53 protein-coding genes (1 of these 53 running past the window's edge) are annotated in these 57671 nt (G+C 69.5%); 22 read left to right on the forward strand and 31 right to left on the reverse strand.

Translation table 11 applies throughout. The features are described 5' to 3' along the window. Positions 1–272: 272 nt before the first annotated feature. From ABZX37_RS35360 to ABZX37_RS35390, 7 genes are all read right to left on the reverse strand, one after another. Positions 273–1547, reverse strand: coding sequence for an MFS transporter (locus tag ABZX37_RS35360; protein ID WP_354747038.1), 1275 nt, complete (start codon positions 1545–1547; stop codon positions 273–275). A gap of 202 nt (positions 1548–1749) precedes the next feature. Beyond that, positions 1750–2376: an MBL fold metallo-hydrolase gene (locus ABZX37_RS35365; protein ID WP_354747040.1), complete on the reverse strand. Its 627-nt coding sequence runs from the start codon at positions 2374–2376 to the stop codon at positions 1750–1752. Between the two features lie 45 nt (positions 2377–2421). Then, entirely contained in the window at positions 2422–3192 is a 771-nt protein-coding gene (locus ABZX37_RS35370; protein ID WP_354747042.1) for an SDR family oxidoreductase, read from the reverse strand. Beyond that, positions 3176–4555, reverse strand: a complete 1380-nt coding sequence (locus ABZX37_RS35375; protein ID WP_354747044.1) for an aromatic acid/H+ symport family MFS transporter — start codon at positions 4553–4555, stop codon at positions 3176–3178. The genes ABZX37_RS35370 and ABZX37_RS35375 overlap by 17 nt, the downstream gene beginning before the upstream one ends. Positions 4556–4649: 94 nt before the next feature. Then, positions 4650–6296 (reverse strand): benzoylformate decarboxylase, encoded by a 1647-nt coding sequence (gene mdlC / locus ABZX37_RS35380; RefSeq protein ID WP_354747046.1) that lies wholly within the window; start codon positions 6294–6296, stop codon positions 4650–4652. A gap of 41 nt (positions 6297–6337) precedes the next feature. After that, entirely contained in the window at positions 6338–7828 is a 1491-nt protein-coding gene (locus ABZX37_RS35385) for an aldehyde dehydrogenase family protein (protein ID WP_354747048.1), read from the reverse strand. Between the two features lie 117 nt (positions 7829–7945). After that, positions 7946–8725 carry an IclR family transcriptional regulator gene (locus tag ABZX37_RS35390; RefSeq protein WP_354747050.1) on the reverse strand — a complete coding sequence of 260 codons (780 nt, stop codon included), beginning with the start codon at positions 8723–8725 and terminating at the stop codon, positions 7946–7948. A gap of 147 nt (positions 8726–8872) precedes the next feature. On the opposite strand from ABZX37_RS35390, the gene ABZX37_RS35395 reads away from it, so the two are divergent. From ABZX37_RS35395 to ABZX37_RS35425, 7 genes are all read left to right on the forward strand, one after another. Next, complete coding sequence (locus tag ABZX37_RS35395) at positions 8873–10099, forward strand: FAD-dependent monooxygenase (protein ID WP_354747052.1); 1227 nt, start codon at positions 8873–8875, stop codon at positions 10097–10099. A 76-nt stretch (positions 10100–10175) separates the two neighbouring features. Further along, entirely contained in the window at positions 10176–11159 is a 984-nt protein-coding gene (locus ABZX37_RS35400; protein WP_354747054.1) for an AraC family transcriptional regulator, read from the forward strand. 109 nt (positions 11160–11268) lie between these two features. Further along, complete coding sequence (locus tag ABZX37_RS35405; RefSeq protein WP_354747056.1) at positions 11269–12870, forward strand: bifunctional 3-(3-hydroxy-phenyl)propionate/3-hydroxycinnamic acid hydroxylase; 1602 nt, start codon at positions 11269–11271, stop codon at positions 12868–12870. Beyond that, positions 12867–13958 carry an alpha/beta hydrolase gene (locus ABZX37_RS35410; RefSeq protein WP_354747057.1) on the forward strand — a complete coding sequence of 364 codons (1092 nt, stop codon included), beginning with the start codon at positions 12867–12869 and terminating at the stop codon, positions 13956–13958. Before ABZX37_RS35405 ends, ABZX37_RS35410 begins: the two co-directional genes overlap by 4 nt. A 79-nt stretch (positions 13959–14037) precedes the next feature. After that, a complete protein-coding gene (locus ABZX37_RS35415; protein ID WP_354747059.1) occupies positions 14038–15093 on the forward strand; it encodes a maleylacetate reductase in 1056 nt (351 codons plus the stop codon). After that, entirely contained in the window at positions 15090–16016 is a 927-nt protein-coding gene (locus tag ABZX37_RS35420; protein ID WP_354747061.1) for a dioxygenase, read from the forward strand. The genes ABZX37_RS35415 and ABZX37_RS35420 overlap by 4 nt, the downstream gene beginning before the upstream one ends. 49 nt (positions 16017–16065) lie before the next feature. Then, positions 16066–16626, forward strand: coding sequence for a cupin domain-containing protein (locus ABZX37_RS35425; RefSeq protein WP_354747063.1), 561 nt, complete (start codon positions 16066–16068; stop codon positions 16624–16626). Between the two features lie 34 nt (positions 16627–16660). On the opposite strand, the gene ABZX37_RS35430 is transcribed toward ABZX37_RS35425, so the two are convergent. The 4 genes from ABZX37_RS35430 to ABZX37_RS35445 are packed head-to-tail and all read right to left on the reverse strand — an operon-like array spanning position 16661 to position 21120. Next, the gene (locus ABZX37_RS35430; RefSeq protein ID WP_354747065.1) at positions 16661–17212 is read right to left on the reverse strand and encodes a hypothetical protein; all 552 of its coding nucleotides are present in this window, start codon (positions 17210–17212) and stop codon (positions 16661–16663) included. Next, positions 17209–17706, reverse strand: a complete 498-nt coding sequence (locus ABZX37_RS35435) for a (2Fe-2S)-binding protein (protein WP_354747067.1) — start codon at positions 17704–17706, stop codon at positions 17209–17211. The genes ABZX37_RS35430 and ABZX37_RS35435 overlap by 4 nt, the downstream gene beginning before the upstream one ends. Positions 17707–17716: 10 nt before the next feature. Beyond that, positions 17717–18586, reverse strand: a complete 870-nt coding sequence (locus ABZX37_RS35440; RefSeq protein WP_354747069.1) for an FAD binding domain-containing protein — start codon at positions 18584–18586, stop codon at positions 17717–17719. Next, on the reverse strand, positions 18583–21120 hold the full coding sequence (locus ABZX37_RS35445) for a xanthine dehydrogenase family protein molybdopterin-binding subunit (RefSeq protein ID WP_354747071.1): 2538 nt from the start codon (positions 21118–21120) through the stop codon (positions 18583–18585). Before ABZX37_RS35445 ends, ABZX37_RS35440 begins: the two co-directional genes overlap by 4 nt. A 93-nt stretch (positions 21121–21213) precedes the next feature. On the opposite strand from ABZX37_RS35445, the gene ABZX37_RS35450 reads away from it, so the two are divergent. The 3 genes from ABZX37_RS35450 to ABZX37_RS35460 are packed head-to-tail and all read left to right on the forward strand — an operon-like array spanning position 21214 to position 24119. Next, positions 21214–21834, forward strand: coding sequence for a hypothetical protein (locus ABZX37_RS35450; protein WP_354747073.1), 621 nt, complete (start codon positions 21214–21216; stop codon positions 21832–21834). A gap of 48 nt (positions 21835–21882) precedes the next feature. Next, positions 21883–23145, forward strand: coding sequence for an MFS transporter (locus tag ABZX37_RS35455; RefSeq protein WP_354747075.1), 1263 nt, complete (start codon positions 21883–21885; stop codon positions 23143–23145). After that, positions 23145–24119: an amidohydrolase family protein gene (locus ABZX37_RS35460; RefSeq protein WP_354747077.1), complete on the forward strand. Its 975-nt coding sequence runs from the start codon at positions 23145–23147 to the stop codon at positions 24117–24119. Before ABZX37_RS35455 ends, ABZX37_RS35460 begins: the two co-directional genes overlap by 1 nt. A gap of 4 nt (positions 24120–24123) precedes the next feature. Here ABZX37_RS35460 and ABZX37_RS35465 read toward each other — a convergent pair whose 3' ends face one another. From ABZX37_RS35465 to ABZX37_RS35490, 6 genes are all read right to left on the reverse strand, one after another. Further along, positions 24124–24924 carry a hypothetical protein gene (locus ABZX37_RS35465; RefSeq protein ID WP_354747078.1) on the reverse strand — a complete coding sequence of 267 codons (801 nt, stop codon included), beginning with the start codon at positions 24922–24924 and terminating at the stop codon, positions 24124–24126. A 7-nt stretch (positions 24925–24931) separates the two neighbouring features. After that, on the reverse strand, positions 24932–25204 hold the full coding sequence (locus ABZX37_RS35470) for an acyl carrier protein (RefSeq protein WP_354747080.1): 273 nt from the start codon (positions 25202–25204) through the stop codon (positions 24932–24934). Positions 25205–25228: 24 nt separating this feature from the next. Continuing rightward, entirely contained in the window at positions 25229–26938 is a 1710-nt protein-coding gene (locus ABZX37_RS35475; protein ID WP_354747082.1) for a fatty acyl-AMP ligase, read from the reverse strand. Positions 26939–26998: 60 nt separating this feature from the next. Beyond that, a complete protein-coding gene (locus ABZX37_RS35480) occupies positions 26999–27784 on the reverse strand; it encodes a hypothetical protein (protein WP_354747084.1) in 786 nt (261 codons plus the stop codon). 953 nt (positions 27785–28737) lie between these two features. After that, on the reverse strand, positions 28738–30126 hold the full coding sequence (locus ABZX37_RS35485) for an MFS transporter (RefSeq protein ID WP_354747086.1): 1389 nt from the start codon (positions 30124–30126) through the stop codon (positions 28738–28740). Then, complete coding sequence (locus ABZX37_RS35490; RefSeq protein WP_354747088.1) at positions 30123–30992, reverse strand: alpha/beta fold hydrolase; 870 nt, start codon at positions 30990–30992, stop codon at positions 30123–30125. The genes ABZX37_RS35485 and ABZX37_RS35490 overlap by 4 nt, the downstream gene beginning before the upstream one ends. Positions 30993–31107: 115 nt before the next feature. Between ABZX37_RS35490 and ABZX37_RS35495 the strand changes: the two genes are divergently transcribed. Next, complete coding sequence (locus ABZX37_RS35495) at positions 31108–32016, forward strand: LysR family transcriptional regulator (protein WP_354747090.1); 909 nt, start codon at positions 31108–31110, stop codon at positions 32014–32016. Positions 32017–32311: 295 nt separating this feature from the next. Here ABZX37_RS35495 and ABZX37_RS35500 read toward each other — a convergent pair whose 3' ends face one another. After that, on the reverse strand, positions 32312–33217 hold the full coding sequence (locus tag ABZX37_RS35500; RefSeq protein ID WP_354747092.1) for a LysR family transcriptional regulator: 906 nt from the start codon (positions 33215–33217) through the stop codon (positions 32312–32314). 110 nt (positions 33218–33327) lie between these two features. Here ABZX37_RS35500 and ABZX37_RS35505 point away from each other — a divergent pair, with 110 nt between their 5' ends. From ABZX37_RS35505 to ABZX37_RS35520, 4 genes are read left to right on the forward strand one after another with little or no spacing between them, the layout of a single operon-like run. Beyond that, positions 33328–34107, forward strand: a complete 780-nt coding sequence (locus ABZX37_RS35505) for an alpha/beta fold hydrolase (protein WP_354747094.1) — start codon at positions 33328–33330, stop codon at positions 34105–34107. After that, the gene (locus ABZX37_RS35510; RefSeq protein ID WP_354747096.1) at positions 34100–34900 is read left to right on the forward strand and encodes an SDR family NAD(P)-dependent oxidoreductase; all 801 of its coding nucleotides are present in this window, start codon (positions 34100–34102) and stop codon (positions 34898–34900) included. Before ABZX37_RS35505 ends, ABZX37_RS35510 begins: the two co-directional genes overlap by 8 nt. Beyond that, positions 34897–35742, forward strand: coding sequence for a sugar phosphate isomerase/epimerase family protein (locus ABZX37_RS35515; RefSeq protein ID WP_354747098.1), 846 nt, complete (start codon positions 34897–34899; stop codon positions 35740–35742). The genes ABZX37_RS35510 and ABZX37_RS35515 overlap by 4 nt, the downstream gene beginning before the upstream one ends. A 30-nt stretch (positions 35743–35772) precedes the next feature. After that, positions 35773–37017, forward strand: coding sequence for an MFS transporter (locus ABZX37_RS35520; RefSeq protein ID WP_354747100.1), 1245 nt, complete (start codon positions 35773–35775; stop codon positions 37015–37017). Here ABZX37_RS35520 and ABZX37_RS35525 read toward each other — a convergent pair. Next, entirely contained in the window at positions 37007–37978 is a 972-nt protein-coding gene (locus ABZX37_RS35525) for an amidohydrolase family protein (RefSeq protein WP_354747102.1), read from the reverse strand. The genes ABZX37_RS35520 and ABZX37_RS35525 overlap by 11 nt on opposite strands. Positions 37979–38003: 25 nt before the next feature. Further along, positions 38004–38621 carry a TetR/AcrR family transcriptional regulator gene (locus tag ABZX37_RS35530; protein ID WP_354747104.1) on the reverse strand — a complete coding sequence of 206 codons (618 nt, stop codon included), beginning with the start codon at positions 38619–38621 and terminating at the stop codon, positions 38004–38006. Positions 38622–38785: 164 nt separating this feature from the next. Between ABZX37_RS35530 and ABZX37_RS35535 the strand changes: the two genes are divergently transcribed. From ABZX37_RS35535 to ABZX37_RS35550, 4 genes are read left to right on the forward strand one after another with little or no spacing between them, the layout of a single operon-like run. Further along, entirely contained in the window at positions 38786–39652 is an 867-nt protein-coding gene (locus ABZX37_RS35535) for an alpha/beta fold hydrolase (protein WP_354747106.1), read from the forward strand. Beyond that, the gene (locus ABZX37_RS35540; RefSeq protein ID WP_354747108.1) at positions 39649–40683 is read left to right on the forward strand and encodes a VOC family protein; all 1035 of its coding nucleotides are present in this window, start codon (positions 39649–39651) and stop codon (positions 40681–40683) included. Before ABZX37_RS35535 ends, ABZX37_RS35540 begins: the two co-directional genes overlap by 4 nt. Before the next feature lie 30 nt (positions 40684–40713). Beyond that, a complete protein-coding gene (locus tag ABZX37_RS35545) occupies positions 40714–42276 on the forward strand; it encodes a bifunctional 3-(3-hydroxy-phenyl)propionate/3-hydroxycinnamic acid hydroxylase (protein ID WP_354747110.1) in 1563 nt (520 codons plus the stop codon). An 18-nt stretch (positions 42277–42294) separates the two neighbouring features. Next, positions 42295–43380: an amidohydrolase family protein gene (locus ABZX37_RS35550; RefSeq protein WP_354747112.1), complete on the forward strand. Its 1086-nt coding sequence runs from the start codon at positions 42295–42297 to the stop codon at positions 43378–43380. Position 43381: 1 nt separating this feature from the next. On the opposite strand, the gene ABZX37_RS35555 is transcribed toward ABZX37_RS35550, so the two are convergent. Then, positions 43382–44041 (reverse strand): helix-turn-helix domain-containing protein, encoded by a 660-nt coding sequence (locus ABZX37_RS35555; RefSeq protein ID WP_354747114.1) that lies wholly within the window; start codon positions 44039–44041, stop codon positions 43382–43384. A 109-nt stretch (positions 44042–44150) separates the two neighbouring features. On the opposite strand from ABZX37_RS35555, the gene ABZX37_RS35560 reads away from it, so the two are divergent. Next, the gene (locus ABZX37_RS35560; RefSeq protein WP_354747116.1) at positions 44151–46862 is read left to right on the forward strand and encodes an MMPL family transporter; all 2712 of its coding nucleotides are present in this window, start codon (positions 44151–44153) and stop codon (positions 46860–46862) included. Beyond that, entirely contained in the window at positions 46862–48829 is a 1968-nt protein-coding gene (locus tag ABZX37_RS35565; protein WP_354747118.1) for a YhgE/Pip family protein, read from the forward strand. The genes ABZX37_RS35560 and ABZX37_RS35565 overlap by 1 nt, the downstream gene beginning before the upstream one ends. 89 nt (positions 48830–48918) lie before the next feature. Here ABZX37_RS35565 and ABZX37_RS35570 read toward each other — a convergent pair whose 3' ends face one another. The 3 genes from ABZX37_RS35570 to ABZX37_RS35580 all read right to left on the reverse strand — a co-directional run bounded on the left by ABZX37_RS35570 (position 48919) and on the right by ABZX37_RS35580 (position 51112). After that, positions 48919–49905 carry an aldo/keto reductase gene (locus ABZX37_RS35570; protein WP_354747120.1) on the reverse strand — a complete coding sequence of 329 codons (987 nt, stop codon included), beginning with the start codon at positions 49903–49905 and terminating at the stop codon, positions 48919–48921. A 168-nt stretch (positions 49906–50073) separates the two neighbouring features. Then, positions 50074–50403, reverse strand: a complete 330-nt coding sequence (locus ABZX37_RS35575; protein ID WP_354747122.1) for an AzlD domain-containing protein — start codon at positions 50401–50403, stop codon at positions 50074–50076. Beyond that, on the reverse strand, positions 50396–51112 hold the full coding sequence (locus ABZX37_RS35580; RefSeq protein ID WP_354747124.1) for an AzlC family ABC transporter permease: 717 nt from the start codon (positions 51110–51112) through the stop codon (positions 50396–50398). Before ABZX37_RS35580 ends, ABZX37_RS35575 begins: the two co-directional genes overlap by 8 nt. 63 nt (positions 51113–51175) lie before the next feature. Here ABZX37_RS35580 and ABZX37_RS35585 point away from each other — a divergent pair, with 63 nt between their 5' ends. Further along, positions 51176–51634: an Lrp/AsnC family transcriptional regulator gene (locus ABZX37_RS35585; protein ID WP_354747126.1), complete on the forward strand. Its 459-nt coding sequence runs from the start codon at positions 51176–51178 to the stop codon at positions 51632–51634. Positions 51635–52026: 392 nt separating this feature from the next. Here the strand turns inward: ABZX37_RS35585 and ABZX37_RS35590 are convergent, their stop codons facing one another. The 7 genes from ABZX37_RS35590 to ABZX37_RS35620 form a co-directional block, all read right to left on the reverse strand. Then, complete coding sequence (locus ABZX37_RS35590) at positions 52027–52764, reverse strand: M50 family metallopeptidase (RefSeq protein WP_354747127.1); 738 nt, start codon at positions 52762–52764, stop codon at positions 52027–52029. After that, positions 52761–52997 (reverse strand): hypothetical protein, encoded by a 237-nt coding sequence (locus ABZX37_RS35595; protein ID WP_354747129.1) that lies wholly within the window; start codon positions 52995–52997, stop codon positions 52761–52763. The genes ABZX37_RS35590 and ABZX37_RS35595 overlap by 4 nt, the downstream gene beginning before the upstream one ends. Positions 52998–53124: 127 nt before the next feature. Next, positions 53125–53829: an alpha/beta hydrolase gene (locus ABZX37_RS35600; protein WP_354747131.1), complete on the reverse strand. Its 705-nt coding sequence runs from the start codon at positions 53827–53829 to the stop codon at positions 53125–53127. 86 nt (positions 53830–53915) lie between these two features. Beyond that, positions 53916–54422 carry a MarR family transcriptional regulator gene (locus tag ABZX37_RS35605; RefSeq protein ID WP_354747133.1) on the reverse strand — a complete coding sequence of 169 codons (507 nt, stop codon included), beginning with the start codon at positions 54420–54422 and terminating at the stop codon, positions 53916–53918. Positions 54423–54485: 63 nt separating this feature from the next. Further along, the gene (locus tag ABZX37_RS35610; protein WP_354747135.1) at positions 54486–55772 is read right to left on the reverse strand and encodes an MFS transporter; all 1287 of its coding nucleotides are present in this window, start codon (positions 55770–55772) and stop codon (positions 54486–54488) included. Positions 55773–56279: 507 nt separating this feature from the next. Then, complete coding sequence (pepE, locus tag ABZX37_RS35615) at positions 56280–57014, reverse strand: dipeptidase PepE (protein WP_354747137.1); 735 nt, start codon at positions 57012–57014, stop codon at positions 56280–56282. Between the two features lie 29 nt (positions 57015–57043). Next, positions 57044–57671 carry the 3' end of a M20/M25/M40 family metallo-hydrolase gene (locus ABZX37_RS35620; RefSeq protein WP_354747139.1) on the reverse strand. 662 nt of this gene lie beyond the right edge of the window, so the window shows 628 of its 1290 coding nt (coding positions 663–1290); the start codon falls outside the window, past its right edge — the gene reads right to left on this strand; it ends in the stop codon at positions 57044–57046.

Here is a 57671-nt window from a genome sequence, read left to right on the forward strand (position 1 = left end):
GGTCAGCGGAAGCCGGGGCTGGTCGGCGGCTGTCCCATGAGAACCGCGCCGGCGGCGTCGTGGATGGCCGGGCCCAGGAACGCATTGGCCCCACCCAGATCCTTCGGCCTGGGCAAACCGAATCCGCGGTGCCGCCCGTGCCCGCGCTGCCGGAAACGCGGCGTTGGTTCCGGGCCAGCCGCTCGAGAAGCTCCCGATTGGCCGGCAATCGATTCGTCAGGTCGAGACGCCGCTGTTCGACGACATCCGGAGTCGGCGAGACGGACCGGCCCCTACCCGATTCCGGACACTTCCCCGGCGGTGCCGGTCCGCGCGGCCGACCGGGACAGCACCCGGGGCGCCGTCTCCCGCAGACCGAGGCTGAGCAGCACGACGAGCACCGCGCTCGCCGCCGCGATGACCATCGCCGCTTGGAGGCCCCACCTGTCCGAAGCCCACCCGGCGAGCAGGGGGCCGAAGGCGCCGCCGAGCAGTTCGCCCGCACCCATCGTCACCCCGACCACGGTGGCCAGGGCTCCCGGCGGGACAGACTCCGCGGGGATGACCGCCATGAACAGCGTGAAGCAGCCGACACCGGTGTAGGTCAGCATCATCGCCGCGCCGAGAAGCCACGCGTTGTCCACGAACATGATGGCCAGCGGGCAGCAGACGGCCAGGACGGTGAAGCCGGCCAGCGCGGGCTTGCGGCCGATCCGGTCCGAGATGGCGGGCGTGACGACACCCCACACCATCCAGGCCACGCCGAGGCACGTCATCACCGTCCCCATCGTCCCCGGGGTGAGCCCCTTGATCTTCAGCAGATACAGCGGGGTGAACGTGACGATCGTGGAAAACCAGGTGAGGTAGCAAACCGCGATCAGGACGCACAGCACCACGTTGCGCGAGCCCAGGGCACGGCGGAGCGGTACTTTCGCTTTCGGCTTCGCTGCCGGTCGGGTCGCCGGGAGCGACGGGCGTTCGCGGACGATCACCGTCAGCGCGGCCGCGATCAGCAGGCCCGGCAGCAGGGTCAGGAAGAACGACCAGCGCCAGCCGAGGGACTCGGCGAGCCGGATGAAGGCGAACGGCGCCGCGATGCCGCCGAGCAATCCCGCCGAAGCCCCCTGGACCAGACCCATGTTCAGGCCGCGCCGCTTCGGCCGGGACGCCTGGTTCATCAGCGATTGCGACAACGGGATCACGCCGCCCTCGGCCGCGCCCATGAGCGCCCGCGCGATGAGCAGGCCGGCGAAACCCGTTGCCAGCCCGGAGACCGCGGAGATCAGGGAGAAGAGCACCACGGCCGCGACCAGCAGCGGCTTGCGGCGTCCGAGCCGGTCCGAGAGGGCGCCCATCAGGATGCCCGACACCGCCCAGGCAAAGGACAGCGCGCCCGCGGCCAGGCCGAGCTGTGCCGACGACAGCCCGAAGTCGGCATTGATGTAGGGCGCGAGGAACGCCAAGGCCTGTCTGTCGAAGAGGACGAACCCGACCCCCAGGAACAGGACGACAAGCAGGCGCCGCTCGTAGCGGTGCGCGTCGGAGCGGGATCCGCCGGGCGTCCTCACGCCGCCCCCGCACCGGCGAGGCACCGCGACTGACGCTGCTGCTGCTCGGCAAGCGAGGGGATCTCGAAATACTCGGGCATCGTTGCCCTGCCTTCCATCGGGAATCGAATCGGCGTCCGTGCATTCGGTGACCGCGAGGGTCGGGCGTGTGAATGTCACGGCAGCGGCCGGGATTCCTCGGCCGCTGCCGTACTGGCCGCCGCTACAGCCGGGTGGCCGACCCGCGTTCCAGGCGGCGCACGACGTCGCCGCCGACCGCGTTGCTCAGCATCCCGACGGATTTCGCGGGGTCGAGCGTTTCGCCTTCGTGGATCGGAATGGCGACGCGAGGCGCGACCCGCCGCACGTAGTCGATGGACTCGGCGATCTTGAGCCACGGTCCGTCGATCGCCACGGCGAGCACTCCGACCTCCACCGCGGGCTCGTGAAACGAGTCCCCGGGATGAAAGAACGCGCCGCCGTCGATCAGGTAGCCGAGGTTGGCGCAGCCCGGAATCGTTTCGTGCACTGGGGCGTGGCGGCCGCCGACGACGTCGACGACGGTGTCCCCGAATTTCAGTGTCCGGCCCGGTTCGGCCGAGCGATGCTCCGGCAGCCCGGACATCGCCTCGCCGATGTCGGCGGGGGCCGCCAGCACTGCCCGGGGGCTCCTGGCCAGCACGGCGCGGACCTTTTCCGGATCCACGTGATCGGGATGCTTGTGCGTGAGCAGGACCGCGTCGACGCTGTCGACGCCGTCGAGGTCGGACATGACGCCGGGATCGATGAGAAGCCGGGCGGACCCGGTGTCGACGAGCACGCACGCGTGCCCGAGGTGAGTGATGTGCAAATGCCTCTCCTGCTCGGTCGGGACGGGAGCCGGGAACAACCGGGGTCAGGTGGTGGTGTGGCCGCCGTCGATGTCGAACACCGCGCCGGTGACGAAGGCCGAATCGCGGGCGAGAAGGTATTCGACGAGGCTGGCGATCTCGTCCGGATCGGCCCAGCGCTTGAACAACTGGCGGCCGGTGAGGACTTCCAGTCCGTGTTGCTTGTCCTCGAACGGGTCGAGGGCGGCCTGCCCCAGCGCGGTGTCGACCCCGCCGGGACAGATCGCGTTGCATCGGATGTTGTCGGGGGCGTACTCGGCGGCAACGCTGCGGCTCAGTCCGAGCACGGCGGACTTCGACGCGCAGTACACGCCCAGGTTCGGCAGTGCGACCCGGGCGCCGACCGACGAGATGTTGACGATCGAGCCGTACCGGGCCTTGGCCATCACCGGCAGGACCGCCTGCATCATCAGCAGATGGGTTTTCACGTTGACCGACATGACCCGGTCGAAATCCTCGGGCGTGGTGTCCCGCAACGATTTGGGCAGGGTGATGCCGGTCGCGTTGACCAGGCCGTCGATCCGGCCGAAGGTCTCGGCGGCCCTGGCGGCCAGTGCGGTCGGCACGCTCGGGTCCAAGCCGTCCCCGGCCTCGACGACCGGCTCGGGGCCGGCCTCGGCGACCTGGTCCGCGGTCTCTCGCAGCGCGGACTCGTTGACGTCGGTCAAGGCGAGGCGCACGCCGTGCCCGCCCAGGCGCACCGCGGTGGCCCGGCCGATGCCTCCCCCGGCTCCGGTCAACACGACCACATCCGAATTGCTATTGCTCGCGGCCACTGGGCATCTCCTGATTCGTAGTGACTGAAATGATTGTTTTCTCCGGCGGCGGACCATCCGTGCGGTGTCGTGGCACGAGAACGGTGAGAACCGCTGCCAGTACCGCTGGAATGGCGAAGGCGTAGAAACTCCAATTGGCGGAGAGCGAGCCCGCGTTGACCTGGGTGAGAACGTAACCGCCATAGGCGGGGCCGACGATCGCGCCGATTCTGCCGACGCCGAGTGCCCAGCCGAGCGCGGTCGCGCGAGCCTGCGGCGGATAGAGCCCGCCGATGAAGGCGTTGACCAGGGTTTGCGTGTTCGAGCCGTATCCGGCAAGCGCGCCGACGAGGAGCATCGGCGCGGTCGCGGGCTTGAAGATGAAGAGCAGGACCGCGACGGCCGCGACGCAGAACGAGCAGGCGATGACGAGTTTCTCGCCGACCCGGTCCGCCAGCCCGCCGGCGAGGATGACGCCGACGACAGCGCCGATGTTGAACACCAGCAGGAAAGTCAGGGCCGATCCCATCGAGTAGCCCGCGTTGCGCATGAACTGCGGCAGCCAGGTGTTGAGCCCGTAGACCAGCAGCAGCCCGATGACGGAGATGACCCAGAGCAGCAGAGTCGTCGGCAGGCGGCGACCGCCCAGGATCGTCTTGCCCGCCTCGACGAGCCCGCGTTTCGAGCCGGCGGGCCGGGATTCCGTCGCCGGCTCGTACTCGGCGAGACCGAATCGCCGCGCGTAAGCCGCCGCCTCGTCGTGTCGGCCTTTCGCCGTGAGAAAGGCGATCGATTCGGGCAGCATCCGGATGGCGAGCGGCACGACGGTGATCAGGGGTGCGGCGCCGATGACAAACATGACCCGGAACCCGCCGACGGGCAGCAGTGCGAGCGCGAGGACCGCGGCGAGCATTCCGCCGATCGAATAGCCGGAGAACATCACCGCGTTGTTGAGCTGGCGACGCCGCGCGGGAGAGTACTCCGCGGTCAGCGCGATCGCGGTGGGGATCACTCCGCCCAGCCCCAGCCCGGTGACGAAGCGCAGCAGGGTGAAGAGCTCCGGATTGGGCGCCAGCGCGGTCAGCGGCATGGCGATCGAGAACCAGCCGAGGCAGCCAATCATCACCCGCCGCCGGCCGACGATGTCGGTGAGCGTGCCGACGACGAGCGCTCCGACCAGCGTCCCGACGAGGGCGAGGCTTCCGATGCGGCCGACGTCAGCCGGAGTCAGCGCCCACGGCCGGTACGCGAGCAGGTCGGGGACGACGGCCCCGTACACGATCAGGTCGTAACCGTCGAAGACGACGGTCAGGCAGCAGATCAGCAGGATCCATCGGGTGCTCCGCGTGGCCTCACGGCCCGTCGCGACGTTGCGAGCGGACATGCTTCTTTCCGTTCTCCTGGGGAATTCAGGACAATTCCGCGCCGTTTCCGGCCTCATTTCACGGATTGCCGGAGGTCCGGCGGAAAGCGTTTCGCTACCCGTAGTTCGGGTCCGCGGCCACCTCGATGTCGAGTACCAGCGGGCTCGTCCGGTCGGCGAGCGACGGCAGGTGTTCGGCGAGTGTCGCCGCCAGGTCGTCGTAGTCGCTGATTTGCTGGGCCGGGCAGCCGAGCCCGGCCGCGATCCCGGCGATGCTCACCTCGGCGAACGACGGCCACGGCGGTTTGCCCTGCCCGGACTGTTCCGCGAGCCGGTCCATGATGGCGTAGCCGCCGTTGGACAGCACCACGAACAGTACCCCGACGCGGTAGTGAGCGGCGCTCCACAGACCCTGGATGCCGTAGAGCGAGGAACCGTCTCCGAGCACGGCGACGACAGGGCGACGTGGTGCGCCCAGTTTGAGCCCGATCGCCGCGGGCAGACCGAATCCGAGGCCGCCCGCGGCGGCGCTCAGGAACCCGAGCGGAGCACGGGCGGGGACGCGGCGGTGCAACTCGGGCCGGCTCGACGGCGACTCCTCGACCACGATCGTGTCGCGCGGGAGCCCGCGGGCCAGGAGGTCGAAGACGTGTCCGGGCCGCAGCGGCTCTCCGGTTCGCGGAGGAGCCAAGGGAATCACCGGCGAGCGCGCGGCGGCGGGTTGCCCGGCTCGAGCGCGGACCCGGCCGACGAGGGCCTGGCAGGTCAGCGCGACATCGGCGACGAAGGCACGGTCGGCGACGCTGTGATGGGTGTCGGCCGCGTACGGCGTCACCTGGAGGACGGTGCTGGTCCGGGGAACCAGTTCGCCCGGCTCCCAGGGATACTGCCGGAACACCGGCGCGCCGAGCACCAGGATCACGTCGTGCGGGCCGAGGACTTCCCGCACCGCGGACCGCGCCGGGGGAAGGTGCCCGGTGAAGGCCGGGTGGTCCTGGGGAAAACCCGCGCGCGCACCGAACGGTTCCTGCCACACCGGTGCTCCGAGGCGCTCGGCCAGCGCGGCGACGGCGGCCCAGTTCGACTCGCCGTCCGCGGCGGACCCGACGACAAATGCCGGTGCCTTGGCGTTTTCGAGGGCGGCGGCGAGCTCATCGATCTCGGTTCCGAGGGTGGGCCGTCCCCGGCGGATGTCGGCCGGTGCCGCCGCGCGGAGCCGCCCGGCGGGTTGGAGCCAGTCGTCCATCGGCACCACGACCAGAGCCGGGCCCTCGCCGGTGATCGCTTCATGGTGCGCGCGGGCGACTGCGGCGGGGACGTCCTCCGCGCGGGCCGGGTGGTCCGTCCACACTGGATAGTCGCCGACGAGTCCGGACAACCGTCCGGCGAGAAACGGATCGTGGGCGAGATGGCGGCGGTCTTGTTGCCCGACCACGACCACCAGCGGCACCCGGTTGGTCCGCGCGGTCGCGAGCGCGCCCGCGGCGTTGGCCAGCCCCGCCGTCGTGTGGAGATTGACGAACGCGGGACGGCCGGTGGCGGTCGCCCAGCCGGTGGCCATCCCCACGACACTGCCCTCGTGCAAGGCGAGCTTGAAGTCGAGGTCGTCCGGAAGTCCGGTGAGGAACGTGATTTCCGTCGATCCGGGGTTGGCGAAGATCGTGGTCATACCGTGGCGGCGCAGTACTTCGAAGACCGCCTCCCGGACGGTCTTTTCCGGAGCGGCTTCGTCGACGACGAGATCGGGGTCCGCGGTTGTCATCAGTGCTGTCTCCTCGAGCGGGTGGTGAAGGGGGCGCGGGCTCAGATCGGGTAGTGGCGTTCGCCGGATTGCTGCGTGATCCAGCGCAGCTCCGTGAACTCCTCGAGAGCGGCGCGGGAACCGAACCGTCCCCATCCGCTGGCGCCGACCCCGCCGAAGGGCATCTGCGGTTCGTCGTGGACGGTCGCGCCGTTGATGTGGCAGATGCCCGACTGGATGCGGCGGGCCACGTCGAGTGCCCGCCCGCCGTTGCGGCTGAAAACGGCGGCCGCGAGCCCGTATTCGGTGTCGTTGGCGATCGCGACGGCTTCGTCGGCGTCGGCGGCTTCGATGACCGACACCACCGGGCCGAAGGTTTCCTCGTGGTAGATCCGCATGGCCGGGGTGACGTGCCGGAGCACGGTCGGCTGGACGTACAGCCCGTCCGCGGAGCCTCCGGCGAGCACCTCGGCCCCCTGCCGCACGGCGTCCTCGATGAGCGCCATCACGTGGTCTCGGGCACCGGCGTGCACGAGCGGGCCGATCTGGGCGGCGTCGTCGTCCGGCGGGCCGACGACGAGCTTCGCCGCCCGTTCGGCCAGCAGCGCGCTCAGCCTGTCCGCCGCGGGGCGTTCGACGATCACCCGCTCGGTGGACATGCAGATCTCGCCCTGGTTCATGAAGGCCCCGAAACTGGCGGCCGCCGCGGCAGCCTCGAGATCCGCGTCGGCGAGGACCACGACCGGCGCTTTGCCGCCCAGTTCGAGCACCACGCGCGTCAGGTGCCTGCCGCCGAGTTCGCCGACGATCCGGCCGACCCTGGTCGAGCCGGTGAAGTTGACCCGGGCGGTCGCCGGATGGGCCACCAGCGCCTCGACGATCGACGGCGCGTCCTCGGGCGCGTTGCCGATCAGGTTGACCGTTCCGGCCGGCGCCCCCGCGTCGTGGAGGATCTTCACGATGGCGGCATGCGTGAGCGGCGTTTGCTCGGAAGCCTTGAGCACGACCGTGTTGCCGTAGACCAGCGGCATCGCCACTGCCCGGACTCCGAGGACGAGCGGCGCGTTCCACGGCGCGATCCCCACGACGACACCGGCGGGCTGGCGGATCCCCATCGCCGTCAGGCCCGGCACGTCGGACGGGATGACCTCGCCCACCGCTGAATAGGCCTGCGCCGCGGCTTCGACGAGAAGGGCTTGCGCGACCTGGACGTTGAACCGGCACCAGGGCCGGGTCGCGCCCATTTCCCGGCCCATGACGGCCGACAGTTCGGCGGCCCGTTCGCCGAACAGTTCGGCGGCCCGCGACAGCACCGCCCGCCGCCGCGCCGGCGGGAGCCCGGCCCAGCCGGGCAACGCTTCCGCGGCCGCGTCGACCGCGCGGTCGGCGTCGGCGACCGTGGCCGCCGCGACGTCCGCGATCGGCGCCGCGGTGACGGCCTCGACGGTCCGCACGTAGCGGCCGTCCCGCGCCGGCACGGACCGGCCCGCGATGAACAGGTCGGATTTCCTGACTGGCGGCGCCTCGGCCGATCCGGTTCCGATGGGCGGCATCGGCCCCTCCTCCACGCTTCGGTGTCCTGGTGGCCATCACCAGACCGCGCGGCGAGTATCCGGAGCCGCTGGGGAGAGGAACAACGCCTTCGTTCATTGAACGAACATCGGCCGCGCTCAGCCGTTGCGTGCCTTGATGCCCGGACGCCAGCCGAGCATCCGGGAAATGCCGAGCCCGCTGGCGATGACGGACGGGAGAACCGCTTGCCGTTGAACGGATCCGGACCGCACGACGACCGAGAGCGCGGCCACCACGCGTCCTTCGTAGTTCATGACGCGCGTCGCGATCGAGTCGGCGCCTTTGGTCAGTTCGCCGTCCACCAGCGCACTGCCGGTGCGGCGGCAGTCGGCCAGTTCGCGCCGGAGCACACCGGGGTCCGTGATCGTCCGCGGCGTGTAGCGCTGCAGCCCGCTCTCCAGGATCTTGTTGGTCAACACGGGTCCGCCGTGGCTGAGCAGCACCTTGCCGACTCCGGAGCAGTGCAGCGGCAGCCGTCCGCCCACCTGCGAGACCAGCCCGAGGGCACGGCGCGCGGACAGCCGCTCGATGATCACCGCCTCGGTGCCCTCCAGCACGGCGAGCTGAACGTGCTGGTGCAGAGCGGCGTACAGGTCCTCCATGACGGGCTGGGCCATCGTGCGCAGCGATTCGGTCAGCGGCGCGAGCGTCCCCAGCTGCCACAACCGGAGGCCGACGGCGAAGCGGCCGTTGGCGCGTTTCTCGAGCGCGCCGGCACTGACCAGTTCCAGCACGAGCCGGCGCGCGGTCGGGTGCGGCAGCCCGGTCTTGCGCGCGAGGTCGGCCAGGCTCAGCTCGACTTCGCCCGGCCCGAAGGAGAACAGCAGATCGAGGAGCCGGGAACTCACGCTCCGCCCGGGTTCGCTGGTCCGCGGCACGCCGATCACCTCGCTGTCTTCACGCCCCTCGAATGTTCGTTCAATGAAACATCATGGCTGGGCGCCGATCCAGCCGGGCAGCATGGGCGCGGTGAAAACAGACCGTGGTCACGCATCGATCGCGCGGATCGCCGGAGGAGCTGAAAAATGACCGCACGCACGACCGCAGGGCCGAGGATCGCGATCCTCGGCGGGGGCATCGGCGGGCTCGCCGCCGCGGCTTTCCTTCAGCGCCAAGGAATCCAGGCCACCGTGTACGAGCAGGCGGCGCGGCTCGCCGAGGTGGGAGCCGGTCTCGTGATCGCCCCCAACGCCGGACGCCAGCTGCGCGAGCTCGGCGTCCTGGAGCACTTGAGCAAGGACTCGGTCCGGCTGGACACCGGCTGGCAATTCCGTCGCTGGGCGGACGGAACGGTTCTCTCCGAGGAGAACCTCGCGGCGTCCTGCGAGCGTCTCTACGGCGAGCACACCTACACCGCGCACCGAGCCGCGCTCCTCGCGGCTATTCAGTCATGTGTGCCGGGGCATCTCGTCAAACTCGGGCACAAATGCATCGGTCTTGACGCCACCGGCGAGACCTGGCGGATCCGCTTCGCCGACGGCCGCGAGGCCGAGGCCGACGTCGTGATCGGCGCGGACGGGGTGCACTCCGCCGTCCGCAACGCCATCATCGGCTCCTCCCCCGCGACGGACTCCGGCTTGTGCGCCTTCCGAGCCCTGGTCCCGGCCGGCGACGCACCCGATTTCGCTCGGCGGCCCGCCCAGACTCTGTGGATCGGGCCCGGCCATCATCTGGTGCACTACCCGATCTCCGCGGGCAAGTACGTCAACCTGGTCGCCTTCGCGCCCGCGGGCGGCGACACCGTCGAGTCCTGGACCGCGACCGCGACGGTCGAAGAGTTCCTCGCCGAGTTCGACGGCTGGGACCGCCGTCTGACCGGCCTGATCCGGGCCGCGGGCACCCCCGGCCGGTGGGCCTTGCTCGACCGCGCCCCGCTCGCCCGGTGGTCGGAAGGCAGCGCGACGCTCCTGGGCGACGCCGCGCATCCGATGTTCCCGTTCTTCGCCCAAGGCGCCGCCCAAGCGCTGGAGGACGCCGCGGTCCTGGCCCGTTGCCTGGCCGAGGGCATCGACGATCCCCCGGCCGCGCTGCTGCGCTACGAAGGGCTCCGCATTCCCCGCACCACCCGGCTCCAGACCGTCAGCCACGGCCGCTCCCACGTCAACCACCTTCCCGACGGCGCGCGGCAGCGGGCCCGCGACGCCGCGTTCGCCCAGGAGGACCCGCTGGTCGCCAACGGCTGGATCTACGAGTACGACCCCGCCGCGGCGCTCGCCGGGACCGCGCGCGCGAACCCCCGGACACAGCCGTGACGTCCCCTGCGGCGGCCGGTCTTGGCCACCGGCGGGATTCTTGGCTTACCCTCGGGCACGTCGAGAGGTGAAGGGCATGGGTGTGCTGGAGCGCTTCGCGGTGTTGAGTTCCCCGGATCTCGACGAGTTCCGCCATTCGGTGTCGCAGTTGCTCACGCCGCACCGGCTGACCCCGCTCGCTCCGGGCACGCCCGAGATGCGCACTGACCTGGCGAAGGCTTCGCTGGGACCGGTTTCGCTGGTGTATTGCCGCAACCGCGGCGCCGAACTCGGCGTGCAGCTGACCGAGCAGGTGGACTACTACGACATCAACCTGGCCCTGCACGGCCGCAACCAGGTCGTCTTCGGACGGGACGAGGTGGTCGTCGACCAGGCTCGCGCGGCGGTCATCTCCCCGCGGATGAAGGTAGACATGCGGCTGAGCGACGACTACCGCCAGCTGCACGTCCGGGTCGAGCGCCAAGCGCTCACCGAGCACCTCGAGGCCATGCTCGGCTGCCCGGCGTCCGCCGTCCTCCGCTTCCGGCCGGACATGGACCTGACCGGACCGGCCGCCGGATCGTGGTGGCGGACAGTCCGGTCGCTGCTGCGGGAGCTCGATCATCCGGGAAGCCTCGCCGAGCTCTCCCCCGGCGCGGCACCGTGGGCGAACCTGCTGATGACCGGCTTGCTGCTCGCCCAGCCCCACAACTATTCCCCGCAACTGGACCGCGTCGCGACGGGGCTGCGCCAGCAACCGCCGGTGCGGCGGGTGATGGAGATCGTCGAAGGCGACCCCTCCGCCGGGCTGAGCGTCGAACGGCTGGCCCGCGCCGCGCGGATGACGCCGCGCTCGTTGCAGCGGCACTTCCGTTCGGCGTTGGGCATGTCGCCGCACGAATACGTGCAACAGGTGCGATTGGCGCGCGCCCACGAGGAACTCCGCGCCGCCGAACCCCGCAGTGTCACAGTGACCGAAGTGGCGCTGCGATGGGGATTCACCCACGTGCCGCGCTTCGCGGCCCTGTACCGCAAGCGGTACGGAACCAACCCGTCGCGAACCCTGCGCGACCCGGGCTGACCCGCGCGGATTGGTGTCGCGTCCCGGATCGCCCTGTCGCGCAACGGATCGTGATTCCGCCGAACGGTTCATAAAGTCCACGCACCGAACGCGAAGGAGCGTGGTGACGATGGACTTCGACGTGGCGATCGTCGGATACGGACCGACCGGCCTGGTGCTGGCCTCGGCGCTGGGCGAAGCCGGCCACACCGTGGCGGTCTTCGAGCGCTGGCCCGCGCTGTACGGGCTGCCGAGGCTGACCCACATCGACGGCGAGACCGCCCGCATCATCCAGGCGACCGGCGACATCGGCCAAGCGCTGCGCGACGCGTCGGCGGCGGACGTGTACGAGTGGTGCGACGGCGCCGGCGAGTTGCTGCTGACCGTCGACTGGTCCGGGCGATCGAGCGGATACGCGGCGCACTACACCATGTACCAGCCGCACATCGAAGAAGCGATCGATCAGCGGGTCCGCGCCTGCCCGAAGGTCGAGATCAACCAGGGCACCGGCGTGGTGGGCCTGGAGCAGGAAGCCGACCACGTCCGGCTGCTCGTCCGGCCCTGGCGGCGGGACCGGGACGAGCAGTGGTCGATCGGCGCCGAAGACCGCACCGTCACCGCCCGGTACGTCGTCGGTGCGGACGGGGCGAACAGCTTCGTCCGCAACGCGCTGGGCATCGAGCAGATCGACCTCGGCGTCGACGACCGGTGGCTCAACATCGACACCGAATGCCTGCACCCGCTCGGGGAGCAGTTCCAGGTGTCGCGGCAGTTCTGCGATCCTGAGCAGCCGAACATGTTCATGCCCATCGGCGCCTCCCGGCAGCGTTTCGAGGTCGGCGTCCGCCCCGGGGACGACCCGGCCGAGATGGAGACCGCCGACTGGGCGTGGCGATGGTTCCGGGAAAGACACGGCCTCGGGCCCGACGACGTCCGCATCCTCCGGCAGATCGTCTACACCTTCTCCGCGCGGACCGCGGTCACGTGGCGGCGAGGCCGGGTGCTGCTGGCCGGGGACGCCGCGCACACCATGCCGCCGTACATGGGGCAGGGTGCCTGCTCGGGCATGCGCGACGGCATCACCCTGGGCTGGAAACTCGATCTGGTGCTGCGCGGGCTCGCCAGCGACGCGCTGCTGGACACCTACGAGGCCGAACGGCGGCCGCACGCCGAAATCATCCAGCGATGCGCGGTCGAACTCGGCAAGGTCGCGAACCTCAAGGACACCCGGGCCGCGGCAGCGCGCGACGCCGCGTTCCGGCGGGGAGACGTTCCGCCGTTGCCGCCTTTCCCGACGATCACCGGCGGAGTCGTGCACCGCGCGGCCACCGGCGAGCCGGCACCGCTGGCCGGAACCTTGGCCCCGCAAGGGATCGTCAACGCGAGGGGCGGCACCGGCAGGTTCGACGACGTGGTCGGCGGCGGTTTCAGCCTGGTCAGCACCCAGGATGTCCGGGCACTGCTCGATGACGGCCAGCAGGCGTTGCTCACCGCACTGGACATGTCCGTCGCGACGCTGACCCCGGGCACGCCGGACAGCGTGGAAGACGTCGACGGCACGTACTCGCGGTATTTCGGCGAAACCGCCGCGGACACCTTCATTTCCCGGCCCGATTTCCACCTGTACTGGGCCGGTCAGGCACGGGACGCACCCGCGGCGCTGGACGCGTTGCGCGCCCAACTGTGCTGGACCGGCTCCGAAGCCCCGCTCGCCTCAGGAGTTGACGCATGACCGAAACCCAGACGTCCAACGGCAACGCGCCGATCGAGGCGTTGTGGCGGGCGATGCCGGTGACACGCATGCTCGACTGCGGCGTCGATTACGCCGATGTGCTTGCCATGCAACGGCGCACAGCGGAGGGCATCGCTTGGGACGAGGCCGCCGAAGCGCTCGCCGAAGCGCAACTCGAGCGTGCCCGCACCGCCGAGCGCGGCGGGCACCCGGTGACCGCTTTCGATGCCTACCGGGCGGCAGCCGCGGACTTGTTGTTCGCGCAGATGGCGTTCAACTTCGACACTGTCCGCAAATCCTCGCTGTACGAGGCGTTCACCGATGCGGTCGCGCACGCCGCGGCACTGGCCGATCCGCCGTGGCACCGCGTGGACATCCCGTTCGGCGAGGGACGGATGAACGGCTGGCTGCTGCGGCCGGCCACCGCACCGATCGGCGCGGTAGTCGTGTTCGGCGGGCAGAGCGGATGGGGAGCCGCGTATCTCCCCCAGGCGGACGCACTGGTGCGACGCGGCATGGCTGTCCTGCTCGCCGAAGGACCCGGCCAGGGAGAAACGCGGCTGCGCAACGGGATCCTGCTCGACGTCGACGTGCGCGCCGCGTACTCGGCGTTCGTAGACCACGCGCTGACCGTGGCCCCGCGAGCCGGGTTGTGGGGAAACAGCCTTGGCGGGCTTTACGCCGCGACCACTGCGGCCGCGGATGCCAGAGTGTCGGCGGTGTGCGTCAATTCCGCGCCCGCTCAGCCCCGGCTCCAGCGGTTCCGCACTTTCGCCGAACAGGCCGCGGCCATGCTGGGCACCAGCGACGCCGACGCGATCCAGGCCAATTTCGACCGCATCGCCTTCCGTCCCGGCGTCGACCGGATCCGGTGCCCGCTGCTGGTCCTGCACGGCGAAGCGGATCCCATCGTGCAACTCGAACACCAGCAACCCTTTCTCGACGCGGCCGACGACGCCACGCTGCGGGTCTGGGAAGACGGCGAGCACACGATCTACAACCACGCGCGGGAGCGCACCGCGTACGTCGCGGATTGGTTCGCCGGCGAGTTCTCAAAGCAACAGCGGGAAAAACGGTCCGTTCAATGATCAGCAGACTTCTGTGCGCCCGGCCGCCGATGCCAGGCTCAGGCCGCAATCGGAAACCGAGTTCGTCCGGAGTGATGTAGTGCGATTCATCCATACCACGCTGCCGCAACGAGTCCGGTTCGCTTCGGGAGCCGCGGCGGCCGGAGTGCGGGCGGAAACGGAGCGGCTCGGCGCCCGGCGGGTCATGCTGATCGCCGCCGACCCCGAACGGGCCCTCGCCGACGAGATCGCGGCCGGTCTTCCGGTGGCGCTGCGGCACCACGAGGTCGCCATGCACGTCCCAGTCGAACTGGCCGAACGGGCCCGCGCCGCGGCGACGGACCATCAGGCCGACGCGATCGTCTCGGTCGGCGGCGGCTCGACCACCGGACTGGCCAAAGCGATCGCCCTCACGACCGGGCTGCCGATCATCGCCGTGCCCACCACCTACGCCGGTTCCGAGGCGACGGATGTATGGGGACTGACCGAAAACGCCGTGAAGACCACCGGACGCGATCCGCGGGTGCTGCCCGCCGCGATCGTCTACGACCCGTCGCTGACGCTCACGCTGCCCGCGGACCTGAGCGTGGCGTCCGGGCTGAACGCGCTGGCGCACTGTGTGGACAGCCTTTGGGCTCCTCAGTCTGATCCGATCAACGCGGCGCTGGCGGCCGAGGGGGTGCGGGCGCTCAACGCCGGGCTTCCCGAAGTGGCCAAGGATCCGTCCGGAGTGGACGGTCGCGAGCATGCCCTGTACGGCGCTTACCTGGCCGCGGCGGCGTTCGCCTCGGCCGGTTCGGGGCTGCACCACAAGATTTGCCACGTCCTCGGCGGAATGTACGACCTCCCCCACGCGCAAACCCACGCCGTCGTGCTGCCTTATGTCCTGGCGTTCAACGCACCGAACGCACCCGGCGCCGACCGCCGGCTCGCGGCGGCATTCGGCACCGATACCGCACTCGCGGGTCTGCAAGCCCTGCGCGCGCGGCTGAACGCCCCGGCGGCATTACGGGACTACGGCCTCGCCGAATCCGATCTGCCCGCCGCGGTCAAGGCGATCCTCGAAGCCGTTCCCGAGAGCAATCCGACCCCCGCCACCGAAGACAACCTCGCCGCGCTGCTCCGCGCGGCGTGGGAAGGAAGTGAACCCGCATGACGACCGACCGCACCACGGAGGCGACCGGTGAAGCCGCGACGACGGTCTCGCCGGAGCAGTCCGAACGCGAGACCGAGCTGATCCGGCGAGTGCTGAACTCCTTCGACGGCTGCGGCGACGAACGGCTCAAGCAGCTCATGCAAGCCCTCGTCCGGCACCTGCACGCCTTCCTGCGCGAGGTGCGGCTGACCGAGGCCGAGTGGAGCGAGGCGATCGAGTTCCTCACCGCGGCCGGGCACCTGACCGACAGCAAACGGCAGGAGTTCGTTCTGCTCTCCGATGTCCTCGGCGCCTCGATGCAGACCATCACCATGAACAACGAAGCCTGCGGCGACGCGACCGAGGCGACGGTGTTCGGCCCGTTCTTCGTCGAAGGCAGTCCGGAGATCGAACGCGGCGGGGACATCTCCTTCGGGGCGAGCGGCGAACCGTGCTGGGTCGAGGGAACAGTCACCGACACCGAGGGCAACCCGCTGGCCGGCGCGCGCATCGAAGTATGGGAGGCGGACGCGGACGGTCTCTACGACGTCCAGTACGACGACGACCGCACCGCGGCCCGGGCGCATCTCCACACCGACGACGAGGGCGGCTACCGGTTCTGGGGCGTCACCCCGACCCCGTACCCGATCCCCGACGACGGACCGGTCGGCCGGATGCTGACGGCCGTGGGCCGCTCGCCGATGCGCGCGTCCCACCTGCATTTCCTGGTCGCCCACGAGGGCCACCGGACCCTCGTCACGCACATCTTCGTCCGCGGCGACCGCTACCTCGGCTCGGACTCCGTCTTCGGGGTCAAGCAGTCGCTGGTCAAGGACTTCAGCCGGCAGGAGCCCGGCGCCCCGGCGCCCGACGGCCGCGACCTGGGCCGGGCGAGCTGGTCGAAGGTCCGGTTCGACATCGTCCTGGCCCCGGCGGTCCCGTGACCCGCACCGGCGATCCCCGCAATCCGACCAACGGCCCCAAGGAGCCCCGGTGACTGACTACGACCCCTTCGTCGACGACATCGACCCCGCGCCCGGCACGCACCGGGTCCGGCGGATCGTCACCGGGCTCGGCGCCGACGGCGCATCCACCGTCGCGCTCGAGGACCGCGGGCGATGGGCGCGTACCGGCCACGGCGTGCCGGGCTACGTCGTCACGGATCTCTGGCGCACGGACACGACGCCCGCCGACAACAGCGGGCCGCCGCGGGACCCGATGGACACCGAAGAAAAGCTCTCCATCGCGCCGACGGCGGCGGGCACCGTGTTCCGCACGCTCGAACTGCCGCCGGATTCCGAATGGCGCTTCGACCGGGACGGCAACGAAATCCGGCCGCTGGCCGTGCACACCACCCGCTCGATCGACTACGCGATCGTCCTGCGCGGCGAGGTCTGGGCGGTGCTGGACGCGGCCGAGAGGCGCATGGCGGAAGGCGACGTCCTGGTGCAGCGAGGCACCTCCCACGCGTGGTCCAACCGCTCCGGCGAGCCGTGCCTGATCGCCTTCGTGCTGATCGGCGGGACCCTCCCCGAGGAGGGCCCGCCGGCCTGACGGCACCGGCCGGAAGAGCCCGGTCCCCCGCCGTTCACGACGCGTACGGCGAGGGGCCGGGCTTTTCGTCCAGCGGCACCCGGCCCGAGCGGGCGAACCGGCAGATCATCATGTACGTGCCGACGACGTAGAGGAGTTCGGCGATCGCGCGCGAGGAAAGCTCTCGCGCGGCGGCGGCGTAAACCTCATCGCTCACCTCCACATTGCGCACGCAGTCCTCGGTGAACGCGAGCGCCGCCTGATGTTTCGCGCTGAAGCAGCGGGCAGTGCGGTCGCCGCGATCGATCGCGGCGATCTGCTCGTCGGAGATGCCGACGCTGTGGGCGGTCACGATATTCTGCCGCCAGACGTAGTGGCAGTCCGACAGCCTGCCGACGAGCAGCACCGCGAGCCGTTCGGTCCGGGCGTCCAGCTCCAGCTCCTGAAAGAGCCCGGCCAGGCACTCGACGAACGGCGGATACAACGTCGTGGCTCCCGCCATGGCCCGGAACAGGTTGACGTCCGGAAGCTTCGCGAACGCGGCCCGTACTTCCTCCGGGGCCGAATCCGGGTCGATCAGCGGGAGTCGTCCGGCGTTGTCGTTCATCGCGCACTCTCCTCGGCGGTGACGGAACGCCGGTCGGCGTAGTTCTTGACGGCGGTCACGATCGCGGCGTAACCGGTGCAGCGGCACAGGTTCCCGCTGATGGCCTGGCGGATCTCGTCCTCGTCCGGGGCGGGATTGTTCTCCAGCAGGTCCTCGGCCGCGAAAAGCATGCCCGAAAGGCAATAGCCGCACTGGAACGCGTTGGCGTCCCAGAACGATTCCTGGAGTCCGGTCAGGCCGCCGGTGCTCATCGATTCCAGCGTCTCCACCTCCGCGCCGTCCTCGGCGACGGCGAGCCGGAGGCAGGACTTCGTGATCCGGCCGTCCAGCCGGACCGTGCAGGCCCCGCAATCGCCGGTGAGGCAGCCGATCTTCGGCCCGGTGACGCCGAAACGGGTGCGGAGTGCTTCGACCAGCAGTTCGCGCCGGTCCACAGCCGCCTCGCGGCGCTTCCCGTTCACGGTCAGTTCCAGGACAGTCAGGTCGTCGTCCACGCGTTTCCTCTCAGTGCCCAGTTTGTGTTTCGCCGATGTGCGCCAGGGCCATCGCGAGCGCCCTGCGGGCCACCGGGCCCGCGACCGCCGCGCGGTATTCCCCGGGGGCGAGCACGTCGGTCCAGGGAACGGAAATCGCGGCTGACGCTTGCGCCGCGGCCGCGTCCAGTTCCTCATCGCCGAGCGGACGCCCGAGCAGCTCGGTGAGCTCAACCGTGAGCGGCACCGGCTCAACCCCGCCCAGGACGAGCCGCACGTCCTCGCAGCGGCCCGAACCGTCGAGACGCAGAAGCACCGCGGCGGTCGCGATGGGCCAGGAACTGCCGCCCCGCTTCACCTTCACGTAGCCATGCGCGTAACCACGCGAAGACGGCACCTCGAAACCGGTGATCACCTCGGAGGCGGCTAGCGCGATTCGCCCGGCACCGAGGAACAGCTCCGCGACCGGCACCCGGCGTGCTCCCCCGGGACCTGCGACGACCGCGTTCGCGCGAAGAGCGACGAGCGCCCCGGGAACGTCGGACTGCGGCCGGGCAGCCGCGACGGAACCGCCGATGGTGGCCTGGTTTCGCAGTGCGGCTCCGCCGGTCACCCCGGCTGCCATGGTGCGCAGAAGCGGCGCGTGGAGAGCGACGTCCTCGCTGGCAAGAAGATCGCGGTAGGTGCACATCGCGCCGAGACCCAGTTGGGAACGCTCGACCGAGATCGTCGCGAGACCGGCGTGGCGGAGGTCGACGACGCGTCGCGGGCGCGACTCGGCCCGTTCCATCTCCGGCACCACCCAGGTGCCCCCGGCCAGCAGCCGGCTCTCGCCGTCCAGCGCGGCCACCAGATCGGCCACGGTTCGCGGCGCGAAGTAGTCGAAACGAGCCGGGATCATCGCCGCGCCTCCTTAAGCGCGCGCAGGATCGCGACCGGGCTGAGCGGCGTGCGGTCGAGCGCGGCCCCCAGCGGCGCGATCGCGTCGTTGACCGCGTTGAACGCCGCTGCGAGCGCCCCGGAGAACCCGGCTTCGCCGACGCCCTTCGCGCCGAGCGGGGTTCCCGGCGCCGGCGTGCACAGATGGCCGAGTTCGACCCGCGGCACGTCGGCCGCTCGCGGGAGCAGGTAGGTCTTGAAACCCGTCGTGAGCGGGATCCCGTTGTCGTCAAAGAGAAGTTCTTCGCTGAAGGCCGCGCCTAGGCCCATCACGACGCCGCCGGTGACCTGCCCGTCGACCATCAAGGGATTGATCACGGTGCCGCAGTCGTGCGTCGCCACGTGGCGCAGCAGCGTGACGATCCCGGTTTCGGGGTCGACCTCGACGACCGAAGCGTGCACCGCGTAGGGATAGGTCGTGTAGGTCTGCATCCTGCCGAGCGCGTCAGGCACCTCGCGGATGTTGCCGGGCCGGTACGTGCGGGTCGACTCCAGGTGCGGCTCGAAATCCAGCTGCAGCAGGTAGGAGCGGGTGTAAACGGCGCTGGCGACCTCGGCCACCGAGACGCTGCGGGACGAATCGCGAGCGAGCCGTGCGACGCCGTCCTCGACCAGCACCTCGTCCCCGGGCCGCGCTCCCAGCAGCAGACGAGCAGCCGTGCGGATCTTGCCTGCCACATCGCGAGCGGCGAGCACCGCGGCGTTGCCGCCCGTGACCAAGGAACGGCTCGAGATGTTGCCGAAGCCGTAAGGGCAGCTGTCGGTGTCGCCTTGCACCACGGAGACGGCGTCCAGCCCGACGCCCAGTTCGTCCGCGACGAGCTGGCAGATGCCCGTGTCGCTGCCGGTACCGGGACTGGTGACTCCGGTGAGCACCGACACCCGGCCGGACGGGCTCATCCGGACCGTCGAGGTGTCGTACGCCGCGACGAAGGCGCCGGGGATGTCGGCGCTTTCCGGCATCAGCTCGAAGCCGATGCCGATGCCGAGGAAGCGGCCGTCTTCCCGCAGCCGTGCCTGCTCAGCGCGCAGCTGGTGGCAGGAAAGGATTTCCAGCGTCTTGTCGAGGGCGGCACGGTAGTCGCCGCTGTCGAGTTCCAGACCTGACGGATGCCGGTACGGGAACGCGTCCGCGGGGACGAAGTTGCGCCGCCGCACCGTGATCGCGTCGATGCCGGTCGCGGACGCGACCCGTTCCATGATGCGTTCCAGCAGCAACGTCGCGCTGTCTTTGCCGAACGGTTTCGTTCCGCTCCACGGCGCCTTGTTGGTGACCACCACCCGATAACGCACCTGGCAGTGCGGAATCACGTAACCAAGCCCCGTCGAGAGCGCGCCGACGTACGCCATCCCCCAGCCGTGCGTCGGCGCAGCGGCACCGTGGTCGGCGAGCGCTTCGACGTCGAGGGCGAGCAGGCGTCCGTCGTCGGCGAAAGCCACCCGGTAAGACAGCACTTGTTCGCGGGCGCCCGGCAGCAAGGACGCCGCGCGTTCCTCCCGCCAGCTGACCGGCCTGCCGACCATCCGCGAGAGAACCGGTGCGAGGAAATCTTCCCGGCTGCCGTACATCTTCAGCCCGAACGAACCGCCCACCTTGGGCGCGATCACGCGGACGCGTTCCTCGGGCAGCCGCATCGACGCGGCGAGCACTGTCCGAAGCACGTGGGGGTTCTGCGTAGCCGCGTAGAGGGTCAGTTGGCGGCCTTCGGCGTCCCAATCGGCCAGGTAGGTGCGTGGCTCCATCGGCGCCGCCGTGCCGCGGTGAGTGCGCAGTTCGCCTTCGAGCACCTGCGCGGCACCGCGCGCTGCTTCGGCGAAGTCGCCGGTTCCGACCTCGCCTTCGATGAGGACGTTTTCGCCCCAGTCCGGATAGAGGAGCGGGGCGTCCGCGGCGAGCGCGGACTCCACGTCGAGCACGACCGGCAGCGGTTCGTAGTCCACCTCGACGCGCAAACAGGCCGCGCGGGCGTCCGCCGCCGAGGTCGCGACCACCGCGGCCACCGGTTCGCCCGCGTAGACGACCCTCCCGACCGCCAACGGGAACACGGCGCTGTGGTGTCCCCCGAGCAGGCCCGCGTCCAGGCCGTGCGGGATCTCGTCGCACCACGGGGCCAGGTCTTCGCCGGTGACCACCGCGAGCACGCCGGGAGCGCTTTTCGCCGCCGCTGTCCCGACGGACCGGATCAGCGCGTGCGCGAGCGGCGCGCGCACCAACGCGGCGTAGACCGTGCCCGGCAGCATGATGTCGCCGGTATAAGTCGCACGCGCGGTCAGGTAGTCCGCGCCGTCGTGCTTGCGAACCGGGCGACCCACCGACTTTCCCGTGGCCTGCATTCCCACCTCCGCGGGCGGGTCTCGGCGACCCGCCATTCCGGACATCCGTCGCCGACGCACGCTAGGCCCCGGCCGGGCAGCGGTCGATCCGTTGGGCGACAGCGTGATCCGGTTCGCGCCAGCGACGGCGGAGATCCCCGCCGCGGCCTGCTGGTCGTTCATTCAATGGACATGGCGTTGTCCGCGGACCGGTCGCCGCGTGAGCATTCCGTGCCGGCACCCGGCACTTCGCGAAACACAAGGAGACCAGCCGTCGTGAAACTGTTCGACGTTCGCAGCGTCCCGTCCGGAGTCGACGCCGCACTCGCCCGCGTCGAGAATCCCCGGCACCGGCACCTGCTGAAGAATTACCGCCGGCACGCGTTGCTGGAGGTGTCCGGCTTCTGGGAAGACATTCTCGTTCCCGCCATGATCGTCGACGATCCGTTGTACCGGATCAGCGAACGCGGGCAGACCACGGTCTGCGAGGGCATGGCGGAAGTCCGCGGCTTCTACTCGAAGGTCGTCGGCGAAAGCAATAACGTTTTCGGTGCGCTGGAAGAAGAAGTCGCCGTCTCCGATTACGGCATCTTCATCGAAGCCGTCTTCGCGCAGATCCTGCGCGGGGACGACCCCGCGCTCGCCGACGAGGGCGCCGACCCGCAGCGCACCTATCAGGTGTCGCACAATTTCGCCGCCGCATGGCCCTATCGCGACGGACGGCTGTACGGCGAGTTCATCTACGAGGACTTCGGCAGCTGGCGCGTGGACGAAGTGGACGCCTCCGCGCTGACCACCCCCGAGCAGGCCCGCGCCATCCTGGCCCCCTATCTGGCCGAAAGCCCGCTGTCGGAGATCGAGGAAGGGCTGAAGCTTTTCGAGGACGGCGTCCGCTAAGCCTTTCCGAAGTCCGTTCCCACGACAGCGCAGTCGAAGGAATCAGCAATGGACGCAGAACCCGCCATCGGAACCACCCCTTCGCACAGGATCCGCCCGCCGGTCCGAAACTCGGCCGCGCTGATCGTGCTCCTCGCGAGCGCGGCGCTCGGCGCCGAAGCCGGGGCCGTGCTCGGTCCGGTCGTGGTCATGATCCGCGACGAATTCCGCCTCTCCCCCGGCCAGGCAGGCCTGGTCATCGCGATGCACGGCCTGCTGATCGCCGCCTGCGCCCCCGTGGCCGGGACGCTGGTCGACCGGATCGGCACGAAACGGCTGCTCGCCGCGGCACTCGTCGCCTACGGCGTGTTCGGCGGACTGGGAGCCCTGTCCGGGAACTACCCGCTGCTTCTGCTGATCCGGGCGCTGTTCGGCGTGGCCGTCGGCGTCATGACCGTCGCCTACACGGTAGGCATGCTCACCCTCCGGCACGGCAGGGACCGGGCCACCGTCATGGGTTACCAGTCCGGGATCGGGAACGTCGGCCAGGTGCTGTGGCCGCTGCTGGCCGGAATCGTCGGCGGACTCGACATCGGCTGGCGCGGCCCGTTTCTCCTGTACCTGATAGCGCTGCCGCTCGCCGCGGCGGCGGTCTGGCTGGTTCCGGACACCCGGCGCGACAGCTCCGAGCTCTCCGGACGACCGGCCGATGCCGTGCGCATGCGATCGGTGATCCGCGAAGCCCCCGTCCTCCTCTGGTTGTATGCGCTGATCTTCGTCGTCGCCGTGCTGCTGTATGCCCTCGTGGCGTTCTTGCCTCAGCGGCTGAGCCAGCTCGGCGTGTCCGATCCGCTCGCGGTGGCCGGATTCCTCGCCGCGGCGACTGGTCCCGCGGCCGTTGTCGGCATGGTTTACGGCCGGCTCCAAGCACGCCTTCGACCCCGCACGATCCTCGTGCTCGCCCTTGCCTTGCCCGCAGCCGGATTCGCGCTGCTGTCCCTGGCCGCCGGACCTTTGCTCCTGCTGTTCGGCTCGGCGCTCATCGGCGTCGGGATCGGTCTGGTCATGCCGGCCGTCCCCACCCTGGCCAGCGAAGCGGTCACAGCCGCCGCGCTCGGCCGCGCCACGTCCTGGATCTACGCGTTGTTCCCGCTGGGAAACTTCGCCGCCCCGCTGCTGCTCGGTCCCCTCGCGAGCGGACCGTTCGGCTTCCGTGCCGTCTTCGGCGTCTCGGCCGCGATCAGCCTGCTGTCCGCCCTCGGGTATTTCGCCGGCCTGCGACGCGTCCGATTCGGCGCCAAGAACCCGAGCGGCCAAGAATCGGAGAATTGATGACTTCGCTCCCGCGCGACGGATACATCGACATCCACGCGCACTTCACCCTCCCGGCAACCGAAGACCAAGCACGCCGAGCCTGGCAAGCGATGCTCAGCCGGGGAATTTACCTCCCCGAGCCGTTCGCATGGTCCTTGGACCGGACACTGGACTACCTGGACCGCTCAGGCACGGCGATGCAGTTCCTGAGCAACATTCCCGGCACCCTGGCCACGTTGCGCGCTTCCAACGACTACGGCGCGGCGATCGTGACCCGCCATCCCTCCCGGTTCGGTCTGCTGGCCGCCCTGCCGACCGACGACCCGGCCGCCGCGCTGGACGAGGCCGTCCGCGGAAGAGAGCTGCTCGGCGCCGACGGATTCGCGGTCACCGCGAATTACCACGGCGCCCACCTCGGCGACGAGGCCCTCCTCCCGCTCTGGGAACAGCTCAACGCCTGGGGCTCCGTCGTCTTCGTCCACCCGGACGCCCGGCGGCCCCCGACCTTGGATCACCCGGCACCGCTGTACGAAGTGGCCTTCGAGACCGCCAGAACAGTCTTCGACATGCTGTTCCGGAAGGTCTTCGCGCAGTTCCCCGGCATCAAGTTCGTATTCGCCCACTGCGGCGGGGCATTCCCCGCGCTTGCCGGCCGGGTCTCCTTGCTCGGGAACGAATCCTGGGTGCCGCACGGACTGCCGGCCCGCGACCTCGAAGACCAACTGGAAACCATCTACGTCGACACCGCCGCGACGGCCTTCCCGAGCTCGCTTCTGCCCGCGGCGGCGACCCTGGGAGCCGACCGCATCGTGTACGGCAGCGACTGGGGCGCGCCCTGCACAACAGTGGACACCGCCGAGAAGAATCGGCACAGTCTCCAGCACTGTGCGGCACTGACCGCAGCGGAGGCCGCGAAGGTCCGGCGACGCGCGTTGGATCTGTTTCCCCTCGCCGCCCGTCGGCTGGGAACCGCGCCGGACCGGGGAGAGTGAGCGCTCAATTGCCCCACGCGGGACTCGTGTTGGGCGGATAGGGAGAACTCGAGGTGCCTTTCGCCCAGTCATGGACGTCTTGGCGGTCCCAAGCGAGCAGAATTTCGGAGTTCCGAAGGCAGAGACCGTAGTCGAGACGCCCGAAAAAGCGGCTCACGGTGAGGCGCTGGTTGAGCTGCTGGTATCCCTTGCCTGTCTTGTACTCCATCTGCACCGTGGTCTGGAGCCGCCCGAGGCGCAGGTCTCCGTTCACCACGGTCAGGACTCCCTGATGCACGTTGCTGTTCTTCTCCCGCAGCCCCTTGTTCTCGACCGCCAGCTGGCCGATCTTCTTGATGGAGTTGACGATGCCGGTGAGCGTGTCCGGCGTGACCAGCCCTCCGACCAGTTCGGTCACCGCGGAGATCGCCGGTGCCAGGGAGAGCGACGAGATGGACACGCTGCGGCTGTCGCCCGTGACGTCGACGAGGAACGGCATCGTGGTGAACTGGTTTCCGAAGACGATCCACCGATAAAGATCGAATACCGTGGACAACTGGTCGAAGCGGGCGGAGTCCGCGGTTTTGCGCATGATGGTGGCGGCCACGGACTGCCACGAGCCGAAGGGCGCCAGCGGCCCGAGGCCGGGCATCCCGCTGTCGTCCCCGCCGTATGTATTGCCGACCCCTTTCTCCTGGTCGTGGCCGTCGTCGGCGCCCAGCCCAAGCTTCGCTAGCTCCTCGATCGAAAGCTCCGGCCTGCCCTCCGCCCACAGGGCGATCTCGAACGCTTCCCGCCGTGACTGCTCTTCGCCCGAAATGCGCACGGCCGGCTCACGAAGCTCGCGTGGCGTACTGCTCGCGCGAATCGCAGACCAACTGCTCGATGTCGTGCACCGTCCGCACCAAGGGGATCGCTTCGAAGCCCAGGTTGACCTGGAAGCCCAGCTCGACCGCGCCCACCAGGCTGAGGAGCTTCACGGAGTCGACCCCGGGCAACTCCCGCACCGCAGTGGTGTCGTCGAGCTCCGCTCCGCTGAGTTCCAGCTTCTCGCGGATCAGGGCGTACAGCTGTGCTCGCTCCGGAGGAGGCAGCCGGGTGTCCATTCTCGTTCCTTTCGACGGGTGTGCTCAGGTCGCCGGGGAAACCGCTCCGCGATGGAGAGCTCCCTGGAGATAGTGCTGCCGGGTCTTGCTCCGCCGGACCTTGCCGCTGGAGGTCTTGGGCAGTTCTCCGGGCGCCACCAGGAGAACCTCGGCCACGGTCAGGGACAGCGTCGTCTGGACGCGGCTGCGGACCCGCCGTGCCGCCGCGGCGGCGTCGCCCCCGCGAAGTTCGGCGACGATCACGACCTCCTCGGTCGTCCGCCCGGGCCGGGTGAAAGCCACCACGTTGCCCTTGCGCAAGCCGGGCACCTCGGCGGCGGCCCACTCCACTGTCTGGGGGTCGTGATTGCGCCCGTTGACGATGAGCAGGTCCTTCTTGCGGCTCGTCACGTAGAGGACGCCGTCCGCCAGGTAACCGCAATCCCCGGTGCGCAATCCGTGCGGCGTGAAGCTCCGCCGGGTCGCCTCGGCGTCGCCGTGATACCCCGCCGCCACGCTCGGCCCTTGGAAGACCACCTCGCCGACGTGCCGCTCCGGGAGCGGATTCCCGTCGTCGTCCACGACGAGAATTCGATGGCCCGCGACCGCGCGTCCGCAGGGCACGAACGCCACCTGCTCCCCGGAGTCCGCCGAGGCGGGCCGCGCGAGGCCGCTCCCGTAATAAGGCTCCTGCTGGATGACGTCCGGAGCGAACGGGATTCCGATCTCGCCGAACGAGATCGCGAGCGTCGCCTCCGCCATGCCGTAACACGGCACCACCGCCCCCGGCCGCAATCCCGCCGCCGCGAAGCGGGTCGCGAAGGACCGCAGCGTTTCGGGGTGGTTGGGCTCGGCACCGCAACCCACGACTCGCAGGCAGGACAGATCCAGCCGCCGCACCTCGTCGGCCGGGGTGTGCTTGACGGCCAACGCCAGTCCGAAATTGGGTGCGAAGGTCACGGTCGCACGGTGCCGGCTGACCGTTTCCAGCCAGAGCCTCGGCGAGAGCGCGAAGCGCAGCGTCGGGAGGAAGCTCACCGGGCAGCGCGCCAGCAGCGGCGCCAGCACGAAGCCGACCAGCCCCATGTCGTGGTACATCGGCAACCAGCTCACGCCGCGGTCTCGCCGGCGTTCGAGGCGAAGGGCGCCGACGATGGCCGCGCAGTTGGCGAGCGCGCTGGCGTGCGTGACCCGCACCCCTTTGGGCGCCGCCGTGCTCCCCGAGGTGAACTGCAAGAACATCACGTCCTCGGGGAGGATCGCCTCGGGCTCAGGCACGCTGCCCGGCAGCGGTTCGGCGAAAAACTCCTCCGGGTCGGCCACTCGCAGGCCCTCGACCGCGTGCGAGAGCGGGTCCGCCAGGCTCCTGGGCATCAGGAGGACCCGTGCTCCCGCCGCGCGGACGATGTGAGCGGCGTCCTCGCAGTACGCCTCGAACTTGCCGATGCCCATGGGCGGGGACATCGGGACCGGGACGACGCCCACCGAGACCGCGCCCAGGAAGGAGAGGACGAACTCCCGCTGCCCGGGGACGACGAGCGCGATGCGCTCCCCTTTGCGCAGGCCGCTCCCGAGCAGTCGCCGCCCCCGGCGGAGAGCTTCCCGCGACAGCTCCGGCCAGCTCACGAAGTGCTCGCGCCCGTCCTCTTCGGCGAAGGTGAAGCCGCCGTCCGGATCGCTGAGGTTCTCGACGAGGACCTGCGCGAAGGTCGAGACCGTCGCTCCGTCGCGAGGCGGCGAGTGCGGGAACACCATGGGGCCCCTTCCAGGGGTGGCGGGCTCCCGGGACAGCGGCCCCGGGAGCGCGGGACCGGCTCAGTGGGTCCAAGCGGGGCTCTCGTTGGGCGGCATCGGGGAGCTGGCCGTGTCCTTCTCCCATTCGTCCACGTCCTGGCCGTCCCATTTGAGCAGCGTGTCCGCGTGGCGCTTGCACTTCTCGAAGTCGAGCACGCCGTAACCGCGGTAGACGTAAATAGACTGATTCAGCTGCTCGTACCCCTTGCCCGATTTGTACTCCATCTCCACCGCGGTCCGGACGGCTCCGAGGTAAAGCGTGCTTTCATGCCGTGACAGGACCCCGACCTGCTGGTTGGAGTTCTTCTGTTTTCTCCCCTCGTTCTCGAGCGCCAGCTGCCCGATCTTCTGGATGGTCGTCACGATGCCTTGGAAGTTCTCCGGCGTCATGATGTTCTGCACCAGGTCCGCCACCGCGTCGACCGCCTTTTTCAACGACGTCTTGCTGATGGACGCGTCCCGGTTGTCGAAGGTGTACGTCAGGAAGAACGGAATCGTGGAGAATTTCTGCAGAAAAGCGGCCCAGGCGACCGGGTCGAATTTCTCGCTTCCCGGGTTGAAGCCGCTGAGCGTCACCGCCCGGTGCACGATGGTGCTGCCGACTGACTCCCACGAGCCGAACTTCACCAGCGGTCCCAGGTCGGGCAGCAAGCTGTTGTCCCCCGCGGCTTTGTTGCCGACTCCCTGGGCGTTGCCGTCCGGGTCGAAGTCCTGGAGCGCGGAGACGTCCAGTTCGGGGATCGACGTCTGCCACAGCGCGATCTCCATGGCCTCCAGGCCTAATCGGGATTGGCTGATCTCGGTCATGACTGCTCCTTGTCCACGGTTTACGACGGGTGAAAAGGGCTCGGCCGTTTCAGGCGCCGCTGGACGGCAGGGCATAGCCGTTCGCGACGCGGACACAGGCCTTCGCACCTCGAAAAGCAGAACACTTCGAACGGAATATTCCCGCGTTCGCCTGGCCCGGCTCGCTGAGCCGAGGCGAATCCAGCGCAATAAACTTGGTGCCAACAACGAATCCGCGCTCGGCGCGACGCGCGATGTTCGCAGAGCCTATTTCATGACGACACCTCTCAGCGATTTTGCCCCGCACACACCTCAGCGCCGCGCTTAACCATGGTCCCGCGCGAGAGAGGGGCAGGGAAAGACCGCTACCACGAATGCCATTAAATGCATCCGTCCGAGTGCTCGCCGACTACCGGGCACCATGTCGTCCGGCTTCGCCTACCCTGGGCCGGATTCATCAGATCGAGCCCTTCGAGCGTCGCTCACCGGCGAGATCGCGAGATATCGCGCCGCGGAGAACGCCCCGATCGAGCGCGCTGGGAAACCCGGGCGCACACGCGTAATTTACTCGGATTCACGAGGCATATTCCGGCAGGTGGCCCGATTTGGAGCACGGCCTGCTCCAACCGAGTGGCCGCACCTCGACCGGAGCAGCGGCCGCGCAGTTCTCCCCGAATGTGCGCCGTGCCGACCGGACCGCCTCGGACTGGCGGCGGCGGGCACCCGGATCCTCGAGAACGTCCCGAACTGGCAAATCGCTGGGCGAAGCGGATGGGGTGCGAGCCGGAGGAACCGCCGCCACGCAGTTTGTCTACTCAATGGGCATCCTGAGCGTCGCGGTGCCCGCCGACATCGCTGCGCGAGAACATCGGCCCTGCCCATCTGGCCGGTGATTACCCGCTCGACGTTTGCCTCCGCGCGGCTGAAACGGAACCGACGTGCCACCACAGCCTGCCGCCATCAACCGCGGCCTCTCAGCTAGGCGCAGCAGACCTTGCGGCCGTCCGTTCCCGCTGGCCGCCGACCGCGCACAGGGCCGCAACCGCGAATGCCACCGCCTCGTAGGTCATCGCGTGCCATAACGCGGCACCCGCGGTCGCGGCCGGGGCGGTGTAGGCGATACCGGCGAACGTGACGCCCAGCGTTCCGCCCAGTTGTTGCGCGGTGGGAAGCAGCCCGGAAACCGAGGCCGCCGCTTCGGGGCGCACCCTGGCGATGATCTGGGTGAACGCGGACGCGGTGAAAACCCCGAACGCGACTCCGCCGACGCACAATGCGAGCCAGTACAGCCAGGGCAGGTCGATCACCACCGGGACGGCAAGGGACACCAGTCCCATCGCAAGCGAGGAAGCGGCGAGCGCACGGGGACCGAACCGCTTGCCCAGGCTGTTCGCGATCCGGCTCCCGGCCAGTGCTCCGACGGCGTACGGAGTGATGCTCAGGCCTGTCTGAAGCGGACTCCAGCCCTTGGCGCCTTGGAGGTGCATCGACAGCAGCAGGGTGAAAGACGGGACGCCCGCGTTGAAAACCAGGACGGCGACCAGTCCCCACCTCGTCGCCGGTTCGGCCAATGTGGACGGTTGGATAAGCGGTTCCGCCGCCCTGCGCTGGGAAATCACGAAACCGGTCAGCGACGCCACGGCCAGTGCCAGGCTTGCCCAGGTCCACGGCGGCCAGCCGGTCTCGCGTCCCATGGTCAGCGGGAACACCAGCAGTGCGAAACCCAGCAGGCTCAGCGTCGCACCGACCGGGTCGACCCGCTGAGGCTTGCGTTCACTGTGGACAGACGGCAGCGCGGGCGAGAGCGCGAGGGCGGCGATCCCGATGGGAACGACCAGCAGCATCGCCGCCCGCCAGCCCAGTCCCAGCGGATCGAGCTGGGTCAGCACGCCGCCGAGCACCGGGCCAGCGAGGGAGGCCGCCGCCATTGTCCCTCCGAACGCGCTCAGTGCGGCGGGACGGCGGTTCGCGGGCAGAGCCGACTGGATGATCGACAGGATCTGGGGCGCCATCAGGCCGCTGCCGAAACCTTGCAGGGCGCGCCCTGCGATCAGCACCCACGCGTCCGGCGCGGCGGCGGCCCCGATCGAGGCGGCGGTGAACAACGCCATCCCCGCGACGAACATCCGGCGGTAGCCGTACTTGTCCCCCAGCCGCGCGGAGACGATCAGCGAGCAGGCATAGGTGAGGGTGTAGGCGGCGAGGACCAGCTGAGTCTCCGCCGACCCGGCGCTCAGGTCCCGCTGGACGTCGACCACACCCACCTGCATGACCGTGACGCTGAACAACTGGACGAAGGTGCCGGACAGGACGATCGGCAGCAGAAGTCGTTGAGCCGACGGCGAAAGACGCACCGAGCTCATCGGTCGGACCGGTGCAGGGCGGCCGCGACGAGGGTGGTCGCCAGTTCGTCCGGCCGGGTCACGAACGGCGAATGGCCGCCCGGCAGGGAGTGCACGCGGAACGGGTTCCCCGGCGTCAGCCGATCCGCCTCGGCGATCATCAGGTCCTGGGTCGCGGGCGGCAGGGCGAGGTCGTCGGCCAGCCGCACGTAGGAGCGGGAGATCCGTCCCCACCGCGCCGCGGAGACCGGGACGGGCGTGGTGAAGTTCGCGAACGGGAGGTCGGGGTGCAGGAACTGCCGCCACGATTCGGGGCTGCCCTCGGGGAGGTCGTCGAGGAACGCCCGGCGGATGACGCCGGCGACGGCCGGGTCGGGGGAAAGCGGGTTGATCCGGATCGCGCCCAGTTCGGCCGGATCGCCGATCGGCGGGACCTGGACCGCGCCCGCGTTCTCCTTCGCTCCGATGTAGTCGGCGAACCGGGGCCGGCCCCCGGGCACGAACGCGGACAGATAGACGAGCCGGTCGACGAGCTCCGGTGCCTGTTCAGCGGCGGCGGACGCGGCACCGCCGCCGGCGCTGTGGGAGGCCAGGACGACGTTCCGGTACCGGGTGCGGGCGCTGACGAGCGCATCGAGCACGACGTCGGTGCTGTCCTGCATGGTGACGTTGTGCAGGGCCGACCTTTCGCTGGCGAAACCGGGCTGGCCGGGCAGGAAGTACCCGCTGGGGACAGGCGCGTCGAGCCCGCTCCCCGGCAGATCCACGGCGACGCTGGCAAGGCCGTGCCGCGCGAGCGCGCGCTGCGTCGAGGTCCAGTGCAGCGCGGAATGCCAGGCACCGTGCACGAGCAGGATGACGGTCTCGGACGAGGAGGGTCGGGTCACTTGGGGTCCTTCGAGAGTCGATCAGGGACCTCCCCAGAGCACACTCACCGCGCCACGTTATCCACCCTGATATCTCACGAACGCCTCCGCGATACTTCCTACGTATAGTGATGGCGTGGAAGCCCGTCACCTCCGTTACGCCTTGGCCCTCGCTGAGCATCAGCACTTCGGCCGCGCCGCCGCGTCGCTGGGCATCGCCCAGCCGCCGTTGTCGACGCAGATCGCCGCGCTTGAGCGGGAAGTCGGCGAGCGGCTTTTCGATCGGACCGCGCGCGGCGTTTTCCCCACTGCCGCGGGGGATGCGTTCCTCGCCAGAGCGCGCGGCGCGCTTGCCGAAATGAGCCTCGCGCTCGTCGACGCGGGCCGCGCGGCACGCGGCGAGACCGGGAGGCTGCGGCTCGGGTTCATCGGATCCGCGCTGCTCGACCCGCTGCCGGGGGTGATCGGCCGGTTCCGGAGGACCCATCCGGAGGTCCGGATGACCTTGCAGGAGCTGGACAGTTCCGCCGGATCCGCGGCGTTGCTCGCGGGCGAACTGGACGTGGCGGTGGGCCGGGGCAGCCCCCGGGGCACCGGCGCGGAGCAACTGGTCACCGTGCCCATCGGCGCCGACCACCTGGTGGCCGCGGTTTCGGTGGGACACCCCTTCGCCGGGCAACGGTCCGTCGACGTCGAGCGGCTCGCCCGCGAACCGCTCGTGGTCAGCGCGGACGCGGCGGGTTCCTATCTCAGGTCGGTGTTCGAGCCCGCCGTCCTCGACGGCGCCACGCTGGCGCGCGACATCCACACGATCGCCGGGCTCGCCGCCTGCTGCGCGGGGGTCGGCCTCGGTCCGGAACGGATGCGGCTGATCACGCGCAAGGACCTCCGGTTCTGCGCCGTCGAGCCGCGGTTCCGGCTGCCGGATCTGCAGATGTCCTTCCGGGCGGCCGATTCCTCGCCGGTGCTGGCCGCTTTTCTGTCGGTGGTCCGGCAGAACTGCCCCGACGTCGGCGGACGACTGGATGAACTGCTCGGTGTTTAATTGCTGTGTTTGATGGCCGCGACTTCGTCGCGGCGGAGAAATCGCCTTCATCCGGTTTCTTCCCTCCCGATCCGCTCGGCCCGGGGGCCGATCGGATCGCTCAGTCCAGAAACCGGGGCGATTTCTCGGTTCGGGCAGGTGGGTGGTCAGGGCGTGGGGGGGGGAACAGCAATGTTTGTGCGTGCGGGAGATTGGAACTCGTCGGGGAGTGGGGGTTCTGGGGCGGGGTGCCAGCGAGTGGTGATCGACGGTGTCGAAGCGGGTGTTGTGCGCACGAGTCGCTTCGCTGAGGCATTCAGCCGATGAACTCGTAGGTGGGATCGCCGTGGTAGCGCCGGGCGGTTTCCCGCAGGCAGCCCAGCAAGACGTCGCCGTGTTTCAGATCGTTGCCTGCCCAGGCGGCCCACGTCCGCATCCAGTGCTCGGGACGCTCCGCCCGCAACGGGATCCATTGCCAGGCGGGGAACCACTTCCGGGCGGACGTCGCGCCGATGAGCACCGTGTCGACCTGTGAGCTGGTGGCGATCAGTTCGCTGTGCTCGGAGAACACGCGGAACAGCCAGTCGACTTCGGTTCCGGTCGCGGTCGCCGCCGCGCGCAGGCTGACCTCTTCGCCCTTGGCGGAATGGGCCATGACGCGCAGCCCGTCGAGATCGGCGACATCGAGCTGCTCCCGGTCGCGGGGCCCGGCGCCTTCGCGGAAGACGCAGCCGAGCCGTTGCCGGAAAAGGAGTTCCTTGCGGAGCTCGGGCGGCTGGGTGTGCACGAGGCTCAGATCCAGCAAACCGCCCAGCAGCAACCTGCGCTGCTCCTCGCTGGTGGCTTCGACGATCGCGAAATGGATCTCCGGCGCGGCTTCGCGCACCGTGTTCAGGTAAGCCTCGATCCAGCCTGCCGGGATCCCCGACGGGACTCCCAAGTGGACGAGGCGCCGGGCGCCGGCGGCGGCTTGGAGGACCTCGGGGACCCGGTCGACCAGCTCGAAGATGGACAACAGGTGCTCGCGCAGGCCCTCGCCGACCGCGGTCAGCTCGGTGCCGGTCGCGGTCCGCCGCAAGAGCTGGTGCCCGAGCGACTTCTCCAGCTGGGCGATCTGCCTGCTCAGCGTCGGCTGGGTGAGGTGCAGGGCCGCCGCGGCGCGCGAGATCGAGCCGTACTCGGCGACAGCGCGGAAGTAGTCGAGGTGGCGCAGCTCCAGCATGAACTGAGCATATGCCTCTCAGGCATGGCGGGGTCGAACGATCGGCATTTGATCTATAACTGCTGGTCGCTCAGGATCGTCCCAGCGAGCAGACGGACGGAGAGGAAGCGATGATCGTCGAGTTGGCTTTCGAGCGGCGGCCAGGGCCGGAGGGGGCTCCGTGCACGTTCGTGCTCGTCCACGGCTGGGCGCGCTCGCGCTCGGACTGGCTTCCCGTTCTGCCCGGCCTGCAACGGATCGCTCCCCTCGTGCTCGTGGACCTGCGCGGACACGGCGAGTCCGAGCCGGGGCCGGACATGCGGCTGCCGCACGTGGCGGCGGACCTGCGCGCGCTGACGGACCGGCTCGGTCTCGGCCGCGTGGTGCTGGTCGCCCACTCCGCGGGCAGCGAGGCGGCTGCCTTCCTTGCCCGGCAGGAGCCGGAATCGGTGGCCGGTCTGGTCGCGATCGACCCGGCATTCGGGCTTCCCGACAAGGATCGGGCCCGAATCGAAGGGATCGCCGAGCGGCTCCGGCGCGAGGATCCCGTCGCGGTCGCCCGGGAACACTTCGCCGGCCACGGGCCGTGCCCCGCGCTCCCCCGCACCGGCGACCTGGTCGAGGCCGCGCCGGAGGCCGTCCGCGACCTGTTCGCCGACTTCGCTTTCGGCGCGGAGGCGCTGCATTTCCAGTCTCAGGCGAAACAGTTCTTCGCCGATTTTCCCGTACCGGTGCTCGCGATATACCGGAACCGCGAACGCGCCCGCCTGGCCCGTGAGTTCCTCGCGAACGCGGCGGTCAAGGTCGTGGCGGGCGGGCATTGGACGCACCACGAGCACCCCGGCGAGGTGGTGGCCGCGATCGCCGAGTTCCTGTCCTGGACGGAAAAGAAAGAAGCACACCATGACTGAACCCCGCCGTGTCGCCATTGTCACCGGAGCCGCGGGAAAGCTGGGCGCCGCCATCGCCGAACGTCTGCTCGAAGACGGCGTCGCCGTCGTGGTGGCCGACGTCAAGGCGGACGCGGCGGACGCGACCGCCGCCGAACTGCGCGCCAAGTTCGCCCCGCCCGCAGTCGGCATCGCCGCGGACCTCGGGTCCGTCGAGTCGATCGAGAACCTGATCGCGGGCGTGGGCAGGCGCTTCGGCCGGATCGACGTCATCGTCAACAACGCGGCCGTGAACCGCCGCTCCACGCTCGCCGGGCTTTCCCCGGACGACTGGGACCTCATGAGCGAAGTGAACCTGCGCGGCCCGGCGTTCCTCGTCAGCAGGGCACTGGAGTTCTTCAAGGCGCAACGCGGCGGCGCGGTGGTCAACATCGCCTCGCGCAACTGGGTTTCCGGCGGGCCGGTCGCCTACACCGCCATGAAAGCCGGGCTCGTCGGGTTGACCCGGTCCTTCGCCACCGAACTCGCGAAGTACAACGTCACGGCGAACGCGGTCGCGCCCAGCTTCATCCTCTCCGACTTCACCGCCTACGACCGTGACGAAGAGCAGATCCGGCGCCTCACCGCCGAGTACCGGGCCATCACGCCGATGCCGCGGATGGCGGAACCCCGTGACGTCGCCGAGGCCGTCGCCTTCCTGGCCTCGCCCGCGGCGTCGTTCATCACCGGCGAGGTCCTGCACGTATGCGGCGGCGCGCAGCTCGCCCCGCTCCCCCGGACCCCGCTCGCCGTCGAACACCCGGCCCTGCCGTGAAGTTCGGCGTCGCGACGATCTGCCTGCCCACAATGGACATTCCCGAGTGCGTCGCCCAGGTTCGCGCCGCGGGGTTCGGCGGGATCGAATGGCGGGTCGAGCCGCGCCCCGGCAGCATCCGAGACCCCAAGCCCGCGCACCCGTACCTGGTCGACCACCACGCCACCCTCCCGTTGGACGTGCCGACGGTGGAGGCGGTCGCACGCGACACGCGCGCGGCAGGACTCGACGTGATCGGCCTGGCGCCCTACATCGAGGTCGGCGACACCGGGATGCTCCAGCTCGCGTGTGACCTGGCACAGGCGGCCGGCGCTCCGCAGATTCGGCTGCAGGCGCCAAGGATCTCCCGAACGGGAAAGTGCTATTCGGACCTGTTCGAGCACACCGTCGCGTTCTTCGGGGAAATCGAAACCGCCGCGAGAGCGGCGGGAATCCGCGCGCTGCTGGAGATCCACCACAACACCATTTGCCCCAGCGCCTCGCTCGCGCACCGCGTGGTGTCCCGCTTCGACCCCGCGCACGTCGGGGTCATCTACGACCTCGGCAATCTCGTCTTCGAAGGCTACGAGGCGCACGAGATCGCGCTCGACCTGCTCGGCGACTACCTCGGGCACGTGCACTTGAAGAACGCCGCGCACTTCCGCTCGCCGGGCGGCGGCTGGCAAGCCGGGTGGACCCCGCTCGAGGACGGCGAAGTCGACGTCCCCCAGGTGCTCGGCCTCATCGACCGGCGCGGCTACCCCGGCTGGGTTTCGGTCGAGGACATGAGCCTGGACCGCCCGCCCGTCGCGGCCCTGCGCCACAACGCTGCCCAGCTCCGCGAGTGGGGCCTGCTGCACTGAGCTTCCCGTTACCGGACAAGGAGGTCCACAATGGATGCGACGAAGTCCGCATCGGACACCGCGGCGCCCCGGGCCGCGAAAGCGTCCCGCTACCGGTGGGTGATCCTCGCCGTGTGCTGGCTGGCCTACACCCTCATCTACCTCAACCGCACCGCCTGGTCGGTGGTCGCGGTCGACGCTTCGCACTCCATCGGGCTGTCGGTGGCCCAGCTGGGGATCTTCGCGACCGCGATGTCCATCGGGTACGTGGTCGCCAACATCCCCGGCGGAATCGTCGCGGACCTGATCGGCGGCCGCCTCGCCGTGGGGATTTCCCTTGTCCTGGCGGGAATGCTGACGTTCGCCTTCGGCACCGTGCACAACCTCGGCGTGGGGATCGCGATCCAGGTCCTCATCGGGCTGGTCAGCGGCGCCGACGTCGCGTCGTTCACGAAGCTGCTCAGCCGCTGGTTCCCGCCGCGCGAGCGCGGGACCGCGTTCGGGCTGTACATCACCGCGACCGCGTTCGGCAGCGTGCTCGCCAACGCCTCCGTCCCCGCGCTGATGGCGAGGCTCGACTGGAACGGGGTCTACTACCTGTTCGGGGTGCTCACCGTCGTGGCGGGCGTGGTCTGCTGGGTCCTGCTGCGCAACGACCCGCCCGTCCCGCCCGATTCGGTCGAGACGGCAGAACCGGGCGGACGCCTCGGCTTCGCGGCGATGCTCAAGAACCGCAACCTGATGTCGCTCGCAGCCGCCGGACTCGGCATGCAGTGGGCCACCCTGGGGTTCCTGGCCTGGGGCAACTCCCTGATGGTGAAGTCGCTCGGGCTCTCGGCGGGAAAGGCCGCGCTGGTCATGGTCGTCGTCAGCACCACCGCGATCGGGGTCAAACCCCTGGTCGGCTTCCTGTCCGACCGCCTGCGCGGCACCCGCAAGGCGCACCTGATGATCCTCAGCGGGTACTTCGCGGTCATCCTGGTCGTCTTCGGCCTGGTGCGCGACTACTCCGTCCTGCTGATCCTCGCCCCGCTTCTCGGTTTGGGCGTGTACGGCTACACGGTGCTGACCAACTCGACCGTCCCGCAGTACGCCGACCCCCGGTTCGTCGGCGGGGCCTTCGGTCTCGCCAACACGGCCTGGCAACTCGGCGGCGTGTTCGCACCCGTCGCAGTCGGTGCCGTGTTCAGTGCGACCGGCTCGCTGTTCCTGGCTTTCGGCGTACTGGCGATCGGCCCGCTGCTGGGTGTTCTGTTGCTCATTCCGATCCGCGAGCGCGAAGCGGTCAGCCCTTGAGCCGGGGGAACAACTTCTCCGAGTTTCCGCGGTCGATCGCCGCTCGCAGATCGTCGTCCAGGGGATAGCGTTCGAAGGTCTTGTTCATGAAACCGACGGCGACCGCGGGGGCGAACGGGAAGTCGCTGCCGTACGTGATGTGGTCCGGATCCGCCACCTCCAGCAGACTCGGCAAAGCGGCAGGCGACGCCGAAAGGGCGATGTCGTAGTAAAACTGCCGCAGGACTGAGAGCTGCTTGGGCACCTGGTGCTTTTGGTCGAGCAGCGCCCATGCTTGCTGTGCCTTGTTCTTCGTGTTCAGCATCGTAAGCAGGATGCGGTAAGAAATGTAGGGCACGAACCCGCCCGCGTGCGCGAGGATGAATTTGATCCCCGGGTACTTTTCCATCGATCCCGACAGGATCAGGCTGATCGCCGTGCGCGTGGTGTCGAGCAGGAAGTCCGCGGTGAAAGTCGGGATTCCGGGCACCTCCGGGCCGGGCAGCTCGCCCGGGTGGACGAACACCGCCGCCCGGCGTTCGTGGAGGAACTGCAGCAGCGGCTCGAATCCCGGGTCGCCGAGGTAGCGACCGTCGTTGTTGGCCAGCAGGACGATGCCGTCGGCGTGCAGCGTGTCCAGTGCGTATTCGGCTTCGGCGAGCGCGCCTTCGACGTCGGGCAGGGTGAGGGTGGCGAAGAATCCGAACCTGTCCGGCCGGTCGGCGACGACTTCGGCGGCGTACTCGTTGACGTCGCGCGCCCAGCGGCGAGCCTCCGGGATGTCTCCGAAGTAGACCCCGGGAGTGGAGAGGGAGAGAATTCCGGCAGCGATTCCGTGGCCGTCCATGAATTTCAGTGCGGCAGACTCCGACCAAGACGGCAGATCGATGCCGCCAGGGCGGATTCCTTTGTCCTGCATCCATTTCGCGTAGCGGGGCGGCACGAGGTGCTGGTGGGTGTCGATGCGCTGGGCACGGCTCATCGGAGGCGTCCTTTCTCGAAGCGGGTCAGCGAAGCCGGGCAGCGAGGTCGAATACCGCCTGGGCGTGCAGTTCGAACAAGCGCATCAGATCTACGGCGTCGCCGCCGATTTCCTTCGCGACGAACAGTCCGTCGGCACCAGCCATGGCGTACGTCGTGAGCAACTCGACGGAGGCGGAGTCCAGTTCCGGCATGAATTCGGCGATCATGCCCGCGACGCGTTCCTGCGCGACTCCGCGCACCTGCAGGAACATCGTCCGGGCACTGGGTTCTTCGGGGCGGCGTTCGAGGGTGAGCATGAGGCCCAGGCGCAAGAAATCCGGAGCCTCGAGCAGCGCCTTCGCGACCTGCTGCGCCAGCCCGGTGCCGCGCTCCAGCGGTGTTCCGCCTTCTTCGGGCAGGGACAACGCGGCGAGCCAGCCGTCGAAGCTGCGCTCGATGACCGCCGCGATCAGGTCGTCTTTGTCCTTGAAATGCCAGTAGATCGAACTCGCCGGGAGCCCGCATTTCTTGCTCACCAGCGCGATGCTGGTGCCCTCGTAGCCGCGTTCCCCGGCGACTTCGACGGTCGCGTCGAGAATCTTCCGGCGCGACTCCTCGCCGTTCGCTCGCCGGCGGCGCGCGCCTCGTTCGTTCACGTTCACTCTCGCACCTTACCGTATCGGTCACTACAGGAAGGGATTGACCGACGCTGCCCGCTCAGCTTACCGTAGCGATCGATCCAATTGTAGTGATGACTACAGGAATGCGGTTCCCGACTCGACGTGGAGGCCCCGTGCCGTCGACTGGCTCACCATCGTCCGCTGTGGTGCGGAGCACTGAGAGCACCGTCCGGGTCGGTGCCCGCGACATCTTCCTCACCGAGATCGCCGGCCCGGGGAAGGCGACACCGGTGGTCCTGCTCCACGGCGGCGGGCCGGGCGCGACCGGCGCGTCCAATTACGCGCGCAACGCCGACGCGCTCGCGGCGGCCGGTCACCGGGTGCTGGTTCCGGACATGCCCGGATACGGGCGGTCGTCGAAGGAACTGGACCATGCCGACCCCTTCGGCGACCTCGCGATCTTCGTGCGCGGCCTGCTTGACGCGCTAGACGTCGAGAAGGCGCACGTAGTGGGCAACTCCTACGGCGGAGCGGCGGCATTGCGGCTGGCGCTCGATCGGCCGGACCGGGTGGAGACGCTCGTGCTGATGGGCCCCGGCGGCATTGGCACAACACGTCGGCCGCCGACCAAGGGACTGAACGCGCTGCTCGGTTACTACGGCGGCGAAGGCCCGTCCCGGGCGAAGCTGACCTCGTTCATCCGCGAGTACCTGGTCTTCGACGCGTCCGAAGTGCCGGAAGAACTGATCGAACTGCGCTATCAGGCCAGCATCGACCCCGAAGTGGTGGCGAATCCGCCCCTGCGCCGCCCGACCGGGCGCGGAGCGCTGCGCACGTTGTGGCGCATGGACCTCACCCGCGACCGCGACCGGCTCGCGCGCTGCCAGGTGCCCACGCTGGTCGTGTGGGGCACCCACGACAAGGTCAACCGGCCGTCCGGCGGACCGTGGCTGGCGCGCACCATGCCGCACTGCGACCTGCACCTGTTCGCCCGCACCGGCCACTGGGCCCAATACGAACAGGCCGAGCGATTCAACCGGCTGCTGCTCGACTGGCTCGGAGGGGTCCGGTGACCATTGTGGACACTAGAAGCCGCCCGGACGTCTTCGGCGCCGCGCGGCTGGGGTACATCGTCGTCGAGTCGCGACGGCTGACCGACTGGAACCGCTTCGGCGCCGACGCGATCGGCCTGCACGTCGACGAACTCATCCGCGACACTCTGCGTTTCCGCCTCGACGACCGCGAATGCCGGTTCCTCGTCCAGCGCGGCCCGGCCGAGGACGTCATCGCCGCAGGCTGGGAAATCGACGACCACGAAACCTTTGAGATCGTGCTGGGAAGGGTCGCCGCCGCCGGACTGCCCGTCGCCGAAGGCTCCTCGGAGGAGGCCGCCCTGCGCGGGGTCGAACGGCTGTGGCGATTCCCCGGCCCGAAAGGCATCGCCACCGAGGTCTTCACCCGTGCCCGCACCACCGCCGCACCGTTGCGGATGCGCAACACCGCCTTCGTCACCGGCCGTTCCGGCATGGGTCACCTGGCGATCACCACCACCCGGCCCGAGCACCTGCACACCTACTGGAACAACCTGCTGGACCTGCGCCTGTCGGACCGGATCGTCGAACGCATCGGCCCGGCGAAACTGAACATCCGGTTCCTGCGCAGCGGGCAGCGCCACCACTCCATCGCACTCGCCAACGTCGCCGGACTCGCGCTCGACCCGGTCCGCACCTCCGTGCAGCACGTCAACATCGAGATCGCCACCCTCGACGACCTCCTCGCCAGCTTTCACCGGGTCACCGAACTCGGCTTCGCCATGGCCTGGTCGATCGGCCAGCACACCAACGACCGCGAGCTGTCCTACTACTGCGTCACCCCGTCCGGATTCGAACTCGAGGTCGGCTGGAACCCGGTCGTCGTCACCCCCGAACGGGAAGAGACCTGGGAACCCGCTACGTACCAAGGCATTTCGCTGTGGGGGCACACCACGGCCGGCGCAGGCGTCGCCGCCCTCATGTCGCGTTTCCAAGCCGCGGTCCGGTCGCTGCGCGAGCAGGAGGAGACCGTCCCGGCGCTGTCCGCCACCGCGTTGGGCACCCACCGCTGACATCCGGCTCAGCCAAGGAGGCACACGGAAGTGTCCGAAATCCCCCGCTACGACGTGGCCGTCATCGGGTACGGGCCCACCGGGGTCACTGCCGCCAATCTGCTTGGCGCGCAAGGCTTGAAGGTGGTCGTCGTCGAACGCGACGCCGAGGTCTACACCCGGGCCCGCGCCATCTCGACCGACGAGGAGGTGCTGCGCGTCTGGCAACAGGTCGGCCTGGCCGAAGAACTGCAGCGAGACATGCTGGCCGGGCTGCCGATCGACTTCGTCGATCACCGGGGACGGTCGTTCCTGTCCGCGTCCTTCGACTCGGCAGGCCATGGCTACCCGCCTCAGCTGTTCATCTACCAACCGACCCTGGAAGAGACCCTGCGCAAGGGCGTCACGAGGTTCCCGAACGTCGACCTGCTGCTGGCCCACGAATGCCTGCGCGTGCGCCAAGACACCGGCGGCACCGAACTGCTGCTGGCCGACGACGGCGGCGAACACCTCAAACGGGTGCGGGCTTCCTGGGTCATCGCCGCGGACGGCGGTTCCAGCCCGACCCGCGGCCAGCTCGGCGTCGGTTTCGACGGCCGCACCTACGAAACCCGCTGGGTGGTCATCGACACCGAGGTCAAGCGCGAGTGGCCCGGTCACGACCGGCTGCGCTTCCACTGCGACCCGCTCCGCCCTGCCGTGGACTGCCCCACGCCGCTGGGGCACCACCGCTGGGAATTCCCCGTCCTTCCCGGCGAGGACGAAAACGACCTCGTCACCGACGCGGCAGTATGGCGTCTGCTCGGCCGCCAGGGCATCACCCGCGACGAGGTGACCGTGCTGCGGGCCGTGGTCTACAGCCACCACGTCCGCGCCGCCGCCCGCTGGCGCGTCGGCCGCGTCTTCCTCGCCGGCGACGCGGCCCACGCCATGCCGCCGTGGATCGGCCAGGGCATGGCCGCCGGGGTGCGCGACGCGGCCAACCTGTGCTGGAAACTCGCCGCCGTCATCCGCGGCGAACTGCCCGAGACCGTGCTGGATTCCTACGAGACCGAACGCAAACCGCATGTGCGCGAGGTGACGCGCCGCGCGGTACTGGTGGGCCGGATCATCACCGAACGCCGTCGCCGGATCTGCCAGATCCGCGACACGCTGGTGCGCCCTCTATCGCGGCTGTCGCCGGTCCGGCGACTCCTCGTCAAGCTGTCCTGGCTACCCGCGGCGCGCTACCCACGCGGATTCCTCGGCAGCGGCACCCCCGCTGTCGGCCACAAGGTGCCCCAGCCGTGGGTACTCGACAGCGACGGTGCCCGCAGCAGGCTCGACGACGTCCTCGACGGCAAGTGGACCGTGCTGAGCACCTGCGCCGCCGTCCCGGACCCGGCGTGGACCGCCGCCGCCCGCCTGACGGTCCTCCCTCCCGGAGCACAACCGGAAAACGGATGCGTGGTCGACGTCGACGGCACCCTCCTCGGCTGGATGCGGATGCATCGCGCGCACGCCTTGGCCCTGCGTCCAGATGGCTTCGTCTACGCCGCCGCAGACGCCACCACCGCGCTCTCCCCGCCGCCAGCCGGACTCCGGCCGCTCGACGCTGATCGCCTGCTTTCCTGACCCGGAAGGACCACCGCCATGAACCGAAAGTTCACCCGTCGCCGCGCGGTCACCAGTGCCGCAGCCCTAGCCAGCGCTGGCCTGTTCAGCACGGCGGCCGCACGAGCGACCGCGGCGCCTTCCGGTGCCTACCGGATTGATCTGCACGCGCACTTCCTGCCACCCGAATACCGGGCTTCCTTGCTGAGCCACGGTTATTTCACCATCGGCGGTTATCCGACCCCCGAATGGTCGCCGGAGGCGGCGCTGGACTTCATGGACCGCTACGGGATCGCCGCTCAGGCACTGTCCATTTCGGACCCCGGCGTGTCCTTCCTCCGCGGCACCGAGGCGCGGGACATGGCCCGGTACTGCAACACCTACGCCGCAAGCTTGTTCAAGTCCCATCCGACTCGCTTCGGCGGTTTCGCGGTGCTGCCCATGCCTGACGTGGCAGCGTCGATCGCCGAACTCGAATACGCGCTGACCGTGTTGAAATTGGACGGCGTCGTGCTGTTGTCTTCGTACGACGACGTATATCTCGGCGATCCCCGATTCGAGCCGCTGATGGCCGCTCTCGACCGGCACAACGCGTACGTCTTCGTCCACCCCGCGTCCGTGTCCCGCGACTCGAAACCAGAACTGCCTCTCCCGGACTTCCTCTACGAGTTCACCTTCGACACCACCCGCGCCGCGACAATGCTGATGTACACCGGAACGATGCGCCGCTATCCCCGCATCAGGTTCCAGCTCGCGCATGCCGGCGGCACGATCCCCTTCCTGACCTACCGCCTGGGCGTGCTCTCGAAAACCGGGGCCGCCGACCTGTTTCCGCCCGGCGTGCCGCGACCGTCGGCGTTCGACGTCGCCGAATTGGTCAAGACTTTCTTCTACGACACCGCGTTGAGCCCGGCGGCAACGGATATGCGCAGCGTGCTCGCGACCGGGCAGCAGTCCCGCGTCGTGTTCGGCAGCGACTGGCCGTTCTCCCAGTTGACCCTCACCGGTTCCGGAGACCCGCAGCCCGAACTCGACCAGACCTTCACCGCCAGCGACCGGCTTGAGATCGAGCGCGCCAATGGTTTGCGCGAACTCCCCCGCCTGGCGCAGGCCGTCGGGTCCTAGGTCACCGGCCCGCGGTCGTCAGCGCCGTCAACAGCCGAGGCAGCACGTCGGTCAGATAGCGGCTGTCGGCCTTGTCGGGGAGTTCATCGAGGATTGAGCGTTCGAGCATGGTCTCGTAGAGCGCCACGATCGTGACGACGGCACTGCGCGGATCGACGGTCAGCCGCATGTCCAGCCGGTCGAGCAGGTTCCGCAGGATGTCGGCGAGGGCCTCGTGGAAGCGGCGTTCGGCGGCCGCGGCCGGTGCGCGCAGGTCCTCCTGACGGAGCGCCTGTGCCCGGAACTCGGCGTTGAGCAGGTACCACGTCTCGTCCGCCGCGAGGGACTCCAGGAAAAGCAGACCGGCTTTTCGCAGCACCTCGTCGACAGAACCGGGCCCCGCCCGATCGACCGCCTCGTCGACGGCGGCGCGCAGCCGCTCGGCGCGCTCCCGCATCTCCACCTCGTAGATGGCGAGGAACAGTTCTTCCTTGCTGGCGAAGTTCGAGTAGAAAGCACCGCGAGTGAAACCGGCCCGTTCGCAGATCAGCTCGACGGGAGCGTCCCGGATGCCCGTCTCGGTGAACACCGCATAGGCGGCGGCCATGACCCGCCGCCGCGTTTCCGCACGCCGGCGGGTCATGCGCTTCGGGGTTTCCAGGCTCGCGCCGGTGGTCGCCATGTCGCTCACCCTATCTCCGCCGTTCCCCCGACCAGGTGATCGGATACACGTTGCATCGGATGCACACTGCATTACGATACACCGTGTATCCGATGTGTTGGGAGCGCCCGTGTCGTCATTCCTGTACCGGCTGGGCCGCGCCGCCGCCCGAGCGCGCGTGCTCGTGGTGGCGCTGTGGGTCGTGATCCTGGCCGCGGCCGGCGGCGCGGCGCTCGTGGCCAATCAAGGCACCGACGACGCGTTCGCCATTCCGGGCTCGGAGTCCCAAGATGCCCTCGACCACCTCGGCCGCGTCTTTCCGGAGGTCAGCGGCACGTCCGCGCAACTGGTGCTCGTGGCGCCGGAGGGCGCGAAGGCCGATACCCCGCGGATCCGGGCCGCGGTCGGCCAAGCGGTGGACCGGATCGGGAAGCTGGACCAGGTCGCCACGGTCGTGGACCCGTTCGGCAAAGACGTCAGCGGCGCGGTGTCGAAGGACGGCCGGGCCGCGCTGATCGCCGTGCCGTTGAAAGTGCAGCTCGCCGAGGTCGACCCAACCACCAAGACTCAGGTCGCCGGGATCGCCGCCGACCTCGCGAAGGCGACCGGCACGGAGGTCCGCACCGGCGGCGACGCGTTTTCCGACCGGGTCCCGAAGCTCAGCCCGACCGAGGGCATCGGCCTGGTCATCGCCTTGCTGGTGCTGGTGCTGATGTTCCGGTCGCTGATCGCCGCGGCGATGCCGCTGGCGACGGCGGTCCTCGGCGTCGGCGTCGCGGGCGGCCTGATCTTCCTGGCCACGCTGGTCACCCCGATCTCCTCGACCGCGCCGATGCTGGCGGTGATGATCGGGCTCGCCGTCGGGATCGACTACGCCTTGTTCCTGCTCTCCCGGCATCGCGACCAGCTCGCGGAGGGCCTCGACGTCGAAGAGTCGATCGCCCGGGCCACCGCCACCGCCGGGTCGGCCGTGATCTTCGCCGGGCTGACCGTGGTCATCGCCCTGCTCGGGCTGGCGGTCGCGGGCATCCCGTTCCTGACCACCATGGGAATTGCCGCCGCCGTCGCGGTCGCCCTGGCCGTCGCGATCGCCGTCACGCTGGTGCCGGCGCTGATGTCCTTCGCCGGCAAACGGTTGCGGCCGCGGGTCAGGAAGCCGCGACGGCGGACCCGGAGCCGTCAGAAGCCGCAGATCGCGCGCGGGTGGGTCCGGCTCGCGACCAAGGCTCCGCTGGTCACCGTGCTCGTCGTGGTGGCCGGTCTGGCGGTCTGCGCGATCCCGGCGCTGTCGTTGCGCCTGGCGTTGCCCGACAGCGGAACCGAGGAACACGGCAGTCCCGCGCGCGACACCTACGACGTCGTCAGCGACCATTTCGGGCCCGGCTACAACGGTCCGCTGATCGTCACGGCGGACATCATCACCAGCACCGATCCGATCGGGCTGATGAACAAGCTCGCCGAGGAGATCCGGCACGTGCCCGGCGTCGCCTCGGTTCCGCTGGCCACGCCGAACCCCAAGGGCGACACCGGCATCGTGCAGGTCATCCCCGCGACCGCGCCGGACTCAGTGCAGACCGACGACCTGGTCGCCCGGCTGCGCGGGATGGAGCCGCACTTCCGGGAAACCTACGGCGCGCAGACCGCCGTCACCGGGATCACCGCGGTCGGGATCGACGTGTCCGCACAACTCGGCGACGCCCTGGTGCCGTTCGGGATCCTGGTGGTCGGCCTCTCGCTGATCCTGCTGGCCATGGTGTTCCGGTCGATCTGGGTGCCGATCAAAGCGACCGCCGGCTATTTGCTCTCGGTCGCCGCGGCTTTCGGCGCGACGTCGTTCGTGTTCGTCCAGGGACATCTTGCGGACGTCCTCAACGTGACTCACGTCGGGAGCGTGATCAGCTTTCTGCCGATCATCCTCATGGGTGTCCTTTTCGGGCTGGCCATGGACTACGAGGTCTTCCTCGTTTCGCGCATCCGCGAGGACTACGTCCACCAGGGCGATCCGCACCACGCCATCGAATCCGGGTTCGTTTCCGCGTCGCGGGTGGTCGTCGCGGCCGCGGTGATCATGCTCGCCGTCTTCGCCGCGTTCGTGCCCGAAGGCAGCGCCACGATCAAGCCGATCGCGTTCAGCCTCGCGGTCGGAGTCTTCATCGACGCCTTCATCGTGCGCATGACCCTGGTGCCCGCGGTCCTCGCGCTGCTGGGCCGCCGCGCCTGGGGATTGCCTCCGAAGCTCGACCGCGCCCTGCCGGTGTTCGACGCGGAAGGCGACGCGCTCGTCCACGAACTGCGCCTGGCCGACTGGCCCGAGCCGGGCAGCACTGAGGCGGTCAGCGCCCGCGCTCTCCGGCTCGAAGACGACCGGGGCCGCCCGGTCTACTCGGGAATCGAGCTGCATCTCCAGCGCGGAGAAGTCCTTGTGCTGCACGGCGCGGGCGCGTGCGGCAAAACAGCTTTGCTGTACACGCTCGCCGGACGAGTCACGAAGTTCACCGGCGATCTGAAGGTGCTCGGGCGCGTCCTGCCGCAGCACGCACACGCCCTGCGCCGGGATGTCGCTGTCATTCCCTGCCGCGACGAGGAAAACCCGGCGGGCCAGATCGCTGAAGCTCTTCGGAGCGACGCCGGGCTCATCGTCGTCGACGACGTCGATCTCGTGCTCCGCACGGATGTCCGAGACCAGGTGCGCGCTCTGCTCGGCGATCGCCGCACCCGCTCCGGCGAAGCCGCCACCTGCGTGCTCACCTGCCAGGATCCCGACCGCATCCGGGACCTGCTGCCCGCTGGCGCCACCCGCCTGCACGGTCTCACCGCCGCCCAGCCCACCGAGGTCCGCTGATGCTGAAGCCGTTCGCCAACTCCGCCCGCGCACTGGCCGCCGGGCCGCTGACCTGGCGCACCTGGGCCGGTCTCATCGCCGTGCCGCTGATCGTCATGGGTTTGCTCACCTGGGCGTTCTGGGCGCCGGACGCCAATCACGGCACCGCGAAAGCAGCCGTGGTGAACAACGACGAACCAGTGCAGGTCAACGGGCAGACCATCCCGCTCGGCCGTCAGCTCGCCGGATACCTGACCCACAGCGAGGATTCCTCGTACACCTGGGTGCTCACCGACGCCGACGACGCCTCCTCCGGCCTGGCCGACGGCAGCTACGCGGCCACCGTCACGATCCCGAAGGACTTCTCGGACCGCGCCACCTCCAGCGCCACCGGCAAACCGCTCGACGCGCGGCAGGCGCGGCTGCAGGTGCAGACGTCCGACGCCGCCGGGGTCACTGATCCCAGTTTGTCGACGCACATCGCCAAGGCCACCCAGCAAACCCTCAATCAGCAAGTCGTGGAAACCTACCTGGACAACGTGTACGTCGGGTTCACGACGCTGCACAAGCAGGTCGGACAGGCAGCGGACGGGGCAGCCCAGCTGGCCGACGGGAACCGGCAGCTGGCCGAGGCCGCCAGTCAGCTCAACGACGGCGCCGGCCAGCTCGCCACCGGGACCGACCAGCTCGCCGCGGGGTCCGGAAAGCTGTCTTCCGGACTCACCCAAGCCGAACGGGACACCGCGCAACTGCCCGCGCTGACCCGCCAACTCGCCGACGGAGCGGATCAAGTCGCCGACGGCAACGAACAACTCGCCGCCGTCGTCGTCCCGCTGGCCAACCGGATCATCGCCGCCATCGACGCACTCCCGTCGGCGGGCAGCGCCGCGAAGCAGTTCCGGCACCTGGCCGACCAGTGCCCCGCCAACGGCGGTTCAGCCTCCTTCTGCAGCGACCTGAGCCAGACTGCGGACCGGTTCACCGCCGACGCGCAGAAGATCGACGGCGCCAAGGCCGCCGTCCGGGCCAACGCCGTCAAGGCTCGCGACTCCATCCAGGCCCTGGCCGCCGGATCCCGCAAGGTCGCCGACGGAAATGCCCAGCTGGCCGACAAATCCGGCCAGCTCGCCGCCGGAATCGCGGCCGCCGCGGACGGTGCCCGTCAGCTCGACAACGGCGTCCGGCAAACGAATTCCGGTGCCCATAAGCTCGCCGACGGCACCGGGCAGCTGACCGACGGCGCCAAGAAGGCCGACCGCGGCGCCCAGGAACTGGCCACCCAGCTGGACAAGGGCCGCGATCAAGTGCCCAGCTACACCGACGCCGAACGCGCACACCTCAAGACCGTCGCCGCCGCGCCGAGCACCTCAGCCGCCGGCGGAACGCCGACCGGAACCCTGGCCCTCACGCTGTTCGCCGCTTTGGGCCTCTGGGCGCTGGCACTGGCCACCTACCTCGTCACCCGCGCCGTTCCCGACGCGGTGCTCACCGCCCGCGAACCCACCTGGCGAATCATCCTGCGCGCCGCCATCCCGGGCGCGACCGCCGCCGCCCTCGCCGCCGTCGCCATCACCGCGATCGCCGTCCCCGTGCTCAAACTCAGCCTCGGCGGCACCGTCGGGTTCCTGCTGATCGCGTTGCTGGCCGCGTCGGCGTTCGTCGCCCTCAACCAGGCCGCGACGGCGATCTTCGGCCGGGCCGGCCGGATAGCCTCGCTGGCAGTGCTGGTCCTGGCCGGGGCGACCGGTGTCGTCTCGACACTTCCCGGACCGCTGTACGCACTCGCCGGCTACCTGCCCACCCACGGCGCGGTGCTCGCGTTGCGAGCCGCCGCCACCGACGGGACCGGGCTGGCCGCCGGCGTCGCCCAGCTCGCCGCATGGCTGCTGGTCGGCGGCCTCGTTTCGATCCTCGTCACCGACCGGCGGCGTTACCTCTCCGCCAGAAGCATTCGGCTGCGGCGCGGCAGCGCCCTTTCCGCTACTTGATCGGGAGGAAGCGAGGGCGGTCTCGCAAACGGCGCATTTGCATGCCGTACCGCTGAAGGACGCAATTCCGCTATTCGACGTTCTGAGGCTCAGCGACCGAACTGAGACTTCACCGCCTCGGGAATGCGCTCACCGTGGATATGGCTCGCCGCCTCCTCGATGCGCCGCAGGTCGCCGGACGTCAATTCGACGTCGAGCGCTCCCAGGTTCTCTTCCAACCGATGCAGTTTGGTGGTCCCGGGAATCGGCACGAACCACGGCTTCTGCGCGAGCACCCAGGCGAGAGCGATCTGAGCCGGGGTGGCTCCCTTGTCTCCGGCGATCTCCTGGAGCAAGTCGATCAGCGCTTGGTTGGCCCGCCGTGCTTCGGGAGTGAAGCGCGGCAGCATGCGGCGGAGGTCGTTGTCGGCCAGCGAGGTGCGGGAGTCGATGGTGCCGGTCAGATAGCCTTTGCCCAGCGGGCTGTAGGGCACCAGGCCGATGCCCAGTTTCTCCAAGGCCGGGATGACCTCGGTTTCGTGTTCTCGGGTCCAGAGGGAGTATTCGCTTTGCAGCGCCGTCACGGGCTGCACGGCGTGGGCGCGGCTGATCGTCGTCACGCCCGCCTCCGACAAACCGAAGTGCTTGACCTTGCCTTCGGCGATCAATTCCTTGACCGTGCCCGCAACTTCTTCGATGGGCACGTCAGGATCGACGCGGTGCTGGTAAAGCAGGTCAATGCGATCCGTGCGCAGGCGCTGGAGCGAGGCCTCGGTCACCCGGCGGATCTGCTCGGGCCTGCTGTCGAGTCCGGAAGCCGGGGCCGGCCCGTGTTCTCCGTGCTTGAGACCGAATTTGGTGGCGATCACCACCTGGTCGCGGACCGGCGCCAGCGCCTGACCGACCAGCTCTTCGTTGGTGAAAGGGCCATAGACTTCGGCGGTGTCGAACAGAGTCACGCCGCGGTCCGCGGCGGCCCGCAGCAACTTCGTCATTTCGGCTGGGTCCGGGGGCGAACCGTAGAAGAAGCTCATGCCCATGCAACCGAGTCCCATGGCTGAAACTTCGAGGCGCTGTCCGAGTTTGCGTTTCCGCACTGGAGAATACTCCTTCGGCAAAAGATAATCTGGCCCGTTGTCCCCGCTGCTCAGCCGGGACCGGTAAAGCCAGATTAGGTCGCCTCGCGGGGGCCCGGGAGGCCCGCCTGATACAGGTACTGGCGGTGCCCCCGTGTTCAAGCTCGCGAAGAGAATTCTTCGGCGACCTCACACCGGAAACAGCAGGCTAGCCAGCAAAACATGCACCGTCGTACCGCCGACGATGCTCAGTACTGCGTTGCGGCGCCAGAGATGCAGGCCGATCGTCACCGCCAGCGCGAGGGTCGGGGCGACGGCGCTCGAGGACGTCCACGACACGTCGCGCAGGCAGTAGACCAGCAGGATCACCATGACGCCCGCTGGCATGCGGGTGCTCAGATATTGCACGATCCGGCTGGCGCGCAACGGTGACAGGACCGCGAACGGGAGCGCGCGCAAACCCCAGGTGACCGCGGCGGATACTGCGACCGCGGCAAGCAGGTAGCCGGGGTCAGGCATTGCTCAAGCTCCGTTCGGCCACGACGGAGCGGACGACCAGTCCTCCGACGAACAGCAGGAAGGCCGCCAGGAGCATCTGGCCGGGGAAGACCACGCGGGCCACGACCGCGCTCAGGGCAGCCAGGACGGGCGTCGGCAGGTCGCCTTTTCGGTCGCGGACCGCGTCGAGCGCGAGTACGACGAACAGGGCCGTCATGGCGAAGTCCAGGCCGACGACGCCGCTGGGGATCAGCGAGCCGAGCAGGCCGCCCACCGTTGCTCCGCCGACCCAGAACAGGTGCAGAAACAGTTGCAGCCACAGGATTCGCGCGCCGTTCCACTCGCGGGCGGCGTCCGTTGTGGACAGTGCGTACGCCTCGTCGGTGAGGGCGAAGGTGCTGTACGCGCGTGCCCTGCGGCCGCGCACGCGGTGCAGCGGGAAGGAGAGGGCGTAGAAGACGTGGCGGACGTTGACCAGGAACGCCGAGAGCCCGATCGACGCCAGCGGGGCGGCCGCGGCGGCCAGGCCGATGAGCAGGAACTCGAACGAGCCCGCGTAGATGACCGTCGTGAACACCGTCGCCCACCACCAGGCGAGGCCCGAATGCGTGAGGAACGCGCCGAAGGCGAGTCCGAGCGGGACCAGGCCGATGCCGACGGACCCGCAGTCCTTCAGCGCGGCCAGAGCGGGCGGGCGATCGCGAACAGCCAGGTCGGAGACGGTTTCCACCCTTGGAACACTACGTCAGCTCTCGGCTAATTTGGTGTCCGATCATGGCGTTACCATGGGTCGGTGAGCAATGTAGTGCGGCTGGATGCGCTGGATCGGGATATTTTGTTTCACCTGCGTCAGGACGGCAGGCTGACCAACGTCGAACTCGCCAAACGGGTCGGGCTCACCCCTCCCCCGTGCCTGCGCCGGGTCAAGCGCCTCGAAGAGGCCGGAGTGATCGCCGGTTACCGCGCGGTGATCGATCCCGAAGCTGTCGGCCGGGGGCTGGAAACGCTGATCGACCTCGAGGTCTACGCGACCGACCGGGCGACCATCGAGGCGCTTGAGGACACGATCGCCTCCTACGACGAGGTCATCGAGTTCCGGCGGCTCTTCGGCCGCCCGGATTACTTCATCCGCGTCGCGGTCGCCGACCACGCCGCCTACGAGGAGTTCCAGACCCGGAAGCTGTCCGGCCTGCCCGGTGTCCTGCGGGTCACCTCCCACCTGACGATGAAGAAAATCAAGGGCGACGCCTGACCCAGTGGCCGCGCTCGTCCGCGAAGACCCCGCAGAAGCGCTTGGCGGCTCGACGACACCAGAGGGCTCGCCCATCGCGGGAAACGGCAAGAACCGCAGTGCTGGGCGAGCATCGCTGCTGCCCGCTGGCGTCCGTGCGGGCACGGGCGTTCACGCGGTCGGCCCAATGGCAGGGACTTAAGGCGGCGCCGCGGGTTCGGTTTGCCCAGGCCGAAGGATTTGGGCGGGGCCAGGCGTCCGTGAGGGGAACCCTGAGGGACTCAGAGTCAATCAGGGTTCCCTTCACGGACTTCAAGACCCGGCCACCTGGCGACAAATCAGGCGTTCCGGTGGCGCTGAGGTCCTTTGTGGACGGGCGTGGGCCGCGCAGCTTGAGTCCCCGGCATTGGCCTTTACGCGGTCGGCCAGAGCAGGGGCACCGCGGTCCAGGCCGTCCAGCCGATCAGGGCGGTCCAACCGGCGATCCACGCGAACGCCGGAATCCCGCTCGCCTCGGCCAGCCCGGCGGCGTCGTCTTCAAGGCCGTAGTAGCCGTGGCGGAGCCGGCCGACCACGAGCGCCGCGACGCCGCCGAGTTCGCTCGTCAGCAGCAGCCACGCTTCCAGGTAAGCGACGGTGTTCCGCAGCCAGTCCGGTCCCCACTTCAGCGTCGCGAACGCGGCCGCGCCCAGCGCCACCACGATCCCGAGCGTGAGCGCGTCCCTGGTCGCCAGCAGCACCAGCACCATGGCCAGCACGGTCAGCGCGAGCACCGCCGGCGCGAGCCCCCGGTGCAGCAGCGCGGCCGCGCCGAGACCGGCCAGCGGCGGCGTCGCGTATCCGGCGACCAGGGTCAGCACCCGCGACCAGCGCGACGTGCTCCAGGTGCGGGTGAGCCCGGTTTCGGCGCTGGTGACCTCGATCTGGAACACTCCGCCGCCGGTCACGACGCTCAGCAGCGCGTGCCCGCCCTCGTGCACGACGGTGCTCAGCACGTTGGCCCGGGTGAGCGGCCGCCACCGCGCGGGACCGGCCAGCATCAGCACGAACGTCGCCGCCGACACCGCGACCGCGAACACCCCCAGCGCCAGCACCAGCCCGAGCCCGGGCGGAGCGACCTGCTGGTTGAGAACGCCGAACACGCCGCTCACCGGACCGCTCCGGCCGCGACGCTGTCCGGGCTCTGATTGATCCAGGACAATCCACCTGGGGCGGGCCGGTGCTGAGTGACCTCGACGTAGGCCAGGCGGGCTTCGGCGCGTTCGATCCCGGCGGGCTGCGGCTCGCCGGCGGTGCTGCCGGGGTCGACGGGCTCGGTGAAGCCGTCGGTGATCCGGACTGCGGACCACTCGCGGCCTTCCGGCGTCGGTCGAGCTGCGGGCATCGTCGGTTCTCCTCCCCCGAGGAACAACGGGCTGCCCTACGATCACACAGGGGTACGACAATTTCGTACCCCCGACAGGCCGCTTTTAGCCCAGGCCGACCTCCGGTGCGGCGAACGAGGTGTTCCGTCAGGCCAGTTCGACCAGCAGCGCGGCGAACTCTTCCGGCGCCGACCAGAACGGCGAGTGCCCGCCGTCGATCTCGCGGACTTCGGCGGCGAGCAGTTCCCGCGCGCGGGCGGCGTTCCAGTCGCAGTTCACCGCGCGATCGGCACGACAGGACACGTACGTGGTCGGCACGCGGCGTTCCGGCAAAGCAGGGCAGGTTTGCGCGCCCACGGTATTCGCGCTGGGGCGCAATTGGCGGACCGCGTCGGCGGCGTCCGCGGGGGTGCAGTCGTGGTACAGCACGTCGGTCGCGTCGGCTGGGTCCAGGACTACGCGTCCGGACTCGTCCACGACGGCGCGCGCCACAGCCTTTTGCAGCGGCTCGGCAAGTGGCGCTGCCCCGTCGTCGGTCAGCGCCGAGCCGGGTTTGCGCACCAGGGCGGCCAGCAGGATCAGGGAGCTGACCGCGGGGTTGCCAGTCGCCAACGGTGCCACCATGCCGCTCATCGAATGCGCGACGAGAACGACGTCGGAACGGCCTCGGAGCGCGGCTTCGAGCACCGCCAGGTACTCGTCCTGGCCTGCCTCGGCGTTGTCGCACGGCAGCGACGGGCAGATCACCTCGTGACCGCGCGCGATTAGGTGCTCGCTCACCCGTTCCCAGCACCATGGGCCGTGCCAGGCGCCGTGCACCAGAACGAACGTAGTCGACTTCTCGGCTTCCATGATGATCACGCTAGCCACGCCTGCGCAGGCCCGGCGGCCGCGTAGCTTCGGCGGGTTCGTTGTCTGCCCGAATGAACCTCTGTGGGCTACTGCGCTGGAGAAGCTTCCCGGACCGTGTCTTCCAGCAGTGCGAGTGCCCGTTCGACGTCTTTGCGGTCGGCTTCGCCCAGACCGGCGAGGAGCGCTTCCTCCCGGTCTAGGTGTCCTTCGAGGACGCGGTCGATGAGCTTGCGGCCGGCGGCGGTCAGTTCGGCGTAGCTCACCCTGCGGTCGGCTGGGTGGTCGCGACGGCGGATCAGGCCGTCGCGTTCTAGCGCGTCCAGCCGAGCGGTCAGGGCACCCGAGGTGACGAGGGCGGAGGCCGCCAGCTCGGACGGCGTCTTCCGATAGGGGCGGCCGCCTCGGCGCAGGTTGCACAGGATGTCGAACGAACCGGGAGTCAGGCCGTACGAGGCCAGGTATCCGCGGAGGCTCCCGGCGGCCAGGTCGGCGATCCGCCGGATCCGGCCGAAGATCGCGATCGGCGAGGCGTCCAGGTCCGGGCGTTGCCGCGCCCAGTCCGCCACCACCTGATCGACCGTGTCCATCGTCATCGACTCCTTGTCCGCCAGGGTGCGGACGGAGCCTATCCGGTGTTCGCGCGGCGACAACGCGTCCTAACGGGACTCTTCCGGCACCGCGGGGACATCGGCCGCAGCGGGGTCCTTTCCGGCTGGGCCGCGGCCGCGGAGAAGCACGACCGCACCGAGCAGCGTGAGCAGCTGGGTCGCGGCGAGCAGTGCGTACCCGGCGGCGAATCCGTGGTCGCCGCCCGCGGCGATCGCCACGCCCATCAACGTGGGAAGCAGCGCGGACACGAGATTGCCGACTCCGTTGATCAGGCCGTAGGCGCTCCCGACAGCGCCCGCCGGCGCGTATTGCTGCACCAGCGTCGGAATCGCCGGTCCCTGCAGGCCCCAGAACGCGTTGGCGAGGATGAGCGTCGCCGCGGCCAGCCAGCACGAATCGGCGAGGGTCACGGTCGTCGCGCACAGGGCGGTGCCGACGCTGCCGATCACCAGCACGAGCGGCACCCGGCGAGCGGGCATCCGGTCGATGAGATACCCGCCGAGGAAACCGGATCCGAGGCTGACCACGAACGGCAGCGCCGACAGCGCGCTCATCTGCGCCAGCGAGAAATGCCGCGCCTGCAGCAAATACGACGGAAGCCACGAAGTGCTGCCCCACAGATAGCCGAGCGTAGCCACCTCGATCAGCAGGATCCAGCCGAGCTTGGGCGTGCGCAGCGCTCCGGCGAACCGCCGCAACGCCGGTTGCCGCGCGGCTGTCCGATGCCGCGAGGCGCGGACGAACACGGCGACCAGCGGCAGCCCGACCACCAGGTTGAGGGCCGCGAGCAGGAAGAACGAGCCGTGCCAGCCGAAGTGCACGAGGGCGAAGGTGATCACCGGGATGCCCAGCGCCGTCCCCAGCGAAACGCCCATCGAGCTGACCGCGTTGGGCTTGCCCCAGGTGCCTTCGGCGAAATTGTCCTTGACGTACATGGTCTTCAGCGAGAACAGCGGCCCCTCGCTGGCGCCGAGCAGGAACCGCAGCGTCAGCAGCACCACCGCTCCCCCGGCGTACGGGGACGCGAGCGTGAACAGCGCCCAGCACGCCAGGCTGACGAGCAGCCCTCGCCGCACCCCGAACACCGCCTCGTACCACGGCGTGATCAGCATGGCCGCGATTCCGTAGCCGGCAAGGAAAAGCGTCATCAGCGCACCTTGCGCCGCCCGGTTGCCCGCGATCCCGAAATGCTGCGTGAAGGCGGGATCGGTGATCAGGACGGACACGTTGACCCGGTCGATGTAGGAAACCGCCACGACCACCAGGAGCGCCAGCACGCCCAGCCACGCGGACAGCGGCGCGCCGGGTCGGCGGTCTTCCCTCAGCACGGTCACGGCGGTTCCTTTCCGGGCCGGACCATCGCGAGGCGGCCCGGACCGCGCGGACCCGCCGCGACGCCGGACCGGCCGCCTCGGCCGGCGGGGTCGCCGGGAAGTATCTTTGTCCTAAGATGCTTGTGTCAAGCTATCCTGGACGAGCCCTCTTCCCTGATGCTGTGACGAGTTTCTCCGCAGCGGCGCGATGCCGACGGGCGCGGGATTTCTTCCGCCGCCGATGGGCACGGTCCGGTGCAGTGGATTGTCCGCCGCCGACGGGCACGGCCGGAGCGGTGGAACGTCCGTGAAGGACTCCTTGAGGGAATCTGATTCCCCCAAGGAGCCCTTCACGGACCTTTGGGGGGCGGAGAATCACCCGGCCCGTCGCGGCGCGGCCGGTGCTCCGCAGAGCCGCTACGCGCCGGGCACAACGGCCGCCGAGAAAGCAAACTGGGAAGGGCCGAGCCCGCTGGCCCAGCCCTTCCCAGTTGTCAACCCGCGGAACGATGTTCAGACGTCGCGCGATCAGCCCCACACCGGTTCGCTCGCGGGGGCGAGCAGGTCGCTGACGTCGCCGGAGACGTCCTCGCCCGGCACACCACGCCGGAACAGCCGTCCGGGCGCACCGCCGCTCGTGGACACGCCCGCCAGTTCCGCCCAGTCGCCGCGCACCCGCAGCCACGTGCCCTCGCGCAGGCCGAGCACCGGAATGTCGTTGCACTCGTGGAATTCCGCGAGCCGCTTCTCCCGGGTCTCCCCCATGTGCCTGCTGGCCGGGTCGGGGTCGACGTAGTGCGGGTTGAGCTGGAACGGCACCAGTCCGAGCGAAGTGAGACTCGGCGGCTCCACGATGGGCATGTCGTTGGTGGTGCGCACAGTCGGGCCCGCGATGTTGGTTCCCGCGCTCGCTCCGAGATAGGGCATCCCCTTGGACACCCTGTCCCGCAACGGTTCCAGCAGCTCGCGGCGGTACAGCTCGGCCAGCAGGCGGAAGGTGTTGCCGCCGCCGGTGAATACCGCCGGGGCCGAGCGCACCGCGGCGACCGGGTCGGCGGCGGTGTGCAGTCCGCGCACCCGTACGCCGAGCGGCGCCACCGCGGCAGCGATGCGCTCGGTGTAGCCGTCGTGGTCGGCCAGCGCGAACGGCACGAACACCAGTTCGGTGCGCCCGTCCAGCACCTCGGCGACCGCGTCCAGCGCGTGGTCGAGCGGGTCGCGGCCGTGGTTGGTCGAGTTGGACAGCAACAGCAGGTCAGTCACGCGATTCTCCTTGGTTCGCCCGCCATTGTTCAGCAAGTCCGCAGCAGCCGGTCCAGGACCCGGACGGAGAACCGCAGCGACTCCAGCGGCACCCGTTCGTCGACGCCGTGGAACAGCCGGTTGTAGGGCAGTTCCGGCGGGACGCGCAGCGCCTTGAACCCGAAGCCGCGGATGCCGAGCGCGGACAGCGCCTTGTTGTCGGTGCCGCCGGCGTTGCAGTACGGGGCGGGGTGGCCGTCCGGGTCCTCCGCGGTGATAGCCGCGCACATCGCGTCCGCCAAGGGGCCGTCGAAGCCGCTCTCCATCGCGATGTCGCGGTGGATGAACTCGCGGCGCACCGACGGGAGCAGCAGCTCGTCGATCGTGTCCAGCAGTTCCTGCTCGTACCCGGGAAGGAACCGGCCGTCGACGGCGGCGGTGGCCCGGCCGGGGATGACGTTGACCTGGTACCCGCCGGAGATCATGGTGGGGTTCGCCGAATTGCGCAGGATCACGTTCACCAGCTCCCCCACCCGGCCCATCCGCGCCAGGCTCCCGTCCACATCGGACGGATCGAACGGGACGCCGAGCAGTTCCGCCGCGCGTTCCAGCAGCGCCCGCACCGGTTCGATCAGCCGGACCGGGAACCGGTGGCGGCCGATCCGGGCGAGCGATTCG

The organism is Amycolatopsis sp. NPDC004079, assembly GCF_040610415.1.
In the GTDB taxonomy this organism is placed as follows: Bacteria; Actinomycetota; Actinomycetes; order Mycobacteriales; family Pseudonocardiaceae; genus Amycolatopsis; species Amycolatopsis halotolerans.

What these genes read in the sequence shown, in the direction of transcription:
- ABZX37_RS35440 (WP_354747069.1), bottom strand. Translation starts at nt 18,586, where the DNA reads ATGATCCCGGCTCGTTTCGACTACTTCGCGCCGCGAACCGTGGCCGAT.
- ABZX37_RS35525 (WP_354747102.1), bottom strand. Translation starts at nt 37,978, where the DNA reads ATGAGCCGTGCCCAGCGCATCGACACCCACCAGCACCTCGTGCCGCCC.
- ABZX37_RS35395 (WP_354747052.1), top strand. Translation starts at nt 8,873, where the DNA reads ATGACCGCACGCACGACCGCAGGGCCGAGGATCGCGATCCTCGGCGGG.
- ABZX37_RS35475 (WP_354747082.1), bottom strand. Translation starts at nt 26,938, where the DNA reads ATGGTGTTCCCGCACTCGCCGCCTCGCGACGGAGCGACGGTCTCGACC.
- ABZX37_RS35410 (WP_354747057.1), top strand. Translation starts at nt 12,867, where the DNA reads ATGACCGAAACCCAGACGTCCAACGGCAACGCGCCGATCGAGGCGTTG.
- ABZX37_RS35470 (WP_354747080.1), bottom strand. Translation starts at nt 25,204, where the DNA reads ATGGACACCCGGCTGCCTCCTCCGGAGCGAGCACAGCTGTACGCCCTG.
- ABZX37_RS35565 (WP_354747118.1), top strand. Translation starts at nt 46,862, where the DNA reads ATGCTGAAGCCGTTCGCCAACTCCGCCCGCGCACTGGCCGCCGGGCCG.
- ABZX37_RS35430 (WP_354747065.1), bottom strand. Translation starts at nt 17,212, where the DNA reads ATGAACGACAACGCCGGACGACTCCCGCTGATCGACCCGGATTCGGCC.
- ABZX37_RS35400 (WP_354747054.1), top strand. Translation starts at nt 10,176, where the DNA reads ATGGGTGTGCTGGAGCGCTTCGCGGTGTTGAGTTCCCCGGATCTCGAC.
- ABZX37_RS35385 (WP_354747048.1), bottom strand. Translation starts at nt 7,828, where the DNA reads ATGCCGCCCATCGGAACCGGATCGGCCGAGGCGCCGCCAGTCAGGAAA.
- ABZX37_RS35405 (WP_354747056.1), top strand. Translation starts at nt 11,269, where the DNA reads ATGGACTTCGACGTGGCGATCGTCGGATACGGACCGACCGGCCTGGTG.
- ABZX37_RS35520 (WP_354747100.1), top strand. Translation starts at nt 35,773, where the DNA reads ATGGATGCGACGAAGTCCGCATCGGACACCGCGGCGCCCCGGGCCGCG.
- ABZX37_RS35375 (WP_354747044.1), bottom strand. Translation starts at nt 4,555, where the DNA reads ATGTCCGCTCGCAACGTCGCGACGGGCCGTGAGGCCACGCGGAGCACC.
- ABZX37_RS35550 (WP_354747112.1), top strand. Translation starts at nt 42,295, where the DNA reads ATGAACCGAAAGTTCACCCGTCGCCGCGCGGTCACCAGTGCCGCAGCC.
- ABZX37_RS35575 (WP_354747122.1), bottom strand. Translation starts at nt 50,403, where the DNA reads ATGCCTGACCCCGGCTACCTGCTTGCCGCGGTCGCAGTATCCGCCGCG.
- ABZX37_RS35420 (WP_354747061.1), top strand. Translation starts at nt 15,090, where the DNA reads ATGACGACCGACCGCACCACGGAGGCGACCGGTGAAGCCGCGACGACG.
- ABZX37_RS35505 (WP_354747094.1), top strand. Translation starts at nt 33,328, where the DNA reads ATGATCGTCGAGTTGGCTTTCGAGCGGCGGCCAGGGCCGGAGGGGGCT.
- ABZX37_RS35455 (WP_354747075.1), top strand. Translation starts at nt 21,883, where the DNA reads ATGGACGCAGAACCCGCCATCGGAACCACCCCTTCGCACAGGATCCGC.
- ABZX37_RS35605 (WP_354747133.1), bottom strand. Translation starts at nt 54,422, where the DNA reads ATGACGATGGACACGGTCGATCAGGTGGTGGCGGACTGGGCGCGGCAA.
- ABZX37_RS35555 (WP_354747114.1), bottom strand. Translation starts at nt 44,041, where the DNA reads ATGGCGACCACCGGCGCGAGCCTGGAAACCCCGAAGCGCATGACCCGC.
- ABZX37_RS35500 (WP_354747092.1), bottom strand. Translation starts at nt 33,217, where the DNA reads ATGCTGGAGCTGCGCCACCTCGACTACTTCCGCGCTGTCGCCGAGTAC.
- ABZX37_RS35460 (WP_354747077.1), top strand. Translation starts at nt 23,145, where the DNA reads ATGACTTCGCTCCCGCGCGACGGATACATCGACATCCACGCGCACTTC.
- ABZX37_RS35485 (WP_354747086.1), bottom strand. Translation starts at nt 30,126, where the DNA reads ATGAGCTCGGTGCGTCTTTCGCCGTCGGCTCAACGACTTCTGCTGCCG.
- ABZX37_RS35600 (WP_354747131.1), bottom strand. Translation starts at nt 53,829, where the DNA reads ATGGAAGCCGAGAAGTCGACTACGTTCGTTCTGGTGCACGGCGCCTGG.
- ABZX37_RS35445 (WP_354747071.1), bottom strand. Translation starts at nt 21,120, where the DNA reads ATGAACGACCAGCAGGCCGCGGCGGGGATCTCCGCCGTCGCTGGCGCG.
- ABZX37_RS35510 (WP_354747096.1), top strand. Translation starts at nt 34,100, where the DNA reads ATGACTGAACCCCGCCGTGTCGCCATTGTCACCGGAGCCGCGGGAAAG.
- ABZX37_RS35595 (WP_354747129.1), bottom strand. Translation starts at nt 52,997, where the DNA reads ATGCCCGCAGCTCGACCGACGCCGGAAGGCCGCGAGTGGTCCGCAGTC.
- mdlC (WP_354747046.1), bottom strand. Translation starts at nt 6,296, where the DNA reads ATGACAACCGCGGACCCCGATCTCGTCGTCGACGAAGCCGCTCCGGAA.
- ABZX37_RS35480 (WP_354747084.1), bottom strand. Translation starts at nt 27,784, where the DNA reads ATGACCGAGATCAGCCAATCCCGATTAGGCCTGGAGGCCATGGAGATC.